This window comes from Aliiroseovarius conchicola (assembly GCF_041403445.1).
Classification (GTDB): domain Bacteria; phylum Pseudomonadota; class Alphaproteobacteria; order Rhodobacterales; family Rhodobacteraceae; genus Aliiroseovarius; species Aliiroseovarius conchicola.
In genome coordinates, this window is record NZ_JBGEHL010000009.1 from 57,672 (window position 1) to 115,211 (window position 57,540).

At 55.1% G+C, this 57,540-nt stretch carries 53 protein-coding genes (2 of these 53 running past the window's edge); 37 read left to right on the forward strand and 16 right to left on the reverse strand.

Features of this window, described 5'->3' with window-relative positions; genetic code table 11:
* On the reverse strand, positions 1-694 hold the 5' portion of the coding sequence (locus V6N04_RS14275; protein WP_371170866.1) for a carbohydrate ABC transporter permease. It extends 200 nt beyond the left edge of the window; the window shows 694 of its 894 coding nt (coding positions 1-694); it begins with the start codon at positions 692-694; its stop codon lies off the left edge, out of view.
* 74 nt (positions 695-768) lie between these two features.
* A complete protein-coding gene (locus V6N04_RS14280; protein WP_371170867.1) occupies positions 769-2,022 on the reverse strand; it encodes an extracellular solute-binding protein in 1,254 nt (417 codons plus the stop codon).
* Between the two features lie 124 nt (positions 2,023-2,146).
* Between V6N04_RS14280 and V6N04_RS14285 the strand changes: the two genes are divergently transcribed.
* The 5 genes from V6N04_RS14285 to V6N04_RS14305 all read left to right on the forward strand — a co-directional run bounded on the left by V6N04_RS14285 (position 2,147) and on the right by V6N04_RS14305 (position 8,897).
* Positions 2,147-3,301, forward strand: a complete 1,155-nt coding sequence (locus V6N04_RS14285) for an ROK family transcriptional regulator (RefSeq protein WP_371170868.1) — start codon at positions 2,147-2,149, stop codon at positions 3,299-3,301.
* A 12-nt stretch (positions 3,302-3,313) separates the two neighbouring features.
* A complete protein-coding gene (locus V6N04_RS14290) occupies positions 3,314-5,629 on the forward strand; it encodes a PIG-L family deacetylase (RefSeq protein ID WP_371170869.1) in 2,316 nt (771 codons plus the stop codon).
* 197 nt (positions 5,630-5,826) lie between these two features.
* Positions 5,827-6,759, forward strand: a complete 933-nt coding sequence (locus tag V6N04_RS14295; RefSeq protein ID WP_371170870.1) for a tripartite tricarboxylate transporter substrate binding protein — start codon at positions 5,827-5,829, stop codon at positions 6,757-6,759.
* Positions 6,760-6,819: 60 nt separating this feature from the next.
* Positions 6,820-7,356, forward strand: coding sequence for a tripartite tricarboxylate transporter TctB family protein (locus V6N04_RS14300; RefSeq protein WP_371170871.1), 537 nt, complete (start codon positions 6,820-6,822; stop codon positions 7,354-7,356).
* 8 nt (positions 7,357-7,364) lie between these two features.
* On the forward strand, positions 7,365-8,897 hold the full coding sequence (locus tag V6N04_RS14305; protein WP_371170872.1) for a tripartite tricarboxylate transporter permease: 1,533 nt from the start codon (positions 7,365-7,367) through the stop codon (positions 8,895-8,897).
* Between the two features lie 40 nt (positions 8,898-8,937).
* On the opposite strand, the gene V6N04_RS14310 is transcribed toward V6N04_RS14305, so the two are convergent.
* From V6N04_RS14310 to V6N04_RS14320, 3 genes are all read right to left on the reverse strand, one after another.
* On the reverse strand, positions 8,938-10,524 hold the full coding sequence (locus tag V6N04_RS14310) for a gamma-glutamyltransferase family protein (RefSeq protein ID WP_371170873.1): 1,587 nt from the start codon (positions 10,522-10,524) through the stop codon (positions 8,938-8,940).
* A gap of 91 nt (positions 10,525-10,615) precedes the next feature.
* The gene (locus tag V6N04_RS14315) at positions 10,616-11,122 is read right to left on the reverse strand and encodes an ATP-binding protein (RefSeq protein WP_371170874.1); all 507 of its coding nucleotides are present in this window, start codon (positions 11,120-11,122) and stop codon (positions 10,616-10,618) included.
* Positions 11,112-11,459, reverse strand: a complete 348-nt coding sequence (locus V6N04_RS14320; protein ID WP_371170875.1) for an STAS domain-containing protein — start codon at positions 11,457-11,459, stop codon at positions 11,112-11,114. The genes V6N04_RS14315 and V6N04_RS14320 overlap by 11 nt, the downstream gene beginning before the upstream one ends.
* A 97-nt stretch (positions 11,460-11,556) precedes the next feature.
* Here V6N04_RS14320 and V6N04_RS14325 point away from each other — a divergent pair, with 97 nt between their 5' ends.
* The 12 genes from V6N04_RS14325 (at position 11,557) to V6N04_RS14380 (ending at position 24,428) form a co-directional block, all read left to right on the forward strand.
* The gene (locus V6N04_RS14325) at positions 11,557-12,735 is read left to right on the forward strand and encodes a thiolase family protein (RefSeq protein WP_371170876.1); all 1,179 of its coding nucleotides are present in this window, start codon (positions 11,557-11,559) and stop codon (positions 12,733-12,735) included.
* Between the two features lie 59 nt (positions 12,736-12,794).
* Positions 12,795-13,250, forward strand: a complete 456-nt coding sequence (locus V6N04_RS14330) for a GAF domain-containing protein (RefSeq protein ID WP_371170877.1) — start codon at positions 12,795-12,797, stop codon at positions 13,248-13,250.
* Between the two features lie 148 nt (positions 13,251-13,398).
* Positions 13,399-13,971, forward strand: a complete 573-nt coding sequence (locus V6N04_RS14335; protein ID WP_371170878.1) for a helix-turn-helix domain-containing protein — start codon at positions 13,399-13,401, stop codon at positions 13,969-13,971.
* 10 nt (positions 13,972-13,981) lie between these two features.
* Positions 13,982-14,356 (forward strand): GFA family protein, encoded by a 375-nt coding sequence (locus V6N04_RS14340; RefSeq protein ID WP_371170879.1) that lies wholly within the window; start codon positions 13,982-13,984, stop codon positions 14,354-14,356.
* A 24-nt stretch (positions 14,357-14,380) separates the two neighbouring features.
* On the forward strand, positions 14,381-16,831 hold the full coding sequence (locus V6N04_RS14345) for a GcvT family protein (protein WP_371170880.1): 2,451 nt from the start codon (positions 14,381-14,383) through the stop codon (positions 16,829-16,831).
* Positions 16,832-16,854: 23 nt separating this feature from the next.
* Positions 16,855-17,820, forward strand: a complete 966-nt coding sequence (locus tag V6N04_RS14350) for a GlxA family transcriptional regulator (protein ID WP_371170881.1) — start codon at positions 16,855-16,857, stop codon at positions 17,818-17,820.
* A gap of 89 nt (positions 17,821-17,909) precedes the next feature.
* Entirely contained in the window at positions 17,910-20,357 is a 2,448-nt protein-coding gene (locus tag V6N04_RS14355; protein WP_371170882.1) for a GcvT family protein, read from the forward strand.
* Positions 20,354-20,905, forward strand: a complete 552-nt coding sequence (locus tag V6N04_RS14360) for a GNAT family N-acetyltransferase (protein ID WP_371170883.1) — start codon at positions 20,354-20,356, stop codon at positions 20,903-20,905. The genes V6N04_RS14355 and V6N04_RS14360 overlap by 4 nt, the downstream gene beginning before the upstream one ends.
* 93 nt (positions 20,906-20,998) lie before the next feature.
* Positions 20,999-21,904 carry an EamA family transporter RarD gene (gene rarD, locus V6N04_RS14365; RefSeq protein ID WP_371170884.1) on the forward strand — a complete coding sequence of 302 codons (906 nt, stop codon included), beginning with the start codon at positions 20,999-21,001 and terminating at the stop codon, positions 21,902-21,904.
* A 38-nt stretch (positions 21,905-21,942) separates the two neighbouring features.
* On the forward strand, positions 21,943-22,590 hold the full coding sequence (locus V6N04_RS14370) for an RluA family pseudouridine synthase (RefSeq protein WP_371170885.1): 648 nt from the start codon (positions 21,943-21,945) through the stop codon (positions 22,588-22,590).
* A gap of 80 nt (positions 22,591-22,670) precedes the next feature.
* Positions 22,671-23,798 (forward strand): beta-ketoacyl-ACP synthase III, encoded by a 1,128-nt coding sequence (locus V6N04_RS14375; protein ID WP_371170886.1) that lies wholly within the window; start codon positions 22,671-22,673, stop codon positions 23,796-23,798.
* A gap of 105 nt (positions 23,799-23,903) precedes the next feature.
* A complete protein-coding gene (locus tag V6N04_RS14380) occupies positions 23,904-24,428 on the forward strand; it encodes a DUF3833 domain-containing protein (protein WP_371170887.1) in 525 nt (174 codons plus the stop codon).
* An 85-nt stretch (positions 24,429-24,513) separates the two neighbouring features.
* Here V6N04_RS14380 and V6N04_RS14385 read toward each other — a convergent pair whose 3' ends face one another.
* Positions 24,514-25,320, reverse strand: a complete 807-nt coding sequence (locus V6N04_RS14385) for a mechanosensitive ion channel family protein (RefSeq protein ID WP_371170888.1) — start codon at positions 25,318-25,320, stop codon at positions 24,514-24,516.
* A gap of 112 nt (positions 25,321-25,432) precedes the next feature.
* On the opposite strand from V6N04_RS14385, the gene V6N04_RS14390 reads away from it, so the two are divergent.
* Positions 25,433-25,867 carry a bleomycin resistance protein gene (locus V6N04_RS14390; protein WP_371170889.1) on the forward strand — a complete coding sequence of 145 codons (435 nt, stop codon included), beginning with the start codon at positions 25,433-25,435 and terminating at the stop codon, positions 25,865-25,867.
* 54 nt (positions 25,868-25,921) lie between these two features.
* Here the strand turns inward: V6N04_RS14390 and V6N04_RS14395 are convergent, their stop codons facing one another.
* Entirely contained in the window at positions 25,922-27,361 is a 1,440-nt protein-coding gene (locus tag V6N04_RS14395) for an aldehyde dehydrogenase family protein (RefSeq protein ID WP_371170890.1), read from the reverse strand.
* Positions 27,362-27,549: 188 nt separating this feature from the next.
* Between V6N04_RS14395 and V6N04_RS14400 the strand changes: the two genes are divergently transcribed.
* Positions 27,550-28,203, forward strand: a complete 654-nt coding sequence (locus V6N04_RS14400) for a peroxiredoxin (protein WP_371170891.1) — start codon at positions 27,550-27,552, stop codon at positions 28,201-28,203.
* Here the strand turns inward: V6N04_RS14400 and V6N04_RS14405 are convergent.
* Entirely contained in the window at positions 28,200-28,799 is a 600-nt protein-coding gene (locus tag V6N04_RS14405) for a TetR/AcrR family transcriptional regulator (protein ID WP_371170892.1), read from the reverse strand. The genes V6N04_RS14400 and V6N04_RS14405 overlap by 4 nt on opposite strands.
* Before the next feature lie 88 nt (positions 28,800-28,887).
* On the opposite strand from V6N04_RS14405, the gene V6N04_RS14410 reads away from it, so the two are divergent.
* A complete protein-coding gene (locus tag V6N04_RS14410; RefSeq protein WP_371170893.1) occupies positions 28,888-29,265 on the forward strand; it encodes a hypothetical protein in 378 nt (125 codons plus the stop codon).
* Between the two features lie 56 nt (positions 29,266-29,321).
* On the opposite strand, the gene V6N04_RS14415 is transcribed toward V6N04_RS14410, so the two are convergent.
* The 3 genes from V6N04_RS14415 to V6N04_RS14425 form a co-directional block, all read right to left on the reverse strand.
* Positions 29,322-29,510, reverse strand: coding sequence for a DUF2783 domain-containing protein (locus tag V6N04_RS14415; RefSeq protein WP_371170894.1), 189 nt, complete (start codon positions 29,508-29,510; stop codon positions 29,322-29,324).
* 5 nt (positions 29,511-29,515) lie between these two features.
* Positions 29,516-31,126 carry an FAD-dependent oxidoreductase gene (locus V6N04_RS14420; RefSeq protein ID WP_371170895.1) on the reverse strand — a complete coding sequence of 537 codons (1,611 nt, stop codon included), beginning with the start codon at positions 31,124-31,126 and terminating at the stop codon, positions 29,516-29,518.
* Between the two features lie 114 nt (positions 31,127-31,240).
* Positions 31,241-32,191, reverse strand: a complete 951-nt coding sequence (locus V6N04_RS14425) for an MBL fold metallo-hydrolase (protein ID WP_371170896.1) — start codon at positions 32,189-32,191, stop codon at positions 31,241-31,243.
* A 40-nt stretch (positions 32,192-32,231) separates the two neighbouring features.
* On the opposite strand from V6N04_RS14425, the gene V6N04_RS14430 reads away from it, so the two are divergent.
* Complete coding sequence (locus V6N04_RS14430) at positions 32,232-32,810, forward strand: DUF2585 family protein (protein ID WP_371170897.1); 579 nt, start codon at positions 32,232-32,234, stop codon at positions 32,808-32,810.
* 15 nt (positions 32,811-32,825) lie between these two features.
* Here the strand turns inward: V6N04_RS14430 and fahA are convergent, their stop codons facing one another.
* From fahA to hmgA, 3 genes are read right to left on the reverse strand one after another with little or no spacing between them, the layout of a single operon-like run.
* The gene (gene fahA / locus V6N04_RS14435; RefSeq protein ID WP_371170898.1) at positions 32,826-34,085 is read right to left on the reverse strand and encodes a fumarylacetoacetase; all 1,260 of its coding nucleotides are present in this window, start codon (positions 34,083-34,085) and stop codon (positions 32,826-32,828) included.
* Between the two features lie 7 nt (positions 34,086-34,092).
* The gene (gene maiA / locus V6N04_RS14440; RefSeq protein ID WP_371170899.1) at positions 34,093-34,728 is read right to left on the reverse strand and encodes a maleylacetoacetate isomerase; all 636 of its coding nucleotides are present in this window, start codon (positions 34,726-34,728) and stop codon (positions 34,093-34,095) included.
* Complete coding sequence (gene hmgA, locus V6N04_RS14445; RefSeq protein WP_371170900.1) at positions 34,728-36,080, reverse strand: homogentisate 1,2-dioxygenase; 1,353 nt, start codon at positions 36,078-36,080, stop codon at positions 34,728-34,730. Before hmgA ends, maiA begins: the two co-directional genes overlap by 1 nt.
* A 193-nt stretch (positions 36,081-36,273) precedes the next feature.
* Here hmgA and V6N04_RS14450 point away from each other — a divergent pair, with 193 nt between their 5' ends.
* The 11 genes from V6N04_RS14450 (at position 36,274) to V6N04_RS14500 (ending at position 50,152) form a co-directional block, all read left to right on the forward strand.
* Positions 36,274-37,095, forward strand: coding sequence for a flagellar motor protein MotB (locus tag V6N04_RS14450; RefSeq protein ID WP_371170901.1), 822 nt, complete (start codon positions 36,274-36,276; stop codon positions 37,093-37,095).
* A gap of 111 nt (positions 37,096-37,206) precedes the next feature.
* Positions 37,207-38,514: a flagellar hook protein FlgE gene (locus tag V6N04_RS14455; protein ID WP_371170902.1), complete on the forward strand. Its 1,308-nt coding sequence runs from the start codon at positions 37,207-37,209 to the stop codon at positions 38,512-38,514.
* A 26-nt stretch (positions 38,515-38,540) separates the two neighbouring features.
* Positions 38,541-39,998: a flagellar hook-associated protein FlgK gene (gene flgK / locus V6N04_RS14460; protein WP_371170903.1), complete on the forward strand. Its 1,458-nt coding sequence runs from the start codon at positions 38,541-38,543 to the stop codon at positions 39,996-39,998.
* Positions 39,999-40,008: 10 nt separating this feature from the next.
* Positions 40,009-41,019, forward strand: a complete 1,011-nt coding sequence (locus V6N04_RS14465; protein WP_371170904.1) for a flagellin — start codon at positions 40,009-40,011, stop codon at positions 41,017-41,019.
* Complete coding sequence (locus tag V6N04_RS14470) at positions 41,016-42,119, forward strand: flagellar basal body P-ring protein FlgI (RefSeq protein WP_371170905.1); 1,104 nt, start codon at positions 41,016-41,018, stop codon at positions 42,117-42,119. The genes V6N04_RS14465 and V6N04_RS14470 overlap by 4 nt, the downstream gene beginning before the upstream one ends.
* A gap of 216 nt (positions 42,120-42,335) precedes the next feature.
* Positions 42,336-43,130: a DeoR/GlpR family DNA-binding transcription regulator gene (locus tag V6N04_RS14475; protein ID WP_371170906.1), complete on the forward strand. Its 795-nt coding sequence runs from the start codon at positions 42,336-42,338 to the stop codon at positions 43,128-43,130.
* Complete coding sequence (locus tag V6N04_RS14480; RefSeq protein WP_371170907.1) at positions 43,124-43,900, forward strand: inositol monophosphatase family protein; 777 nt, start codon at positions 43,124-43,126, stop codon at positions 43,898-43,900. The genes V6N04_RS14475 and V6N04_RS14480 overlap by 7 nt, the downstream gene beginning before the upstream one ends.
* A 1-nt stretch (position 43,901) precedes the next feature.
* A complete protein-coding gene (locus V6N04_RS14485) occupies positions 43,902-45,581 on the forward strand; it encodes a Na/Pi cotransporter family protein (RefSeq protein WP_371170908.1) in 1,680 nt (559 codons plus the stop codon).
* A gap of 286 nt (positions 45,582-45,867) precedes the next feature.
* Entirely contained in the window at positions 45,868-46,890 is a 1,023-nt protein-coding gene (locus tag V6N04_RS14490) for a putative 2-aminoethylphosphonate ABC transporter substrate-binding protein (protein ID WP_371170909.1), read from the forward strand.
* A 131-nt stretch (positions 46,891-47,021) separates the two neighbouring features.
* Positions 47,022-48,134 carry a putative 2-aminoethylphosphonate ABC transporter ATP-binding protein gene (locus V6N04_RS14495; RefSeq protein ID WP_371170910.1) on the forward strand — a complete coding sequence of 371 codons (1,113 nt, stop codon included), beginning with the start codon at positions 47,022-47,024 and terminating at the stop codon, positions 48,132-48,134.
* Positions 48,134-50,152 carry a putative 2-aminoethylphosphonate ABC transporter permease subunit gene (locus V6N04_RS14500; RefSeq protein WP_371170911.1) on the forward strand — a complete coding sequence of 673 codons (2,019 nt, stop codon included), beginning with the start codon at positions 48,134-48,136 and terminating at the stop codon, positions 50,150-50,152. Before V6N04_RS14495 ends, V6N04_RS14500 begins: the two co-directional genes overlap by 1 nt.
* Positions 50,153-50,183: 31 nt before the next feature.
* Here the strand turns inward: V6N04_RS14500 and V6N04_RS14505 are convergent, their stop codons facing one another.
* Entirely contained in the window at positions 50,184-51,095 is a 912-nt protein-coding gene (locus V6N04_RS14505; protein ID WP_371170912.1) for a LysR substrate-binding domain-containing protein, read from the reverse strand.
* 95 nt (positions 51,096-51,190) lie between these two features.
* Here V6N04_RS14505 and V6N04_RS14510 point away from each other — a divergent pair, with 95 nt between their 5' ends.
* The 5 genes from V6N04_RS14510 (at position 51,191) to V6N04_RS14530 (ending at position 57,374) form a co-directional block, all read left to right on the forward strand.
* Positions 51,191-52,378, forward strand: a complete 1,188-nt coding sequence (locus V6N04_RS14510; RefSeq protein WP_371170913.1) for a 2-aminoethylphosphonate--pyruvate transaminase — start codon at positions 51,191-51,193, stop codon at positions 52,376-52,378.
* A gap of 17 nt (positions 52,379-52,395) precedes the next feature.
* Positions 52,396-53,640: a phosphonoacetate hydrolase gene (gene phnA, locus V6N04_RS14515; RefSeq protein ID WP_371170914.1), complete on the forward strand. Its 1,245-nt coding sequence runs from the start codon at positions 52,396-52,398 to the stop codon at positions 53,638-53,640.
* Between the two features lie 16 nt (positions 53,641-53,656).
* Entirely contained in the window at positions 53,657-55,105 is a 1,449-nt protein-coding gene (gene phnY / locus V6N04_RS14520) for a phosphonoacetaldehyde dehydrogenase (RefSeq protein WP_371170915.1), read from the forward strand.
* A 77-nt stretch (positions 55,106-55,182) separates the two neighbouring features.
* Positions 55,183-56,538: a (R)-1-hydroxy-2-aminoethylphosphonate ammonia-lyase gene (gene pbfA / locus V6N04_RS14525; RefSeq protein WP_371170916.1), complete on the forward strand. Its 1,356-nt coding sequence runs from the start codon at positions 55,183-55,185 to the stop codon at positions 56,536-56,538.
* On the forward strand, positions 56,535-57,374 hold the full coding sequence (locus tag V6N04_RS14530) for an EamA family transporter (RefSeq protein WP_371170917.1): 840 nt from the start codon (positions 56,535-56,537) through the stop codon (positions 57,372-57,374). Before pbfA ends, V6N04_RS14530 begins: the two co-directional genes overlap by 4 nt.
* 6 nt (positions 57,375-57,380) lie before the next feature.
* Here the strand turns inward: V6N04_RS14530 and V6N04_RS14535 are convergent, their stop codons facing one another.
* On the reverse strand, positions 57,381-57,540 hold the end of the coding sequence (locus tag V6N04_RS14535; protein WP_371170918.1) for a 2-hydroxyacid dehydrogenase. 854 nt of this gene lie beyond the right edge of the window; the window shows 160 of its 1,014 coding nt (coding positions 855-1,014); its start codon lies off the right edge, out of view — the gene reads right to left on this strand; the stop codon is at positions 57,381-57,383.

Sequence of the window (57,540 nt, forward strand, 5' to 3'; positions counted from 1 at the left end):
GCAAGAACCCGATGGACGAGAACACAACGATGAAGATCATGGTGGGCTTCAACAGCGGCAGCGTAATTTGCGTCAACACGGTCCACCAGCCGACCCCGTCGATCTTGGCCGCTTCATAGAAGCTGACTGGAATGGCGCGAATGCCGGCCATGAAAATTATCACCTGAAAACCCAACCCCGCCCAGATGGCAGGGGCAAGCACGGCGGGAAGGGCGCTGGTGGTCGAATTCAGAAACTCGATCTGAGCAATGCCGAAACCGGCGAGGATGTTATTGAACAGCCCGATGGGGACGCCCTGATAAAACCAGCGCCACACCCATGCCATCGCAACGGCGGATGTCATGAATGGCAGGAAATAGAGCATGCGCAAAAACCCGTGCATGAAGCGGAGCTTGTCGAGGTGATAGGCAATAATGAAACTCAGCACGAGCGACACTGGTGTGCCGATCAGCAGATAGGCGAAAGTATTGCGAAAGACCTTCCAGAATACTGGGTCGTTCCAAAGCGTTACGTAGTTGTCCCACCCGGTCCACGTCCGTTCGCCCAGCAAGTTCCAATCTTGAAACGAGATCACGAAGGCAGTGCCGGTAGGATAGAACCGGATCACCCCATAAAACAGCACTGGTATGGCAAGAAACGTCCATGCCCAGACGATCTGTTTTTGCCGAATGGTCAGATTTCGATATAGGCTCATCTGATTTTTGACGCTCGAAAAAGGTCAGCCCGTGCCGATCAGAAACACGATCGGCGCCGGGCTGACGAGGGAGATTACTTGTGATGATCGTCGAGGATCTTTTGTTCCTCGGTTGCCGCGGTCGCGATGGCATCAGCCGAGGATTGTCCCTCGATATCCATGCGCGACACCATGTCCATCAGAACCTGACGCTGTGCACTTTCATTCACAAACTTGGTGGTGTTGGCATATGCAAGACCACGGATGAACGGGCCGAACACGTCATTGTTGGCGTTTGCTTCGGTCAGTCCAACAGAAGGTTTGGCTGGCAGCTCACCTACGACATCCAACCAAATCTGCATCGCATCATCTGAGGTGATGTATTGCATGAACTTGATCGCTGCGTCGTATTTTTCGCCTTCGGCCTTGGTTGTGATCGCATTCACCCAATAGGACGAATAGTTCGACTTGGTGCCATCGGGTCCGGCGGGCAGTTCAGCCACGCCCCACTCCAATCCACGGGTCTTGTTCAGTGACCCAATGCGGAATGAACCGTCGATGTGCATTCCGGCCCGGCCGGCTTTAAACGCGGCCTGCGGTTCATCCATAAAGCCAAACGCCGTGACCTTATGATCGTTGGCAAGCCCGACATAGAAATCGAGCGCTTTTTGGCCAGCCTCAGAGTTGTAGTTCACCGTTTTATAGTCATCCTGATAAGGTTCTCCGCCCATCTGGCGCACCAGAACTTCACGCCACCAATGGTGGTCCTGCGCGTTCATACCGGCTGTAATTCCAACCTGGGTTATGTTCCCAGCGGCATCCATTTTGGTCAGTTTCTTGGCGGTTTCCACCAATTCGTCCAGCGTGGCGGGCGGTGTTTCGACACCTGCCTCGTCAAACAGACGTTTGTTGTAGAACAGGGCTAAGCTACGTACTGCTGTCGGCAAGGCCCAGTAGTTGTCGCCGTCTTTCATGGCTTGAACCATGGGGAAGAACTCGGCATCAATTTTGGCAGCGGGGAAGTCATCGGCAGGCAGCGGTTGGATCAGCCCAGCTTCGATATAGTCATTAAGCCAGCCGTAAAACAGTTGAACTACATCCGGGCCTTCGCCTGCGGGAATCGCTGCGGCGACCTTTGTACGATAGTCCGCATAGGGGAAGTGGGTCATCTTAACTGTGATATCTGGGTTCTCGGCTTCGAACCCTTCGATCAGCTGCTCCATTGCAGCCACACGGGCATCGAAGAAGTACTGCCAGTACTCAATCTCAACGGCATTGGCGGCTGTGGAAAACAGTGCGGCGGTGCCCGTCAAGCCAGCAAGGGCAAGGGCGCGAAGGCTGGATTTCATCTCGAAATTCTCCCTGAATTTGGATCATAAAGTCGGGCACAGCCATCTTTGCGGCCTTGTCCCACCCAGCCCTTATTAACTCAAGTGACTTGAGTTATCAAGTGAGTTGAGTTAATCCCTATGCATGGCGACAGGAAAATCCATACATGGCAACGGGACTGCGCGCGCGCGGACGTCGAACCGACAGGCCGTGTTGGGACGCATTCAATCGGCAGGGCAAATGGGTCGTGCCGAGATTGCGCGCGCCCTTGGTCTGTCTACGCAGGCGGTCAGCAACATTATCGCAGAGTTGGAGGACGACGGGCTTTTGTTCGAGGTCGGCACGCGGTCTGCCGGACGCGGATTGCCTGCTGTTCAATACGGGGTGAATGCCCAAGGTGGCTATGCGCTTGGCATCGAAATCAGACCTGATGCCGTCTTTGCCGCGCTTGTCGACTTACAGGGCCAACCCGCTGCGACGCGCCGGCATGCGCTGAAGAACACCAAGCCCGAAAAGCTGGTATCCAAGGTGGTCAAACTGCGTGACGATATGCTGAGCACCGCCGGTATTGATCTTGGCAAACTTTTGGGTGCGGGCGTGGTAATACCGGGTCCCTTTGGCCATACAGGGCTATCCGGGCTTGGAAGCGACCTTGATGGCTGGCAGGATTTTGACGCGCAAGTATTGTTCGAGGACGCGCTAGGCGTTCCGGTGGAGTTCAGCAACGATGCAAATGCGGCGGCGATGTCTGAACGCATCGCCCGTGGATTGTCGAATTTTGCCTATCTCTATTTTGGGGCTGGCCTGGGACTTGGTCTGATCCATCACGGCCAATTGATCACCGGCGCTTACGGCAATGCCGGAGAGATCGGGCACGTTCAAATCAACACGCCCAACGGCCCAGCATCGTTGGAGCGGCAGCTAAGTCGTGTGGCTCTGCAAACTCATATGGGGGCGGAGACGATCTTGGATGTGAAGGCGATCGACCGGCTTTTTGCCAGCTCAGACTCTGTTTTGATGGAATGGCTTGAAAACGGGGCGGCGGCCTTGTCTCAGGCGGTTGGCTTGATCGAGAACATGTTTGACCCGCAAACCGTAGTTTTGGGAGGGGCCATGCCGGAAACTGTCCTTGACCATCTGGTGAGACAAACCACGTTGCCCGCGCTTTCAGTCTCGAACCGGGCCGACAATACGCTGCCACGCCTGCAACGCGGCACCTGTGGGCCTATGACCGCGACGAAGGGGGCTGCATCGCTGATCCTGAACCGCGCTTTCACGCCGCAGCTTGCCATTCTCTGAACAGGACTTGCCATGCCGCTGACTGACCAGACACGCATCACCAACAATTTGCTGAAGCCCAGTATTGTAGAGCTTTGGAAGGCACTGTCTCGGTTGCAGACGGTTGTGTCTTTCATGAACACTGGTGCACACCCTGACGACGAGACCAGCGCCATGCTTGCCGCTCTCGGCCTGCGCGATGGGGTGGATCTAAGCTATGCTTGTTCCACCCGCGGCGAAGGCGGTCAGAATGACATCGGAACCGAGGCGACCAATGCTCTTGGTGTTTTGCGCACCGCCGAGATGGAGCGCGCCTGTGATGTGCTCAATATGCGCATGTACTGGTTGTCGGTGTCGCCGGATGACACAATCTTCGACTTCGGCTTCTCAAAGTCCGGGGTTGAGACGATGGGCAAATGGGGCCGCGAACGGACGCTGAAACGTTTTGTCGACATCCTGCGAGCCGAACGACCAGACATCATTTGCCCGACCTTTCTGGATATCCCCGGACAGCACGGGCATCACCGGGCGATGACTGAAGCGGCCCACATCGCGGTCGAGTTGGCGGGCGATCCCGCTTACACTCAAAGTGATCTGCCGGTCTGGCAGGTCAAAAAGCTTTACCTGCCGGCGTGGTCTGGCGCGGGGCAAGCCTATGACGATGATCTGCCACCACCACCCACGTCATTGACGCTTGATGCGCATGGCGTGGACCCGGTTACTGGCTGGACCTACGAACAAATTGGCCAACAAAGTCGGGCCTATCACAAGACACAGGCGATGGGCGTTTGGGTGCCTGCAGGCAGTGAGCGTGACTGGCCACTACATCTTGCCGAAACCTACGTGGATGGACCAGACGAGACGGTGTTCTCCGGCCTGCCACATGACCTTCGTGACCTTGGGCTTGGACGTGCACAAGACCATATCGACGCAGCAAGGGCAGCGTTCCCAAACGCTATCGTCGTTGCGCAGGAGTGCTCCTCCGCCTTCGCCGCACTGGCTGGCGCATCTGTCGGGGCTGAATTTGCTCACAAACTTGATCGAAAACGTGCGCAACTGGCGCAGGTTGTTCGGATAGCTACCGGTGTTCAAGCCTATGCGACCTTGTCCAAGGACAAACTGCATTCAACTGACGAGGTTCTGGTATCGCGTGAAGTCAGGGCAGGGCAAGCTGATGCTGTCGCAACCCGGCTTCTATTGCCCAACGGTTGGACTGAACTGGGATCGACGCTGAGCCTTAAGGGTGCAGCTTTGTCGGATGCCTATGTTGACACCTACCGGCCGGATCAACCACCAGCGCCATGTTTGGGAGTGGCCGTAACGGTCGATGGCGTCACAAGCCAATCATACGTTCCATTTGATGTGCCACCTGTGGTGGTGCCTGACGAAGTGGTGCAGGTCGATCCGCTTGGTGATGTGTTAAATCTTGCCAGCAGTCGTCGCCAGATTGACGTCCAGTTGATCGACCAGTCGCGTGCGGGTGCGGCGGCAGTCAAACTGGATCCCCCAGCCGGTTGGGAGGTGACACCTCATCAGCGCGGCGCGACATTAGGCCTGCCGCAGAGCGTCAAAGAAGGGGCGTATCGCCTGCCGGTTCTATCCGATGAAAGTCCAGCGTTCACGGTGCAGGACATAATCTACGACCATATCGCCCCGCGCGCATATGTGCAGCCCGCCGAGGTGAAAGTTCAAGTGATTGATGTCGCCCTGCCTGATGTGAATGTCGGGTATGTCGGTGGGGGCAGCGATCGGGTGGATCATTGGCTTGAGCGCATGGGGTTCAATGTCACACAACTGAGCGATGATGACTTAATGTCCGATGAGCGCTTGGCAGAGTTCGACAGTATTGTGATTGGTATTTTTGCGCTGAAATTCCGGACTTCGCTTGCAGCCCAAATGCCAAGACTCCACGCCTGGGTTGAAGAGGGCGGCACATTGCTGACCTTGTATCATCGGCCCTGGGACAACTGGGACAAAGAAGCCACCCCACCCGAGATGATCGAAATTGGCCAACCTTCGTTGCGTTGGCGTGTCACGGACGAAAATGCGGCCGTGACCCAGCTCTCGGACCATCCGGTTCTGACCCATCCCAACCAGATCAGCGAGCGGGATTGGCAAGGCTGGCACAAGGAACGGGGGTTGTATTTTGCCAAATCTTGGGCAGTAGTCTACGCGCCGCTACTAGAGATGGCTGATCCTGGCGAAGCCCCTCACAAAGGCGCGTTGTTGAGTGCTGATATCGGTCTAGGTCGCCACACCCATTGCGCATTGATACTGCACCATCAGATGGAGAAACTGGTGCCTGGCGCCTTCCGGCTGATGGCCAACCTACTGGCAAAGCGCAGCTAGCCCGTTTTTGCGCCCATTTTCTGGGCTTCATCTGGCTATTGACGGATGCCCCGCAAGTCGCAGACCATCAAGTGAGCCGCAACCCGCGTCGGTGCGCGGGTTGCGGCGTTGGGACACTCAGTTCTTGACAGAAATTAATTAACACCGCAATAATACACATGACAAGCAATTCTAATTGCGAGTTTTGGGAGGAAAAAATGAAAAAAATACTTGCCGCAACCGCGGCCTTAACGCTTAGCGCCACTGTGGCTTTGGCGGAATATCCTGAAAAACCGGTCTCATTCGTGGTGCCTTGGCCGCCCGGTGATCTGGAGGATGTGCTGACCCGCATCATCGCGGATGAATTTCAGTCCATGTACGGCGTACCAGCTGCCGTGGTGAACAAGCCCGGCGGCGGCGGTGGACCATTTCCAGGCGCGGTCGAAGTCGCCACGGCGCCCGCTGACGGTTACACGATCGGCTCTTTCGTGGTGGGTGTGCCCGTCATCGGGCCCGAGATTGGCATTGCCGAGCTTAATCCGAACCCGTTCGAGCCGATTGGCATTTTCCTGACCTATCCATTCGTCATCGCGTCGAGCAAATCAGCGCCTTTCTCGAACTGGGAAGAGCTTGCAGCCTATGGCAAAGACAACGATGTCGCGCTGGGCCATTTCGGTTCGGTGTTGCCGCCCACGCAGGTAACTTTTGCCGCCGCGGTCGAATCCGGGTTTGATTTTGCAAGCGAGGCCGCATTCGATGCGTTGGACTGTAATACGCTGGCTTCAGGCGACGTGGATGTCATCAACACGACATTGCAACTGATCCTGCCCTGTCTGGACGACGTAAACGTTCTGGCCAGCATTGGCAGCGAACGTATTGCGTTGACGCCAGATACACCCACCGTGCAAGAACTTCACCCATCGTTAAACTTGGCACTTTGGAATGGCTTGTTTGTCCACAAGGATACGCCGGCAGATGCGCGCGAGAAAATCAGTGCTGCTGCTCAGAAAGCCCTTCAGAGCGATAAAGCGCAGAAACTGATCGCTGAGACCGGGGCGCTGATCTATTGGCAGGACCCTGATGCGGCGAATGCTCAGATTGAATCTGACAAGCAGACCTTCGGCGTGATTGCGCAGATATTCGGCGAGTAAACCACGTAGCTGCGCAGCTCTTCGGATTTGCGCAGCTCGACCCGGTGCGGAGACAGCAACGTGATTGCAAAGACGCTTCAGGATCTGTTCAAACGATATCGCCGTCCCGGTGATATTGTATTTGCTGTTCTGTTTCTTGCATTTGCGCTGTTTTTGCTAAGCCAGCTTGGCGAACAGACAAAGGTGGTGAAGCGGACCAAATGGTTCGGGCAACCCAACCTGTGGCCCACGATCTCGATCTGGGCGATGGTCATCTTTGGGGGACTCCACTGGCTAAGCTCGGCACTTTCACCGCGCATCCCCGGTCGCTGGAAAGAAGTGGCGTTCTGGCTAAGATCATTCGAATACGTACTGTACTTCTTGATCTACGTAACACTGGTGCCCGTGTTGGGGTACCTGCCCGCGACCGTTCTTTTCGCCGTCTTTCTGGTTTTGCGCACAGGGTTTCGCAGCCCGCAGATGATCACCTATGCCGTCCTCTTCGGGGTGTGCGTGTCAATCATTTTTCGGGCATTCCTACAGGTCAAAATCCCCGCTGGGGCGATATATGAGTATTTGCCCGACACCATCCGCGCTTTTGCGCTGACGTACCTCTGAGGGTCGAAATGGAAACACTTCTTTCTGGATTTTCGATACTGCTTCAGTGGCAGGTCATTGTCGCTTTGCTGATCGGCTCGATCGGCGGCGTGATTATCGGCGCTTTACCCGGTGTGGGCGCGGCTGTCGCGATTGCCATCTTGCTTCCTGCGACTTTTGCGTTTGAACCCATTGTCGGGCTGACACTGCTGCTGGGAATATATGGCTCGTCCATGTATGGCGGTGCGATTCCGGCGATCTTGATCAACACGCCGGGCACTGCGGTCAATGCACTGACCACATATGATGGCTACCCAATGACCAAACGCGGTCAGGGGCATCGGGCGCTCTCGCTTGCGTATTCGGCCTCGTTTTTCGGAGGCGTTTTTTCCATCATTTGCCTGATGGTACTTGCGCCCGTCTTGGCCTTGATCGCCCCTCATTTCGGTAGCCGTGAAATTTTTCTGGCTGCGCTCTTAGGTATTATCTTGGTCGTGCTGGCACACCGGGGACAAATCTTTGCAGCGGGCATGTTGGCCGCATTTGGCATGTTCCTAAACACCGTGGGGTTGGAGCCGGTCAAGTACACGCGCCGCTTCACATTCGACCAAAGCTGGTTGGCTTCTGGGGTTGATCTGATCGTGGTGGTTCTTGGGCTATTCGCGATCAGTCAGGCGTTGCTGCTGTTGCTGGAAAAGAACCACGCCCCGGGCAATGCGCATGTCGGTGGCAACATATTTACCGGGTTGAAAGAGCTTTTGGGTATCAAGCGGATTGCGACGGTGTCTTCAAGTATTGGCGTGATCATGGGGATGGTGCCCGGAACAGGCGAGTTTACATCGCAGTTTCTATCATACACCTACGCCCAGAAGACATCCAAGGACCCTGATAAGTTTGGCGATGGCTCACCCGAGGGGCTCGTCGCGTCCGAGGCAGCAAACAACGCCGTGCCCGGTGCCGCGATGATCCCGCTTCTGGCGCTTGGTATCCCGGGCGAGGCGTTGACCGCGATGATGCTTTCGGTTTTCTACGTGCATAATGTCATTCCCGGTCCTCAGCTTTTTGAGAACCAGATGGATTTCGTCATGGCGCTTTACATGGCGCTGATCCTGCTGAACGTCATAGTGCTGGTTTTCCTACTATTCTCGACCAATTTGCTTTTGAAGATCATCCAAATCCCGACCCGGTTTTTGGGTGTCATGATCCTGATCCTTGCTTTCGTTGGCGTCTATAGCCTGCGCAACTCGGTCACCGACTGTGCGATTGCTGCGGGGTTCGGTGTATTTGGATTGGTCCTCAAGCGGCTGGATTTACCGATTGTTCCAATTATCCTTGGGATGGTCTTAGGTGGCATCATGGAGGTCAAGCTGCGCAGCGCGATGGCGCGGGTCAAATCACCGCTCGACTTTATTGATCGACCGATTGCGGCAATCCTGTTTGCGCTGATATTACTGATCCTCGTGCTTCATCTTCGGACCCTCTATTTCGAGTTCAAGAACAAACTCAGACCCGAGCCCGTCGCGGAACCGGTTGATTCAGACCATCCCAATCAGCAAGGCTAGTTGCTGCCTACGCTGCCATTTGGAGCCGTTCAGCGGCCAGTCAGTAGCCTATGGCACACCCGTCTTTGCGTGGGTCTGATGCGCCGATCAGTACGCCGCGGTCGTGGTCAATCCGAATGGCTTGCGCGCCGCCTATGGGGATTTCGGGCGTCAGAATGTCGTGCCCCATGCGTGACAACTCAGCCTTAACCTTGTCGTCGTGCCGTCGCTCCAGTTTCAGCTTGCCCGCGTCAGCGAACGAGCGTGGGGCATCAATTGCGGCTTGAGAATCCAGACCGAAATCAAGCATGTTCGACAAGAACCGGACATGACCGTTGGGCTGGTACGCCCCTCCCATCACGCCAAAGGGCATCGTGACGCGTCCTTTTTCTCGTAGCATTCCAGGGATGATAGTATGCATCGGCTGTTTGCCGCCACGGGCTTCGTTTGGGTGGCCTTGGGTCAGATTGAAGCCCGCGCCGCGATTTTGAAACAGAATACCATATTTGTCGGAGGCCAACCCCGAGCCGAATGAATGGAAAATCGAATAGATCAGCGACACCGACATCCGGTCTTTATCGACCACTGTCAGGTAGACCGTGTCCTTGTGCACGGCCTCGCTGATGGAGGTCGCGCAGGGCATAGCCTGACGTGGATTGATCAAGGATGCCAGTTTTTCTGCGGTGCTCATTGACAGCATATGGGATAATCTGCGTGTTTCATCAGGGTCGGCGATAATGCGATTGCGCGCATCATAGGCGAGCTTCGCAGCCTCCGCTTCAAGGTGAATGCGATCCGCCCCAAAGGGGGCGAGGTTACCAAGCTCGAAATGAGATAAAATATTTGCCATCAGGATCGCGGTAGCGCCCTGACCATTCGGTGGATGTTCGACCAGTTCGACGCCTTTGTAATCTCCTGAAATTGGCGAGGTGTAGAATGCGTGCGGGCCAGCGAAATCCGCTTCGGTATGTGTTCCGCCGAGCGCTTGCAGACTATGCAACATGTCGTGTGCGACGGCGCCCTCATAAAACCCCGAACGGCCTTCGTCTGAGATTTTTCGCAGAACTTCGGCCTGCTTCGGGGCTCGGAACAAGTCCCCTTCCTTTGGGGCTGATCCCGCGTGGAGGTAATGTTCTTTTGCCACGCCAGACAGGTGCCCGTCCCGCTCAGCGATCTTCCAGTCAAGGGCTGTTCGCGCGGCAACGGGCACACCTTCTTCGGCGTAATGGATGGCGGGCCGTATGACATCTTCCAAGGCGAGCTTGCCCCAGTCACTAGACAGCATGCAGAAGGCATCGATCGCGCCCGGGATGGTCACCGCATGTACAGATCGCTCTGGGATATGATCCAGCCCATCGGCCCGCAATTTTTCCGCATCTATTGCCGACGGCGCTCGTCCGGACCCATTTAGGGCGATGATGTCTTGACGATCTGGAACATCGATCAACGCAAAGCAATCGCCTCCAATGCCGGTCATTTGCGGTTCACATACTCCAAGCATAAAAGCCGCGGAAAGGGCTGCGTCGACCGCATTGCCCCCAGCCTTGAGAGTGTCCAACGCAACGTTTGCGGCCAACGGGTGTGATGTTGCGCAGACGCCGCTGGTAGCGATTACGGGCGAGCGCCCGGGTAATTGGAAATCTCGCATGACGGGCCCTTTGGTTGCTTAGTAGGACCGTAAGAGGAGGGGGCGTATTTGCCAACATACTGTGGTGTAGATTGGGGAATACGGTCGAAACTTAACTGACCCGTGTCCCCTGTAGCGGAAGTATGAAGGTCAAGCGGTTTTGGCTGCCGTTACGAGAGTATCGAAGATCCTGTGTCAGCTCTTTGATCAGAAACCAGCCAAATCCACCTTCGGGCAGATTGTCTACCGGCACCTCAAGGTCGTGCTGTCCTGACGTTGGCAGCGCATGATTGGGCAGCGGCACACCCTCGTCCGTGACCGAGACCTCCAGCATCTGATCTTTGCGTTCGACCTGAAGTTCGATCACGCCAGCGGCGTTTTGGGCATAAGCGTGTTCAACAACATTGTTTAACACTTCGGCCAAAACGAGTTCGACAGTGCCCTTGTCATCCTGAGACAGTTCAAGATGCGTCAATCCTGCCATTGATGCTTGCAATGCGCGTCGCACAGCAAGGGAATCGGCTGGGAAAACGAGGCGCATTTCGTTTCGGTGCGGCGTCATGGCCGTTTGGTGAAGGTCTGTCCCGCGCCCCATAAAGCAAAGCTGCTCAGCTGGCATTTGCAAGACCGCCGCCCAGCGCGGTGTCTACATTCGCGTGGATTGTGAACACGGTATCCATGCGAGTCAATTTGAACACTTTCTTGACCGTGCCCGACAAGCTGGCCAGTTCGAAACTCTTGTCGGCTCCGACTTGTTTCATCGCGGCGACAATCGCGCCTAGCCCACTTGAATCAATGAAATCCACTTGCTCCATATCGACGACGATGCGGGCTGGTCCTTTGTCTGTTAACTCACGCATACGATCTTTGAAGCTGATCGCAATTGCCGCGTCGATCCTGTTTTCATCAACAGTGATGATACGCGTATCGGCGGTGTCTGTATGTGTCAGGTTCAACGCTTTTCTCCTTCGAGCGGTTCGTAGAACTACAGTCTAGACGGAGATCGTTACCATTCGGTAAGCGTGTGTAGACATTAATGGGATGGAGGATGCGATGAAGAACGTGGTTATCGCGGGTGCGGCACGGACACCAATGGCAGGTTTTCAAGGGGCATTCTCGGGGGTTACCGCAGCCGGGCTTGGAGGCGCTGCGATTAAGGCGGCTCTGGAAGATGCGGGTGCCGACGCCAACGACATAGAAGAGCTTTTGATGGGCTGCGTTCTGCCTGCCGGTCAGGGACAGGCGCCCGCCCGTCAGGCGGGGTTTGCAGGGGGGCTGGGCAAGGGCGTTCCGGCGACGACCCTAAACAAAATGTGTGGGTCCGGCATGAAAACCACGATGATGGCCTTTGATCAGGTGGCGTTGGGTGGTGCCGACATCATGGTTGCCGGCGGCATGGAAAGCATGACCGAAGCACCTTATTTGCTGCCGAAGATGCGGGGCGGCGCGCGCATCGGGCATGGTTCTGTGGTTGATCATATGTTCCTGGACGGGTTGGAGGATGCGTATGACAAAGGCCGTCTGATGGGAACTTTTGCCGAAGATTGCGCTGAAAGTTATCAGTTCACCCGTGAGGCTCAGGATGAATATGCGCTGAAATCGCTGTCCAATGCGCTTGAGGCCCAAAAGGCGGGTGCCTTTGAGCGAGAGATCGCGCCAGTCACCATTCAGACCCGCAAGGGCGAGGTGGTGGTGAGCGAGGACGAGCAGCCCGGCAATGCTCGCCCGGAAAAAATACCGACGCTCAAACCAGCGTTTCGCAAGGATGGGACGGTGACCCCTGCGAACAGTTCCTCTATTTCCGACGGTGCTGCGGCGCTTGTTGTTGCCTCAGAAAAGGTCGCAAACCAGAAAGGGTTGAACATCCGTGCAAGAATCCTGGGTCATGCAAGTCACGCACAAGAGCCTGGCCTGTTTACCACGGCGCCGGTTCCCGCTGCTCAGAAGCTGCTGGGCAAGTTGGGTTGGTCAAAGGAAGACGTCGATCTTTGGGAGGTGAACGAGGCGTTCGCGGTTGTCCCGATGGCCTTCATGCATGAAATGGGATTGTCGCGCGATATCGTCAACGTAAATGGTGGGGCCTGCGCGTTGGGCCATCCCATTGGGGCGTCTGGCGCGCGGATCATCGTGACGCTTCTGAATGCGCTGGAGAAACGTAATTTGAAACGTGGCATCGCAGCGATTTGCATCGGTGGCGGTGAAGGGACTGCTATCGCAATTGAACGCGTTTAGATCAAAGCATATAGACCAAGGGGCGCGATCTATCCGCGCCCTTTTGCATTGGAGATCTCATGGCGCGCGTTGATTACAGCGATCTGTCACAAGTTATCGCATCACTGACTGATGGTGAGCGTGATGACGTTGCATTGATGGCGACCGTGGCCTGCGAGGTGCATCATTCAGATGATCGGTTTGATTGGACCGGCTTTTATAGGGTGACTGAACCCGAGCTTCTGAAGATCGGCCCTTATCAGGGTGGGCATGGCTGCTTGCAAATCCCGTTTTCACGCGGTGTGTGCGGTGCAGCGGCCCGCACGGGAGAGACGCAGTTGGTCGCGGATGTGGACGCGTTTCCTGGACATATCGCTTGTGCATCCTCAACCCGGTCCGAATTGGTTTTGCCTGTCCACAATGCGGATGGCGAGGTGATTGCGGTTTTTGATATCGACAGTGACCAGCCCGATGCGTTCACACAAGAGGACGTTGTTCAGATGGCCGCCATCCTCAAAGCGACATTCGCACGATAGTACCCGGAGTCAGGCCCCGGCTGGCCGTCTTTTGCGACCTTCCCATGTCGCGATTTTGTTTGCATCGAATCACGCAATTGCCCCATCGTGAAAAAAATGATGAAAATTTCACGACCAATTTCAATGGGTGTGATGGGGAGACCGAGGAATGCTGCACAGCGATCCGGCAACATCTAGCAGCTTGGGCGTGGACATCCGCGCATTGCGCAAGTCGCGCGGGTTAACGCTGACCGACCTGTCGGCACGGCTCGACCGCTCGGTCGGATGGTTAAGCCAGGTCGAGCGGGACAAGTCGGATCCCTCGATCTCGGATCTGCGGGCGATTGCGCAGGCGCTGAACGTGCCAATGTCGCTTTTATTCGGGCATTCCTCCGCCCCAGCCGAAGAGCAAGGCTTTGTCGTACGCGCAGGTGACCGCCGCCCTATGGGCTCGGGCGAAGAGGGCCTGATCGAGGAACTGCTGTCCCCGGATCTGACTGATGACTTCGAGATGGTGCATTCAACGTTTGAACCACACTCGAAGATGCAAACGCCCGCCCATCGCCCAACGCAAGAGGTCGGTTACATGGTTTCAGGCAAGCTGGACCTGACCATCGGTGGGCGTCGCTTCACGGTCCAGACGGGCGACAGCTTTCGGATCAGGCACGACGTTTATGAATGGGCAAACCCCTATGAAGAGCCTGCGGTTGCCATCTGGGTCATCGCCCCGCCAGTCTACTAAGGAGGCCGCAATGCTTAAAGGAAGTTGTCTATGTGGTGCGATACAATTTGAGACTTCGGCGGAGCCAAAGGGTGTTTCAATGTGTCATTGCGGCCAGTGCCGAAAGCAGTCAGGCGGTATCTGGTCTTCGGCCTTCGTGGACGATGGCGATCTGAGCATTCAGGGCGACGTAAGCTGGTATGCCGCTAGCGATACAGCCAAACGCGGAAGCTGTCCAACCTGCGGGTCGTTTCTATTTTGGAAGGCCCATGATGAAAGCACCATCAGTTTTGCGCTGGGCGCAATTGACGGGCCAACGGGCCTGACCCTCGAAAAACACATCTTTGTCGCTGACAAAGGTGACTACTACGAAATTGCCGATGGCCTGCCGCAAAGTGCGCAGTAACTTCTTTGAAAGACGGAGACCCCAATGTCAGATTTCCCAACAAAAGCCCGCGTCGTCATCATTGGTGGCGGCGTTGTCGGCACCTCGTCGCTATATCATCTGGCGAAAAAGGGATGGACCGATTGCGTCCTTTTGGAAAAGAACGAGCTGACGGCGGGGTCGACCTGGCACGCGGCGGGCAACGTACCGACTTTCTCGACCTCTTGGGCGATCATGAACATGCAGCGCTACTCGACTGAGCTTTATGCGCGGCTGGGGGATGAGGTCGACTACCCAATGAATTATCACCAGTCAGGTTCCATCCGGCTGGCACATACCAAGGAGCGGATGCAGGAGTTCGAGCGCGCCATGTCAATGGGTCGCTATCAGGGCATCCCGATGGAAATGTGGACACCTGAGGAGGCCAAGGAGAACTATCCGTTCCTTGAAACCCATGATCTTGAGGGCGTGCTGTACGACCCGACCGACGGCGACATTGACCCCGCCCAGCTAACCCAAGCCTTGGCCAAGGGTGCCCGCGATATGGGTGCCCGCATCATCCGGTTCTGCCCTGCCGAGGGCGTCACTCAGCATGACGACGGGACGTGGACCGTGCACACCGAAAAAGGCGACATTGCGTGCGACTATGTGGTGAACGCAGCCGGGTATTATGCGCAGCGTGTTGGTGAGTGGTTCAAGCCTTTTGGCGGGCGTAGCGTGCCGATGATGGTGATGAGCCACCAATACCTTCTGACCGAAGAAATTCCTGAGGTTGAGGATTGGTCGAAGGCCAATGATGGTCGCAAATTGCCGCTCGTCCGCGATGTGGATGTGTCCTACTACCTGCGGCAGGAAAAACATGGTTACAACCTTGGGCCTTATGAGCCGAACTGTAAGGCACACTGGGACACCGATGCTGATCCGATGCCAGACGATTTCAGCTTCCAGCTTTGGTCAGACGATCTGGATCGGATCGAGGATATTGTGACCGATGCGATGGAGCGGGTGCCGCTTATGGCAACCTCGGGCATCAGCCGTGTGATCAACGGCCCGATCCCCTATGCGCCCGACGGGTTGCCCCTGATCGGGCCGATGCCCGGTGTGAAAAACGCATTCGAGGCATGTGTCTTCACCTTCGGCATCGCGCAAGGTGGTGGGGCTGGGAAGGTGCTGGCCGAGTGGATAATCGACGGCGCGACCGAGTGGGACATGTGGGCCGTCGATCCGCGTCGCTATACCGATTACACCGATCACGATTATTGCGTGAAGAAGGGAATGGAGGTTTATGGCAACGAATACGCCATGCACTTCCCGCATCACGAATGGCCCGCCGCGCGCGACAAGAAACTGTCGCCAGTGCACGACAAGGTCGTTGCCGCGGGTGGCGTGATGGGTGCCTATAATGGTTGGGAGCGTGCCAACTGGTTCGCGAATGATGGTGACGATACTTCACTGGAGGCAACGCATACGTGGGGCCGCTCTGGTCCGTGGGAGCAGAGGGTCAAAGAAGAATGCGAAGCAGTGCGGGATCATTGTGGCGTTCTGGACCTTCCGGGGTTCTCGCGCTTCATCGTCAAAGGCGACGGCGCTGCCGAGGCGCTGCGTGGTCTGGTGACCGGTGGCTTGCCAAAAGTAGGGCGCATGAACCTTGTCTATATCTCAGATGATCGCGGGCGCATCCTGACCGAGATGTCTTGTGTGCGTACCGGCGACGACGAGTTCATGATGATCACTGCGGCCACCGCACAATGGCATGATCGCGACATCCTAGAACGCGCGATGCCCAAATCCGTCACTATCGATGACGTGACCACCACACGCGACACGTTGATCGTAACCGGTCCCAAATCACGCAATATTCTGTCAGGTTTGACCGATGCCGACCTGTCGACCGGTTGGTTGACCCATCAATCCGCAACAGTTGCCGGTCAGCCAGCCTATCTGATCCGTGTGTCGTTTGCCGGTGAATTGGGTTGGGAGGTTCATGCTCTGAACGAGCATATGCCCGCCATTTATGAGGCAATTATCGCAGCTGGAGCCAAACCATTCGGCATGTATGCTTTGAACAGCCTGCGACTTGAAAAGGGCTATCGCGCATGGAAGGGCGACCTGTCGACCGACTATTCGTTGCTTGAAGGTGGTTTGGAGCGGTTCGTGAAGCTCGATAAACCACAGGATTTCCCGGGCAAGGTGGCCCTTCAGAATGAAAAGCAACAAGGGGTGAAGAAGTCCTTTGTCACCTTGCTGGTCGACGCGGGCGACTGTGACGCGCCCTATATGTCCTGCATCTGGTCTGGCGATCAAATCGTTGGCGAAACAACCTCGGGCGGGTGGGGTTACCGCGTGAACTCCTCCATTGCTTTGGGCATGGTGAAAGCCGATCAGGCTCAACCCGGTACAGAGTTAGAGGTCGAGATTTATGGTCAACGCTGCAAGGCGGTTGTGCAACCAGACCAACCGCTCTGGGACCCTGAAAATGAAAGGCTTCGGGCATAGAACCCCGAGCAAATGAGGGCGCGATGAAAGACAACTCGTCTGCAACGATCAATGTGGACATAGCGTTGGCAGATGGCTTTGTACTGACAGAGTTTTCCGCCATCGTCGAAGTCTTACGCACTGCCAACCGCGTATCCGCGCGTCGTGTGTTTCATTGGCGCTGGGTGTCGCGGCGCGGCGGTACCATGGCGTGCCGTGCTGGTATTACGGTCGAGACGACCGCAATGGAACCCAAGCCAACTGCGGATTACCTGTTCGTCCTTGGGAACTCCGACCCTGACGCGCTTGAACTGTCCTTGCGCAAAGAAATCAAAGCCTACCAATGGTCCGGTGCGCGGGTCTTTTTGTTGTCTGAAGCCGCAAGCCGCTACATCTCCGAAACCGGCGAACAGCTGATGAGCCACACGACCCATTGGGAAAACCGTGCGCTGTTGAATGAACGCGGAACGCCGGGAACCGGGTCTTACGCATTGGCCGCCGATGATGGGCAAATCACCACCAGTGCCGGTATGGGTGCAACCTACGACCTCGTGCTGGGCATGTTGGGTGCGCATATCAGTGCGGCTTCGGTCGCGACTGTGGCAGACATTTTCCTGCACGAGACAATTCGCACATCGGCCACCTTGCAACCCTTTGGCGGGAAGGAACTGACCCGTACAGGGAACCGTTCGTTGGATCAATGCATCGAACTAATGCAAGCTAACCTGGAAGAGCCACTACGCATCTCGGAAATCGTTGATTTGCTTGGGATTTCTGAGCGGTCGTTAGAGCGTCACTTTCGCGCTCACTTCAACACGACACCAAATGCTTATTATCGAGAGCTGCGGCTCAACCATGCAAATACCTTATTGCTAAAAACGTCGTTGAGTGTTCGCGACGTAGGTCTAGCGTGTGGGTTTCCAAACGGCTTTTCAACAGTATTTGGGCGACATTTCGGCATGACTCCCATGTCGTTGCGTCGCAACCGGAACAATCTAACCTACAGCTAGTATTTGATAAGCGACAAATCTGGCGGATTTGGTGCGTTTTGGTGCGGCCATCCGTGCAACGCTTGGCCAAATTCTGATGGAGTGATGCTATGAGTCTTCCCAAACATGCCCGTGTTGTCATCATCGGTGGCGGCGTTATCGGATGTTCTGTTGCCTACCACTTGGCCAAGCTTGGCTGGAAAGACGTTGTCTTGTTGGAGCGCAAGCAACTGACGTCCGGCACCACTTGGCACGCGGCCGGATTGATCGGTCAGCTGCGCGCCTCGTCGAACATGACGAAGCTCGCCAAGTACTCGGCCGATCTTTACCTCGGTCTTGAAGAGGAAACGGGTGTTGCGACCGGATTACGGCAATGCGGCTCGGTATCGGTAGCCCTGACCGAGGAACGCAACGAAGAACTCTATCGGAACGCTGCTATGGCACGCGCTTTTGGCGTGCCGTGTGAGGAACTGTCGCCTGACGAGGTCAAGGCGCGCTACGAACACATCAATCTGGATGGCGTCAAGGGCGGCATTTGGCTGCCCACCGATGGGCAGGCTGATCCAGCAAACATCGCGTTGGCGCTGGCCAAGGGTGCGCGCCAGAACGGAGCGGTCATCAAAGAGCGTACGAAAGTCACGGGCGTTGAACGTGATGGGCGCAAAGTCACCGGCGTGAATTGGGCATCGGACGACGGGTCGGATCAGGGAACCATCACCTGCGACATGATCGTCAACTGTGCAGGTATGTGGGGGCACGAAGTCGGTAAAATGGCTGGCGTTAACGTACCCCTGCACGCGTGCGAGCACTTCTATATCGTGACCGAGGGCATCGCAGATCTAAGCCAAATGCCAGTGCTGCGTGTGCCGGATGAGTGCGCTTACTACAAAGAAGATGCGGGCAAGATTCTGCTGGGTGCCTTCGAGCCGCACGCAAAGCCCTGGGCGATGGACGGCATCCCGGACACGTTCGAGTTTGACCAACTGCCCGAGGACTTCGACCACTTTGAACCCATCCTCGAAGCGGCCTGTAATCGCATGCCGATGTTGGCCGAGGCAGGGATCCATACTTTCTTCAATGGCCCGGAAAGCTTTACCCCCGACGATGCTTACCACCTTGGCCTCGCGCCTGAGATGGACAATGTTTGGGTGGCCGCGGGCTTCAACTCCATCGGCATCCAATCGGCGGGCGGCGCTGGTATGGCGCTGGCCCAGTGGATGGAAGACGGCGACAAACCGTTCGATCTGGGAGATGTGGACATCAGCCGCATGCATCCTTTCCAGGGCAACAAACATTACCTCTATGAACGCTCGAAAGAGACGCTGGGCTTGCTTTACGCGGACCATTTTCCGTTCCGCCAGAAGGCCACCGCGCGCGGGGTGCGGCGCACGCCGTTCCATCATCACCTCAAGGAAAACGGTGCGGTCTTTGGTGAAGTCGCTGGGTGGGAGCGGGCCAACTGGTTTGCGAACGAAGGTCAGGAGCGTGCGTATGAATACACGTGGGGTCGTCCCAACTGGTTTGATAACGCGGCCGCCGAACACAAGGCAATTCGCGAAAATGTGGGCATGTATGACATGACGTCCTTCGGGAAGATCCGTGTCGAAGGCCCCGATGCCGAAGCGTTTATGAACTATGTTGGTGGCGGCGACTATTCGGTGCCCAATGGCAAGATCGTTTACACTCAGTTCCTGAACCAACGTGGCGGGATTGAAGCAGACGTGACTGTGACCCGTTTGACTGAAACCGCCTATCTGGTCGTCACCCCTGGAGCTACGCGTCTGGCCGATCAGACATGGATGCAGCGCCACAAGGGTGGTTTTAATGTCGTGATCACCGATGTGACGAATGCCGAGGGTGTTTTGGCCGTGATGGGCCCCAACTCGCGCAAGCTGCTTGAGGCGGTCAGCCCCAACGATTTCACCAACGCAACAAACCCATTCGGAACCGCCCAAGAGATCGAGATCGGGATGGGCATCGCGCGAGCGCATCGCGTAACCTATGTCGGCGAGCTTGGGTGGGAAATCTATGTCTCGTCCGATATGGCGGGCCACGTCTTCGAGACGCTTCATGAAGCCGGTCAGGACATGGGACTGAAACTTTGCGGCATGCACATGATGGACAGCTGCCGGATCGAAAAGGGGTTTCGTCACTTTGGCCATGACATCACGTGCGAAGACCATGTGTTAGAGGCGGGGCTTGGCTTTGCTGTGAAGACTGACAAGCCGGACTTTATTGGCCGTGATGCGGTGCTGGCAAAGAAGGAAAGCGGGCTTGAGAACCGGATGGTGCAATTCAAACTGACCGACCCCGAACCACTGCTTTACCATAACGAACCGCTCGTTCGGGATGGCGAGATTGTCGGTTATCTGAGTTCTGGTTCTTACGGTCACCATCTGGGTGCGGCTATGGGCATGGGCTATGTCCCGTGTAAAGGTGAGACGGTCGCCGAGGTGCTGGCCTCCACCTACGAAATCGACGTCGCGGGCACACGCGTCAAGGCCGAGGCATCTCTGAAGCCAATGTATGATCCGAAATCAGAAAGAGTACGCGTTTGACGTTCAACAATCAGCCAGTCTTGGAAGACGAGACATTGATCCTGCGTGGAATGACCGCGCAGGATCGCAACGATTTGCACGACGCAGCCAAAAACCCGAAGATCTGGGCAGGCCACCCGAGCAGGGATCGTTATAAACGCGAGGTGTTTGATCCGTATTTCGACATGCTGCTGCGCGAAGGCGGAACGCTTGTTGTCGTTGACAAAGCAGCAAAGAAAATCATTGGCTGCTCGCGCTATTATGTCGGCCCGGATGCGCCCGAAGACATCGGCATAGGATTCACTTTTCTGAACAACCAATACTGGGGCGGAGAGGTGAATTTTCTAATGAAGCGATTGATGTTGGATCATGCTTTCCAAACATTTGACCGGGTGTGGTTTCACATCGCCCCCGACAACATTCGATCGCAAAAGGCCACGCAGAAACTTGGTGCCGAATTTGTGGACGATGACGAGGTTGATCTGTCTGGCAATCCGCTTCCGTGGAAGCGGTATCGGCTGGATGCGGCTGTTTGGCAGCGGGTTAAAGCCGCGCGGCCAGACCACTAACGGCCCATCGCGTCCGTTGATATGACTCCTCACGATTTTCGCGCTATTCAACATGGCTCTTTGTCTGTCATATGAGCCGGTGAGGTGCGCGCAATGACAGACAAAACGAAACCAGAAAACGTTGATACGCCTAAGGGCTTGGTGCTTGCGATTACGGCCTACGTGTTGTGGGGATTCTTGCCGCTGTACCTGAAAGCCCTCTCGCATATTCCTGCGGCCGAGGTTGTGGCGCATCGCGTTATCTGGTCTGTGCCTATTGCCGGAGCCGTCTTGATCGTGACAGGGCGAACACGAGATCTTCGCGATGCGATCTCCAACCCAAAGATGCTCCTGCTTGCAGTTCTGACCGCTGCTCTGATCTCGGTGAATTGGGGCATTTATATCTACGCGATCTCGACCAACCAAGCGATTGAGGCCGCGCTGGGTTACTACATCAATCCGCTTTTTTCGATCTTTCTTGGCACCATGTTGTTGGGTGAGCGAATGACGCGCGCGCAAGGTGTCGCCGTCGCGCTGGCGGCCGTCGCTGTCGTTATCTTGACCGTCGAAACGGGGCACCTACCGCTTGTCGCGCTAAGTTTAACGCTGACATGGGGCTTTTACGCTTTCTTCAAAAAATCGCTCGCTATCGGCCCCAATCAGGGCTTCATGCTTGAAGTGCTGATATTGCTGATCCCGGCGCTGGGCTATGCGATCTGGCTGGCTGTGACCGGAGAGGGTCACTTCCTGACCTCCTCAGTCTCTGATACGTCGCTCCTTATCGGATGTGGCCTTGTGACGGCAGTGCCGCTGATGATCTATGCGAATGGCGCGAAGCTTGTGCGCCTGTCGACAATTGGCATTCTGCAATACATTGCACCCACTATGATCTTCATCGTGGCCGTCTTTGTCTTCGGGGAACCGTTTGGAGGGGCCAAGCTTGTCGCCTTCCCGCTGATTTGGCTGGCGCTGATTATCTACACAACCTCACTGGTGCGTGGGATGCGCCGCAACCGCTAAGCCTTGCCAGTCTGACCCGGGCAAGCTATCTGCCGCCCATGTCAGACGATTACGCGCCCCCCAACGATCCATTGGTGATCGTACATCAGGATCACGAGCTTTTACTGGTCGATAAACCCGCCGGTCTGTTGTCGGTACCGGGAAAGGGTGAGCATCTGGCTGATTGCCTGATTGCGCGCATCCAAGCGGTGTTTCCAGAGGCATTGCTGGTGCATCGATTGGACAGGGACACGTCCGGTATCATGGTGTTCGCAATGACCCCGCATGCCCAACGTCATCTTGGGTTGCAGTTCGAGAAACGCCAGATGAAAAAGGTCTACGTCGCGCGTGTTTGGGGCCATGTATCTGAACGGGAAGGCACCGTGGATCTGCCCTTGATTGTCGACTGGCCAAATCGCCCAAAACAGCATGTAGATTTGGAGAGTGGCAAACCCGCCGTGACCGACTGGAAGATCGTGAAGTACGAGGATAATGCCACCCGTATACGCCTGTTTCCCCAGACAGGCCGCAGTCATCAGTTGCGCGTCCATATGAAAGAGATTGGCCACCCGATATTGGGTGATCCGTTCTATGCAGATGGCTCCGCCCGCGATGCACCCCGCTTGATGCTGCATGCCGAAAGCCTTCGCCTTCGCCACCCAGATGGCGGAAAAGGGCTGACTTTCAAGGCGAAGTGCCCATTCTAAGCTGTGGTGACCTAGGGTCAGCGCCTCTTGCCCATGAAGGTGCTTCCTGATTGACTGGGTCAACCTTTGAGGAGACCCACATGATCCAACCCGTCATCTCTGGCACCGGGGTGTTCACCCCCGATCAAACCATCACCAATGCCGAACTTGTCGAGGCGTTCAACGCATATGCCGACAAAATGAACGCAGAGAATGCGGCGGCGATTGAGGCTGGGGATATGGCGCCAATGGGCCATTCCAGCGAGGAGTTCATTGTCTCGGCTTCGGGTATTCATCAACGCTATGTGATGGACAAGACAGGCGTACTGGACCCCGATGTGATGCACCCCAGATTGCGTCAGCGCACAGATGATGAACCGGGTATCATGGCCGAAATGGGTTTGGAGGCTTGTAGGCAAGCTCTGGCGCAAGCCGGCCGCCAAGCAGACGAGGTTGATCTGATCATCTGTGCCGCGTCAAACCATGAACGAGCCTATCCGGCCATTGCGATTGAGATTCAACAAGCGCTGGGCGCGGGTGGGTTTGCATTCGACATGAATGTCGCATGCTCCTCGGCGACGTTTGGTATTCAGGCGGCTGCGGATATGGTGCGCTCCGGCTCGGTGACGCGGGCCTTGGTAGTCAACCCCGAGATATGCTCGGCCCATCTGGAATGGCGTGATCGGGATTGCCACTTCATTTTCGGTGATGTGGCCACAGCTACGCTGATCGAGCGGAAGTCAGATGCAAAAGGAGACCATTTCGATATCCTATCGACTCGTTGCCTGACTCAGTTCTCCAATAACATCCGAAACAACAATGGCTTCCTTCGCCGCACACGGGAAGAAGCCAACGATCTGCCCGACCGGCGTGATATGCAGTTCATGCAGAATGGTCGCAAAGTGTTCAAAGAAGTTCTGCCAATAGTCTCGAAACATATTCTTGGTCATATCGCCGAGATCGGGGTCGAGCAGGATGACCTGAAGCGGCTTTGGCTGCATCAGGCCAACAAATCCATGAATGACTTTATTGGGAAAAAAGTGCTGGGGCGTACGCCCGAGGATGGGGAGCAACCGAACATCTTGCAAGACTACGCCAACACGTCGTCTGCCGGTTCGATCATCGCCTTCTCGAAATACTCTGATGATCTAGAAGCCGGTGACACTGGCGTCATTTGCTCTTTCGGGGCGGGGTATTCGGTTGGGTCGGTGGTGGTCCGGCGGGCCTAACGCCACCGGAAAGTGATCCGCGCACGCGCGCGGGGCGTATCAGAATTAAAGCAACACACCCTTGCGTGCTTGTGTCTGTTACATGCCACCGTGCCCGGAGGATCCATGAAAGCCAAACTTGCAGCCTTGTCTTGTGCCGTTCTGATTGGGTGCGGTGGCGCCCCAGATTTGGACGATCCAAAGCTCAGCACGCGTGAACTGAACCTTGAAGAGTTCTTCGAAGGCAAAACCACTGCGCATGGGCAGTTTCAGGACTTGTTCGGCAATGTGAAACGCCGATTTGAAGTCGACATTCACGGTACTTGGGAGGGCAACATACTCACGCTGGTCGAAGACTTCGTCTATGATGATGGCACCGCTGAACAACGCATCTGGACACTGAATAAGACTGGTAAGGAGACCTGGGAAGGGACCGCCCCCGGTGTCATCGGGAAAGCGACCGGAGAAGAGCGTGGCGACACCTTCAATTGGGTGTACCGGATTGACTTGCCGGTAAAAGACGGCGTGACCCGAGTGGATTTCGACGACTGGATGTGGCTTTTGTCCGATGACCGAATTCTGAACCGTGCCTATATGAAGAAATTCGGCGTGACCGTGGGCGAGGCGATCATAGTGTTTGAGAAGCCTTAGCTTGAGTCCCTGCCGGTATGTGTCGATAGCGCGTCGTTTCGGATTGAAATGACGCGCTTTCGGTGTTTTCCCCGCACTGTTTCAATCAGGCGGTCTTCTTGATCTCGACCGAATGGGGATAGGGGATCGTAATGCCGTTCTTATCGAAGGCCTCTTTCACAGCTTTTGTAAGCTCGAATTTCACGTTCCAGTACTCGGCATTGTCGACCCATAGCCGTGTGGTCAAGTCAACGCTGCTGTCACCAAGGTTTGTCACGCGGACCCAAGGGGCCGGGTCGTCATGCACACGCTCATCCGCCGTGGCGAGGTCGAGGATGATCTGCATCGCCTTGTCTGCATCATCGTCATAGTCGATGCCGAAGACGATATCGACGCGACGTGTTTCGTGATGCGAGAAGTTCTTGATGATCGCACCCCAAGCCTGTCCGTTTGGCACGATAACTTGCACATTATCGGGGGACACAAGCTCGGTCACAAACAGGCTAAGGTCCTTGACCGTCCCGGATGTGCCGGCGATGTCAACGAACTGTCCGATCTTGTAGGGGCGAAACAGGATTAGCATGAAGCCTGCCGCAATGTCGCTGAGTGTGCCTTGAAGAGCCAGGCCAATTGCCAGAGTTGCTGCGCCCATAATGGCAACCAGACTTGTCGCTTCGATCCCAAACAAGGATAGAACAGCAACCAGCACCATCAGCAAGACGACCCACCGCACCATCGACGCTGCGAAATTTCCAAGCGTCGGATCAATTGCATCGTTGGCATTGATCTTGTTGCGAACCATACGGGCGATTGCGTTGGCCGCGATCCAACCGATGATCAGGACCAAAATTGCCTTCAGGGCGCTTGTTACAAGCGGTCCGTAAGACGTGATCTGTTCGATGATATTTTGCATATTTTCCTCATTAAGCAGGCGTTGGTTATTTGGAAACGGGGGATATTCGATCTTTTTGCTTCGGGCTACCTTTCATTGTACGAATTCAAACTGAACCGTCGAAAGTTGCCGCATGATGTCAAATCCCATTGTTCCCGAGCTTGCAGTTACAGATTGGCTGATTTCCAAGCAGTTTTATTGCTCGACCTTAGAGTTTGAGGTCTTGTATGAGCGACCCGAGGAAGGGTTTGCCTATCTTCGATATGAAGAGGTCGAAATCATGATTGATCAAATTGGGTTGGGGCGGACGTTTGGTAACGAGTATCTCCCGACCCAACAGCCATTTGGCAAAGGCCTGAACCTGCAAATCAGAATATCTTCGATCACGCCTCTGGCGGCTGCACTATCTAAGCAGTCCTATGATCTCTATCTACCGGTTGAGGAGCGTTGGTACCGACGCGACGATACCGAGATTGGTCAGCGCCAATTCGTGGTGGCTGATCCAGATGGGTATTTGCTGAGGTTCTGTGACGACCTTGGTGTACGTCCGATAGCCCGGATTGACTAACCACGAAAAAGGCCCGCGATTGCGGGCCTTTGTTGCGGTAGTGCTTAGGTCGTTTCAGTCGTTTGACCACCCCGATACGGCCTTCACTTCCAAGAAGTCTTCGATTCCCAGAACACCGCCTTCGCGACCGTTGCCGGACTGCTTGTAACCCCCAAACGGAGAGCCTGCAGCGCGCGATGTGCCGTTCATCTCGACCATACCCGCCCGCATTTGGCGGGCGACGCGATTCGCGCGGTCTCCGTCTTGCGTTTGCACGTAGTTGGTCAGGCCGTAGACTGTGTCATTGGCAATTTCGACAGCCTCTTCTTCGGTGTCGAAGGGGATCATGGCCATCACGGGTCCAAAGATTTCCTCGCGTGCGATGGTCATCTGGTTGTTGGCGTCAGCAAAGATCGTGGGTTTGACGAAATAGCCTTTGTTCAACCCTTCGGGCCGGCCGGTACCGCCGGTGATAAGGCGTGCACCTTCGTCGATTCCAACCTGAATCAGATCCTGAATTTTATTCCACTGAAGCTCGCTGACCACAGGTCCGATGTGACGGCCTTCTGCACTTGCTGGACCAACTTGTATCTTTTCGGCGGCTTCGCGGGCAGCTTCCACCGACTGGTCGTAAATGCCGCGTTGAACCAGCATTCGAGACGGAGCATTGCAGCTTTGGCCGGTGTTCTGCATCATATGCATGACACCCCGTTTGACGGCCTTTTCGTCAGCATCGTCAAAGATGATGTTCGCGCCCTTGCCACCAAGTTCAAGGCTGACGCGCTTGAGCGTGTCTGCCGCAGCCTTCGATATGGCGATGCCCGCGCGGGTCGATCCAGTAAAGCTGACCATATCCACATCCGCGTGGGTCGAAAGCTGAGTACCAACCCCCATGCCATCGCCATTCACCATGTTATAGACGCCTGCGGGGAAACCAGCCTCGTCCACGATCTCGCTCCAGACAATGGACGACAGCGGTGCGATTTCGGATGGCTTTAGGACCATCGTGCAGCCGGCAGCCATGGCAGCCACACATTTCAGCGACACTTGGTTCATTGGCCAGTTCCAAGGGGTGATCATCGCACAAACGCCAATGGGTTCGTAGAGAAGCCGATCATTTGGTGCGTGTGCGCCAAGCATCTTGTCGAACTCGAATTCCTTGAACGCTGTGATGAAGTTTTGAATGTGCCACGTGCCAGACCCTGCTTGTGCAGTGCGAGCAAGATCGATGGGAGCTCCCATCTCAAGGCTCATGGCTTCTGCCAGGTCCTCTGACCGCTTTTGGTAGACTTCAAGCAGCTTTTCGATCAGCGCCAGCCGGTCCTCTTTCTTTGAGAAACCCCAGTCGGAAAATGCGGCCTTGGCAGCTGCAACGGCGGCATCCGTGTCAGCCTGACCGCCCAAAGAAATAACGGCGCATGCGTCTTCTGTTGAGGGGTCAATGACGTTAAGATCATTCGGTACAGCGGGCGCCACCCACTGTCCGTTGATATAGAAATCGCGCTTCTCGATCATTCCTGTCTCCTTGGTCGGATTTGCGGGCACTGTGGCACTGGACTCGGGCTGGCGCAACCCATGGAAATATAATTTGATCAAATTATATTTCCACAAAGTATTTTGCCGATCATCGCGTTCGGGGCTTTAAAAATTTCATTCAGACCGTACCTTTATTGGGAACGAAAATGCATCGAGAGGAAAGACCGATGGGACTTCGCATCAACGATACTGTACCGAATTTTACCGCCGAGACGGATCAGGGCCAAATCACCTTCCACGATTGGATTGGTGACAGCTATGCCATCCTTTTCTCGCACCCAAAAGATTACACGCCAGTCTGCACGACAGAGTTCGGCGCAGTCGCCCAACTGACTGACGAATGGGCCAAGCGGGGGACCAAAGTAATTGGGTTGTCGGTTGATGGAGTGGAAGAGCACAAAGGTTGGAAAAGCGACATCGAGGGCTTCTCGGGCGCGAAAGCGGGCTTCCCGATCATTGCGGATGAAGGGCTAGAGGTTTCGAAAGCCTTCGACATGCTGCCTGCGGATGCCTATCTGCCGGATGGACGCACACCAGCTGATAGCGCGACGGTGCGGTCGGTCTTTATCATTGGTCCGGACAAAAAGCTGCGCCTGTCCATGACTTACCCCATGTCTGTCGGACGCAACTTTGCCGAAGTTCTGCGCGCGTTAGATGCAGTCCAGGCGACTGATAACCAGCCGATCGCCGCGCCCGCCAATTGGGAAAAAGGGCAGGATGTGATCGTCGCGCTGTCTCTGTCTGATGATGAAGCACGTGAACGATATGGTGAAGTGGATATCAAGCTGCCATATCTGCGTACGACGGCTGATCCCAGTTAAGCTCCCATCAATGCTTGAAAGCGCGCGAGCGCGGTACTCGCGCGCTTTTCGACATCTTTATACGTTGGTTGTGGAAGCTGTCCGATTGCGCGTCTTATTTGAAGATCTCCGACTAAGAGGCTTAGGAACAGTTCAACCGCGTCATTCGAATCGTGGAAATGCAGGTCGCCATTTGCTTTGGCGCGTTCCAGCGTTTTAGCGATGAGGGGCGCAACAGATTGTCGACCAGATTTTGCGATGGCGTCTCCCAGTACGCCTGTGCCGTCAGCCGCCGCTGCCCGATTCAGAGCGATTGCGCGGTCACCTACCAGTACCTCAAGTAGCTTGGGGCCAAGTTGCGCCAGAATGTCGAGCGGCTGCTTTTCTGCATCAAGCTGAGCGGCCAACATAGTTTTGACATCCTCAGCATTCCGCTCGACAAGGGCGGTGAACAGACCTGTCTTGTCGCTGTACCAACGATAAAGCGTTTCGTTTGAGGCCTTTGCCTGCTTGGCAATGGCCAGCATAGACGCACCGGAAAATCCCTTTTTCTCAAGGACGTAATAGGCTGCGGATTCAATCTGCCTTTGACGCTCAACCCGGGTTTCTGATTTCATCGTGCCTCACATTTCCTGTTGACGCTTACCGTACACATGGTTACGGATATAGGCAAGCGTACATATAATTACGGTTATGGAGTCAAATATGAACAATCGATTAAATCAAACGGCGCTTGCGGGATTAACCATGTTGATCATCCTGCAAGCCATCATGCTGATGTCTCTCTATGCAGGGATTCCGCCACACCCACCTGCAACAATTCCATTGGGTGGGATCGCACCAATTCTGGCAGCTGGTTTCGCAGCTTCAGGTGCAGCAATTGTTCTTGGTCCTACCACTTCCAACATAGGTCGCGCATTCGCAATCCTCGCCGTTGCGATCGCAATGTTATCGTTTGGCCCTCAGAAATATCTGAACGTGCAACTCCCACTGATTTGGCCGGCAGTCGTTCTGGGTCAGATCTCGGCAGCTATGATTGTTGTGAGTATGTTCAGAAATACAGATGCGGTAGCTGCTGCATAAAAGAAGGCCCGGTCATCTGACCGGGCCTTCTCAGCCTTGGCGGACAATGCCAAGCTTTACGTCTTCGCCGCCTCAATAGCCTGCGATAGAGCGTTGCGACTGCCGACGTGGTTAGCAAGGATCAAGATCAGACGGGCATTCAGTGCGTCACTATCTTCTTTTGTTAAACCGTCATGGGCGGCCAAAAGCTCGGCATAGAAGTCATCGGCACGGTTGATATTTGGTGTCAGGATCAGGTCTTTCATTGGCGTTACTCCTTCCCTGTGGCGCGGCGGATCGCGGCGCGAAACTGGTTTTCGTCAAAGTTGGGACGACGTGCCGCAACGTGTTGGTCCGGGCGGATCAAATAGACGGCGCTTGACGCATCACCCAGATAACGCTCTTTCAACGCGCCAGATCGGTCATATTTGACTGATAATGCGAGGCGCGTGACTTCAATTCCAGCTTCTTCGATGACATCAGGCGCATCGGCGTCAATGGTCAGAAGTGTGAATTTGTCACCGAGTTTGGACAGTAAGAACTCGTCACCCAAAGGGGCGTCAGGGCAAGATGACCCCGGACGTGTTCTTATAGGCCCTTCCAATGCATCGGCCGAGTTAAGTGGCGAGCCGTCATAGGTACATGGCACTGACAGCCGGCCAGAATTCACCAACGGTCGTGCGAACTCATACTTTTCGGACAGGTCTAGTACGGCGTCTCGCAGCACGCGGCTCATCTCGGATTTCGGTGTGATGAAATCGGTGGAACGCGTGGAATTTAGAATGTTCTCATCCGCGCCGTGGATGCGTTCGATATCGTAGCTGTCGAGCAGTTTCTCATCAGCTTTGCCATCAAGCACTAATTTCAGTTTCCAGCCCAGATTGTCGGTGTCTTGTAGGCCCGAATTTGCACCTCTTGCGCCAAAGGGGGACACTTGGTGTGCTGCGTCGCCAGCAAAGAGGACGCGACCATGGCGGAATTTTTCCATCCGTCGACACTGGAACGTATAAATCGACACCCATTCGAGGTCGAACTGGACGTGGTCCCCAAGCATAGCTTTTAGGCGGGGAATGACGTTTTCGGGCTTTTTTTCTTCTTCCTTGTCGATGTCCCACCCAAGCTGAAGGTCAATGCGCCAAACGCCATCCGGCTGTTTGTGGAGCAGGGCGGATTGACCTCGGTTGAAGGGTGGATCAAACCAGAACCAGCGTTCGGTCGGAAAGTCGGCCTCCATGATCACATCTGCAATCAGGAAATTGTCTTCAAAGACACGACCGACGAAGTCTAGGCCGAGCATCTGGCGGGTTGGAGAGCCGGCGCCGTCGCAAGCGACCAGCCAATCGGCTTCGATGTTATACGATCCCTCAGGTGTGTCGATTTCAAGCGTGGCGTGATCAGGATGAGTGCCGATTGCAGTGACTTTGTTGGCCCCTCGGATTTCGATGGGGGCGCCTTCTGCCTCTAGATCGCGAACGCGGTTTACCAGATATTCTTCGAAGTAGTATTGCTGAAGGTTGATGAAGGCGGGTCTTTGGTGACCTTTCTCAGGCAGTAGCTCAAACTTGTATACTTCACGGTCATCGAAAAAGACCTTTCCTACGCCCCATTCGACCCCTTTGTCGACCATGGCCTGGCCACAGCCTAGCCGGTCAAGAATTTCCAGCGGACGTTTAGCGAAGCAGATTGCGCGAGAGCCGAAGCTGACCTTGTCATTGTCATCAACAATGACAACCTTCACGCCTTGTTGAGCAAGATCGATGCCCATTCCAAGCCCGATTGGACCTGCGCCGATAATGACAACGGGATGGCGCACCGGGGTAGCTGCATCCTGATCGGGGCTGCGTTCGTAGGGATAAAGCGGGACTTCGAAAATCTTGTTCATACGGGCCTCCTCCGGGTGGCAATCTATGCCTGCTCGCATTGTAGCGAATTTCGTTGCGAAAGCAACGAAGCGGGTGGGGATGCGCTGATTTGCCGTCAACGCATCCTGATTTGCTTAGCCTTGTAAGGCCTCCCACATTTCCAAATCGCGTTGGGCGGTCCAGATGCGGGGTGTGTCGATGCCGCGCGCTTCGTCATAGGCGCGGGCGACGTTGAAGGGCAGGCAGTGTTCGTAGATTGCATAGTCTGCGAATTTCGGATCACACGAAGCGCGAACGGCGTCCCAAGCTTCCTTGAGCGTGCCGCCGCGGGCAGCCACTTTGGCGGCAGGCGCGTAGGTGCTGTAGACGAAATCTCGGGTGCTTTCGAGCGCGCGTTCGACAGCGTCTTTGCCAATAAGAGCCCCGCCGCGACCGGGTGCAATCGCGTCGACATCAAATGCTGCGATATTATCCAGCGTGTCGCCCCAATCTGCGAAGTGCCCGTCACCGCAATAGCAGGCCGAGTGGTCTTCAACGATGTCACCTGTGAACATGACGTTCTGGTCGGGCACATGGATCACGATGTCGCCAGCTGTGTGGGCGCGACCAAGGTGCATCAAGTCGATACGGCGGTTGCCCAGATAAACCGTCATATCGTCCGAGAATGTGGTGGTCGGGTAAGTCAGACCGGGAATGCTCTCGTGCCCTTCAAACAAACGGGGAAATCGCTGGAATTCGCTGTCCCAGTCTTCCTGACCACGCTCCACAACCATCGCGCGGGCGGTGTCGCCCATGATAACCTGATCTGCGCCATAGGCGGATGCACCCAGCACGCGCACCGCGTGATAGTGGGTCAGCACCACGTGGCTGATCGGTTTATCGGTTACAGAACGCACGCATTCGATCACCTTATTGGCCAGACGCGGAGTGGCCTGAGCCTCGACGATCATCACGCTGTCGTCGCCAATGATCACGCCCGAATTTGGGTCGCCCTCGGCGGTGAAGGCGTAAAGACCGTCGCCGATCTCATCAAATGTGATCTTCTTTTCAGTCAAGTCGCCTTGTGATGCAAAAGCCTTTGCCATGGTCAGGTTTTCCTTTCTGGACTTGAGCGCAGGATAATGGTTGCCTGCCCCTATGTTTGATCGTCGATATTGGCCCTATTGGGGCGTTGTTATTGTCACCCTCGCCACGTTGCTCACGTTGCTGGTTATGGGTCGTAATTTCTCATGCCCCTGCGGGTATACGCTTTTGTGGTATGCCGGGGACGATAGCGGTCAGGGCTCGCAACATCTTTTGGACTGGTACACGCCCAGCCACGTGATCCATGGGTTCCTGTTTTATGGCGCGACCTTCCTTCTGATGCGGCGCTTTTCCCTTGGCTGGCGGTTGCTGGTCTCGACCATTGTCGAAGGCGCCTGGGAAATCGCCGAGAACACCGAAGCCGTGATCCAGCGGTATCGCGAATTCACCGTGTCGGGTGAGTACTGGGGCGATAGCGTTGTGAATTCGGCCGCAGACCTCGCAGCCATGTTCCTTGGCTTCTGGCTGGCACTTCGTCTGCCAATCTGGGTCAGCATCCTGATCGTTGTCGGCTTTGAAGTTCTGACCACTTTCCTGATCCGCGATGGACTGGCCTTGAACATCATCATGCTGCTGGCACCATCCGAGGCGATCCTCGAATGGCAGTCTGCCGGGGGATGATGCGCAAATCCTCACTTATTTGGGCCAGCTGATTGCAGGCAGGATTTGCCCGACGCAATCGCCGAACCCGACCTGGAAACCGTCGCCTTTGGCGGCCCCGCGCAGGGTCAGCGTGTCGCCGTCCTCGATAAAGGTGCGGGTTTCGCCGGTGTCGAGCGTGAAGGGCTCGCGGCCCGCCCAGCTCATCTCCATCAGTGACCCGTACTCGGTCTTCGTCGGACCAGAGACTGTGCCGGACCCAAGCAAGTCGCCAACATTCATCGCGCAACCGCCGATGGCGTGATGGCATAGCTGTTCAGCAGCCGAATAATACATGCGGGTGTAGTTGGTTTCGCCAACGACCGAGGCCTTGTCAGCGCCTTCGGGCTGCATCAGCACCTGAAGATCGATATTGTAAAGCCCGTCCTTTGAGCCATCGAGATAGGGCAGCAGCTCTTTCTCGCGTTTCGGCGTGGGTGCGCGGAACTCTTCTAAGGCGGCTGCGGTTACAATCCATGGAGAAATCGAGGTGCCGAAGGCTTTGCCTTGGAACGGACCAAGCGGTTGGTATTCCCAGCCTTGGATATCGCGGGCCGACCAGTCGTTCAGCAGTACATAGCCAAAGATCATGTCGTCGGCATCGTCCACGGTGATCGGCTGGCCGAATTCGGAAGGCTTACCAACGATGGCACCCATTTCCAGTTCGATATCCAGACGCATCGAGGGGCCAAAGCTGGGCATCTCGGCGTCGGGCGCTTTGCGCTGACCGTTCGGGCGGTGGATCGGGGTGCCGGAAATCACAACGGACGACGCGCGGCCATTGTAACCGATCGGGATATGCAACCAGTTGGCGGGCAGATCGGGCGAACCGCGCAAGATCGCGCCCATGTTCGCCGCGTGCTGACGACCGGCATAGAAGTCGGTGTATTCTGACACAAGGAACGGCATGTGCAGTTCGGCACCAGCTTGGGCTACCAGCAGAGGCGCAACCGCGTCCTGCTCGGTCGAGCCTTCGTCCAGCAGCTGCCTCAGACGGGCGCGCAGGGCGGCCCATGCGTCTGATCCCAGCTCCATCAGCTCGTTCCAGAAGGGAACGTCGAAAACGGGTTCGTCACCGATCTCGATCAGGCCAGCCTCTTCGGCGGCCTGCATATCAAGGATCATATCCCCGATGGCGACACCACAGCGTGGCTCGCTGTCAGCGGTCGAGAACACGCCATAGGGCAGGTTGTTCAGGGGAAAGGGGGTCTCGGCAGAGTTCGCGCTGTCCACCCACGACTTTTTCAGTTGGCTCATGATGTCCTCATTCGGCATCTGGCTGTGCCTCGGGTCGCGCATCGGCGAAGGCGGGCAGAGCCAGACAGGTTTCTTCAATTTCGATCAGACGGGCAAAAGGCGTTATGTCCACGCCCCAGCGATGCCCGTTATAAAGCTGCGAGACAAGGCAGATATCGGCAAGCGATGGCGTGTCACCAAAGGCAAAGCGTGTGCCTTGTGGCAACATGGCTTGAAACGCGGTCAGGCCTTCATTCATCCAATGAACCATCCAGTCCACGCTGTCGGCTTTGCTGTGCCCCATTCCGTCCAGATGCTGCACGACGCGCAGGTTATTCACCGGATGGATATCCAGCGCGATCACATGCGCCGCGGCCATCACCTTGGCCCGCGCTATCGGATCCTCTGGCAAAAGCGCCGGGTCGGGATAGGTACGGTCAAGATAGTCAAGGATTGCCAAAGACTGGGACAGCGTGGTGCCATCCTCAAGCTCTAACACAGGGACGCCCTTGCCAGGGTTCATCGCCTGATACTCGGCGCTGCGTTGTTCGCCTTTCACCAGGTTGACGGGGTGGCTTTCAAACGACACACCCTTCAGGTTCAGCGCGATGCGCACCCGATAGGATGTGGTCGACCGCCAATAGGTATAGAGTTTCAACGCCATCATTTCTTCCCGGGCGTTCCGTCGAATTTCTTCTCAAGGCTGTCCCAGCAATCAATATAGTCGTCCTGTAGCGGCGCTTCATTTGCGGCAAAGGCCGTCAGGTGCTGCGGGAAGCGAGTTTCGAACATGAAGGACATGGTGTTGTCCAGTTTTTCAGGGCCGAGGTTCGAGTTCGAGGCGCCTTCGAACGCATCGCGGTCCGGTCCGTGCGGCAGCATCATGTTGTGCAGCGATACACCGCCCGGAACAAAGCCCTCGGGCTTGGCGTCATACTGACCATAGATGTTGCCCATCAGCTCGGACATGATGTTTTTGTGGTACCACGGCGGGCGGAAGGTGTTCTCGGCCACCATCCAGCGTTCGCGGAATAAGACGAAGTCGATATTTGCGGTGCCGGGCTGGCCCGAGGGCGCCGTCAGAACCGTGAAGATCGAGGGGTCTGGGTGGTCAAACAGGATCGCGCCGACCGGGCAGTAAGTTGTTAGGTCGTACTTATAGGGCGCGTAGTTGCCGTGCCATGCGACGACGTCCAACGGTGACTGGCCGATCTCGGTTTTGTGGAACTGTCCACACCACTTGATAGTGATGGTCGAGGGCACTTCGCGGTCTTCAAATGCCGCCACTGGTGCCTTGAAATCTCGCGGATTGGCCATGCAGTTCGCGCCAATTGGGCCGCGCCCCGGCATCTCGAACTTCTGGCCGTAGTTTTCACAAACGAAGCCGCGCGCCGGGCCTTCCAGAAGCTCGACGCGATAGACCAGCCCACGTGGGATGATGCCGATCTCTTGCGGGCCAAGGTCGATGACACCAAGCTCCGTATAGAAGCGCAACCTGCCTTCCTGAGGCACAACCAACAGCTCGCTATCGGCAGAAAAGAAGTAATCATCCACCATGGATTCTGTGACCAGATAGATATGCGTCGCCATGCCGACTTGTGTGTTCACGTCGCCTGCCGTGGTCATGGTCCGCATGCCGGTGATCCAGTTCAAGCCCTCGGTCGTGGGAACCGGATTCCATCGATACTGACCCAGGCTGATGACGTCGGGGCCTACGCAGGGCGCAGACTTCCAGTACGGCATATCGATCTTGGTATAGCGCGCCGAATGCTTCACCGAAGGACGGATGCGATAGGTCCAGGTCCGCTCTGGTGGGTCGGCCGTGAACGCGGTGCCTGACAACTGCTCGCCGTAAAGGCCATACTCGCATTTCTGAGGGCTATTCATCCCTTGCGGCAACGCACCGGGCAGGGCTTCGGTCTCGAAATCATTGGCCCAACCGGGCATGTAATGCATCTCGGTGCCGACAGAGGACACCGCGCGTGTCATTTCGCGCGAGGGGCTGTGCTTGTTCATCACTTGTCTCGTTTCAATGCCCTAAAAAGGGCCATCCTGTTTGCAAAGCGATAATATCGTTGCATATGAAATGAAGTCAAGGAAAAGGGACACTTCACATGCGAAGTAATTAAGTGCAGACAATTTGAGAGGTTAAGCGACCTTCAACACACCTCTGCTATCCATATCTTTGGGTGAAATATGAGGTGGTGGGATGAGTGCGAAAGCAAATGCGCCAATAATTATCAAGAAAGTGAAGAAGGTCAGTGGTGGCGGGCACCACGGCGGGGCATGGAAAGTGGCCTATGCTGACTTTGTAACGGCCATGATGGCGTTCTTTCTTTTGATGTGGCTGTTGAACGCGACGACAGAGAAACAGCGCAAGGGGATCGCGGATTACTTCAGCCCAACAATCCCAATCACACGTGTCTCGGGCGGCGGTGATGGCTCATTTGGCGGCGACAGTGTTTTCATCGAAGAAACATTATCCCAAACCGGAAATGGCGGCGTTCCGCGCGATCCTACGCTGACGGAAGGGGGCATCTCGGATGGAGATGCGGGCGCGCAAGGCGCCGAGATGGAGGAGTTGCAGGACATTCTTCTGGGCCGTGGCGGAGAAAGCATGGCGAGCGATGAAATGGCCCGGCATATCGTCACAAGGGTCACCGACGAAGGGCTGTTGGTGGAGCTATTCGACCTCGAAAACGCACCTTTGTTCGAACCTGGTACGACAAATCCGACACAGACGATGGTGGATCTGGTCGATATGATCTCTCGTGTCTTTGCCTTGGTCAAAAATGGCGTTGCCATCGAAGGATATGTGGCGACGCAACCGGTGGTGATTGCCGAAAACACATCGTGGTCTCTGTCCTCAGATCGTGCGGCGATGATCCGCAAAATGCTTGAGGGAGCAGAGTTCGCTCCCGAACGTATTCGTCGCGTCACCGGGCACGCTGATCGCGATCCTGCAGTTTCAGACGTAATGGCTGAACGCAATAATCGGGTCGAGCTGGTCCTGCTGAGGAGCGATAAGTAGGCTGAACCGATACGAGGTAGTGGAAACAATTTTAGCTGTTAGCGGCCTGTTAAGGTCGGATCGCTACAGATGGAGATCGACATAGAGGTAGATGCAGCAGAAAGGCGCACCATGACGATTTCCTCCTCACTTAATGCAGGTGTTGCTGGCTTGAACGCGCACGCAACGAAGCTGGCAACCATATCGGACAACATCGCGAACTCTTCGACATTTGGATACAAGCGCGCGACAGCGGATTTTCAAAGCCTCGTGATTGGCGGTCTGGCTGGCGCAGGCACTTACTCCGCTGGCGGTGTTCGCACGACCACGCACCGGATCATCGATGAACACGGGCCGTTGATCTCGACCTCAAACCCCATGGATATTGCGGTGGGGGGTCGTGGGATGCTGCCCGTCACACAAGAGGTTTATCAAGATGCAAGCCCCGGTGCGCGTCCTATGATGATGACCACGACAGGGTCTTTTCGGACCGATTCCGAAGGTGTCCTGAAAACTGAAACTGGCTTGGTATTGTTGGGTTGGCCGGCAGATGCCGACGGAAATGTTGCAACATATCCGCGCGACACGGGCGTCGGGTTAGAGCCGGTTGTGATCAACGCAAACCAGACGGCCGGTGATCCGACAACTGCCATGAAGTTGGGGGTCAACCTGCCCGCAGTCGAAACGGAGACTGGGGCTGATGGTACAGCACTGCCGCTTTCGGTTGAATATTTTGGGAACCTCGGCACATCTGAAACGCTGGACTTCACATTTACGCCGACAGTACCTGCGACCGGGTCATCTAATGAATGGACGATGGTCATTACAGACAGCGCCTCTACCGGCGCAACGATTGGAGAATATACGCTCACATTTGACGATTCGCGTGCAGATGGTGGGTCATTGGCTTCGGTCACTGTAGTGTCTGGCGGCACCTACAATGCGACAAACGGGACATTGGATCTAACGGTTGCAGGTGGCCCACTATCGCTAACCATTGGTAAGATTGGGGACCCAAATGGTCTGACGCAATTGTCTGACAGCTTCGCCCCGGTTTCAATCACCAAGGATGGCTCTCCCGTCGGCAACTTGACTGCGGTCGAAGTGGACGAGCACGGATATATTAAAGCGACCTATGATACCGGTTTTATCAGAACCATCTATCAGGTGCCGCTTGTTGATGTCCCGAACCCCAACGGTTTGATCTCAATCTCGAACCAAGCCTACCAAGTCTCTCCCGAAAGCGGTTCGTTTTTCATGTGGGACGCAGGCGATGGGCCCACGGGTGAAGTGGTGGGCTTCGCCCGAGAGGGGTCCACCACGGATGTCGCGGGCGAGCTGACCAGCCTAATTCAGACGCAACGGGCCTATAGCTCAAATGCGAAGGTGATCCAGACTGTAGACGAGATGCTGCAGGAAACCACCAACATCAAACGTTAACCAGAAGGGCCATCTAGGATAATATCATGAGTATCTCGGCTGCATTTTCAAACGCCCTCACGGGGTTGGGCGCAACAGCGCGTGCGGCCGAATTGGTGTCCTCCAACGTGGCCAATGCGTTGACAGAGGGTTACGGAGCTCGATCGCTTGAGTTGTCAACGCGTGTGACCGGCAATGCCGGCTCGGGCGTTCGGGTGACGGGTGTTCGACGCGACGTCGACGAAGCCTTAATAGCAGATCGTCGCCTCGCCGATGCGTCCAAGGGATATCATAGCAACCGCGAGGAGTTCTTGAATGGGCTGGAGCAAACTATAGGCGCGCCGGGAAGTCCCGGATCATTGACAAATCGCGTTGCCCAGTTCGAGGTTTCTCTGATTGAAGCTGCGTCCCGACCTGAAAGTCCGGCACGACTAAATGCTGTGCTGGACTCAGCGAAGAGTCTGACATCTCATTTGAAAGCGTTGTCAGATCACGTCCAATCCGCTCGTCTTGATGCAGACCAGTCGATTGAGAGGCAGGTGGCAACGCTCAACACCGGCCTTAAAGATGTCAGGGACCTGAACATCAAGATACAAGAGGCGCATGCGCGCGGACAAGATGCGTCTGCTTTGAAAGATCTTCGACAGATGAAGATCGATCAACTCGCTCCCATTATTCCCCTTAAGCAGGTTCCGCGAGAAAATGACATGGTGGCATTGATCACTTCTGGTGGCGCCATTCTTCTTGACGGGAATGCAGCGGAGTTGGAGTTTGCGGCGGTCAATACAATTGTTCCAGAGATGACATCGGCCAGCGGCGGGTTGTCAGGGTTGTTCATCAACGGGCGCCCAGTTGAAACTGCTGGTGAAAGAAGCTTGATCGCAGGTGGTTCTTTGGCAGGGTCGTTTTCTGTCAGAGATGACCTATCGGTCACCGCGCAGGCGCGCCTCGATGGCGTGGCCCGAGATTTAGTAGAGCGTTTCCAAGATCCCAGTCTTGATGCAACGAGACTGCTTGGGGATCCTGGCCTGTTCACCGATGCGGGCGCCACTTTCGACCCTGTCAACGAAATAGCGCTTTCGGCCCGATTGTCGATTAATGCCGCCGCGGATCCAGACCAAGGTGGCGCGACCTGGCGTCTACGCGAAGGTTTGGGGGCTGCAATCCAAGGTGACGCTGGCAACGCGTCCTTATTGAACCATCTTGCGGATAGACTCAGCTTGCAACGAACACCGGCGTCAGGCGGGTTTACTGGCGGTAGCCGAACTGTATCTGGGCTGACATCCGACTTTTTGTCACTCACCAGTACGGATCGGTTGCAGTCTGAAACGCGGTTGAGCTTTGCGTCTACACAGCAACAGAGCCTTCGCCAGATGGAGCTTTCCAAAGGCGTCGATACGGATGCTGAGATGCAAAAGCTCATGCAGATCGAGCAAGCATATGCCGCCAATGCACGGGTAATTTCGACGGCGGACGAAATGCTACAGACACTTCTAGCGATGTAAGGACAATAACATGACCTTTGCGACCTTTGGAGATCTGGCCAGTGCGTTTCAATCGCGTCATATGAATGCTCAACTGAAGCGGGATATGACCCGTTTGGGGATCGAGTTGACCACCGGTCAGAAGGCTGATCTGGCGGTGGCCGTTTCGGGAGATTTCGGACCAATTGCCGGAATCGATCACACCCTTTCGTTGCTGGTCGCATACAAGCAGTCGACGAACGAAGCATCTTTGATGGTTGGGGCGGCTCAAACAGCAATGGGGAACTTCCAAGAGCAAACGCAAGATCTTTCAGCCGCATTGATTGGCGCGGTCAGCTCGCAAAATTCAGTACTCGTACAAACCACTGCAAATGATGCGCGTGAGAAGTTTTCGGCAATCGTAGCAAGTCTAAATTCAGCGGTTGGAGGACGGGCAATTTTTGCTGGTGCGGCAACGGATGGCCCGGCCGTGGTTGGTGCTAAAACCATACTTTCCGAATTGGCTGTCGCGATTGCGGGGGAAACGACGGCGGCGGGAGTTTCTTCGCGCATTGACGAATGGTTTCTGACGCCCGGTGGAGGGTTTGAGACGACAGCTTACCTGGGGGCCTCAACAGATCTGGGATCGTTTCGTTTGCGCGACGGAGAGAGAGTTACACAGTCAATCAAGGCGAGTGATGCTGAAATTCGGGAAATGTTATCGGCCTTTGCCAAGTCGGCAATCATCGCTGAAGGTGCGTTGACCGGTGATGTGCAAGGACAGAAAGAGCTTGCCAAAATGTCATCTGAAGGTTTGCTGGCGGCCAGTGATGATCTGACCTTTGCGCGCGCGCGTGTCGGTGTGTTGGAGGCTCGCATTGAAGCTGTTTCTGTTAGAAATGCTTCGGAAAAGTCCGCACTTGAACTTTCTCGAAACGAAATTGTCGCGGCAGATCCTTACGAGACCGCGACCGCCCTTAAAGCAGCGCATAGTCAGCTTCAGTCCCTCTATACCGTGACTGCAACACTTTCGAACCTTAGCTTTACGGACTATATGAGATGACACGTATCCTGTTCATGTTAATGATATTTGCTGCATCAGCTGCGGCTGGGAATGCCAGTTCGGTTAGGATCAAAGATCTGGTCGAAATCGATGGAGTCCGTGGCAATGATCTTGTCGGCTATGGGTTGGTGGTTGGGCTCGATGGAACTGGAGACGGTATTCGCAATGCACCATTCACCGAGGATATTATGTCGAATATCCTCGAACGACTTGGTGTAAATATCACTGGCGAACAATTTCGACCCAAGAATGTCGCAGCGGTATTTGTCACTGCCGAACTTCCTCCATTCGCGCGGGCAGGGACGCGGATTGATATCACTGTGTCGGCAATCGGAGATGCAAAAAGCCTGCTTGGTGGCACATTGATCATGACACCGCTAAACGCCGCGGACGGTGAAATCTACGCCGTTGGGCAAGGGTCGATTATTGCAGGGGGAGCGTCCGCTGACGGCGATGGCGCCAGTGTAACGCAGGGCGTTCCGACCAGCGGAGTTATCCCAAATGGTGCACGCGTTGAGCGCGAGATTGAGTTTGACTTTACCAAGCTGAAATCGGTTCGCCTTGCGCTGAGGACGCCAGACTTTACCACGGCAGAGCGAATTGAAAATGTGATCAATCGCAAATATGGTCGCGTTGTTTCACGTATGTTGGATGGTGGGACAGTGGTTGTCGATATTATCGCCACACGCGCTTTGTCTCCTGCACACGCAATTGGCACGATCGAAAACCTTGGGGTTGAACCAGAGCGGAAGGCGACAGTGGTGGTTGATCAGCGATCTGGTACCATCGTGATGGGGGCAGATGTTCGTATCAGCCGCGTTGCGGTGTCGCAAGGAAATCTAACCCTACGAATACAGGAAGACCCGGTTGTGGTTCAGCCAAATCCCTTCTCGGACGGCGAAACAATTGTTGTTCCGCGATCGCGTGCTGCAATAGAAGACGAACCTGGCATTGGACTTGCAGAGGTAGACGGGGGGACCTCTTTGTCCGAAGTTATTGCCGGACTAAATGCGCTGGGTGTATCGCCCCGAGATATGATTGATATCCTGAAAAGCATCAAGGCAGCAGGTGCGCTTCACGCCGATTTCATAGTGCAATAGCGCGCGGATAAAGGTTTAGTGCGACGGCCTCACAGAGTTTTTGTGACTTAAGGCGGTGAAACACCCAGCAACAATACTGTCTGTCCAACAACTTCTCGAACTAACTTTTGCTGTCTGGGTGTGGAAAGTTCTTGATATTTGACCGCATTCGGTCAAATATCCACAAAAATGTGGGAAGTTGAGGTATTTGCGGCCGAACGCGGGCGTGGCACAGAGATGGATAAAGAAAAAAAGCAATCCTATCGTGAGCTTGAGCTGCTTGACGCCATTCGCCGATGCGGCGGGTTTGCGAAAAATTCTGATCTTGCAACCAGCCTGAATGTCTCTGAAGAGACCGTTCGACGAACTGTCAAAGCATTATCGAAATCGGGCGCAATCGCCAGAGTGCGCGGTGGCGCATATCTTGTTGGGGAACAAACCGCCCCAAGTTATTCAAAACGCATCGAGCAGTTCACCCAGGAAAAACGTCTGGTGGCCCAGAAACTTGTTCTTGATATCGTGGACGGTATGACTCTTTTTCTGGATGTTGGAAGTACAACCGCGTTCATTGCGGAAGAATTGCGTGCCCGAGAAAACCTGTGCGTCGTGACGAATTCGGTTCAGGTTGGGCAAACACTGGTTGGACACAACGGAAACAGTGTTCATCTGCTTGGCGGTGAAATGCAGGCCGTTGAACTGGGAGCGTTTGGACATGTTGCAGAACAGCAGGCCCGTTCGTTCTGTTATGACTGCTCGGTGATTAGCGCTGATGCGCTTCATCCTCGGCACGGTTTTCTCTACTTCAACCGCAAAGAGGCCGAGCTGGCATCAGTCGCAATCGAAAATTCCGATATGACGATTGCCGCTATCACGCATCAGAAATACGCCGCTAAAGCGCCACATGCTGGATTTGCACCGGAGAGCGTTGATCGTCTGGTGGTGGATCGCCCCCCACCGGGCGCGCTGCTGTCGCAGCTCGACATTTGGGGAATAACACTGGCATCAGCCAAGGAAGAGGTTCGAGAATGCTAGTGGATACTCAATCTGCCGAGCAACACGCCAAACGAATTGCTCAGATCGTTGCGAAATCTGCACGAGGGTTCTTCAGGAATCTACTGGACATCGAGCTGAAGTCTGATGAGAGCCCCGTGACGCAAGCGGATAAGGCAATTGAGCAGGAGGTGAGGGCTTATCTTGAGCTCGAGTTTCCCAAGGACGGCATACTTGGTGAGGAATTTGGCCGCTCTGGTCTTGAAGAGGAGTATGTGTGGAGCATCGATCCCATCGATGGCACCCGGTCATTTCTTTCCGGGCATCCTTTGTTTGGTTTCCTTCTGGCCAGATTGCACAATGGAAGGCCAACGCTTGGCGTTATTGGAATGCCAGCGCTGGACGAAACGATCATCGCCAATGATGCAAGAACCACGTTGAATGGTGAGACGGTACGTGTGTCTTCGACAACATCGCTTGATCAAGCGGTTTTATACGTCAACGAGGGCGAAAAGATGTTTGGATCTCACCCTGAAGTGTTTGCAACCTTGATGACTTCCGGTCAAACGCGCCGTTTTGGGTATGATTGTTATCCGCATGCGCTGGTCGCAATGGGGCATGTTGATGCTGTTATCGACTTCGATCTGCAGCCCTATGACTATCTGCCTCTGGTCCCGATTATCCAGTCTGCGGGTGGCGTGATTTCGGATTGGGCCGGGCAGGCGCTGACTCTCAACACCGGACCGACACCCGTGATAACAGCCGCGACGCCAGAGCTTCATGCGCAATTGCTACAGATTGTGAGCGTCTAACATGGCCATTCTTAGCTTCATCATCAGTCTCGCTGGTGCGACTATGCTATTACTGTTCGCCGTGCGCATGGTTCGCACTGGTATTGAACGCAGCTTCGGTGCGTCTTTCCAGCGCTGGCTGACGGACAGTCATAGTTTGATCGGGGCAAGCGCAACCGGCGTTATGTTGGCCGTTGTGCTTCAAAGCTCTGCGGCTGTAGCGCTGCTGGTCGCAGGTTTCTCTGCCAGTGGTTATTTGGCATTCCCGGCGGGTCTGGCGATTGTTCTGGGTGGGGATCTTGGCTCTGCTTTGATCATTCAGATCTTGTCTTTCAAGATGGATTGGTTGGTGCCAATGCTGCTGGCTGTCGGTGGCTGGCTGTTTGTGAAGGTTGAGAACAAAAAGGGTCGCCAACTGGGGCGGATCCTTATGGGTGTGGCATTCATTCTGATCTCGCTTCAATTTCTGCGGGAGGCCGTTTCACCCATTCGAGACAGCTCATTCTTGCCTGCTGTCGCTGGCTATCTGGCACGGGATTTCATTACCGCATTCATCGTTGGTGCTGCGTTGGCCTTTGTGATGCATTCCAGTGTTGCGGCAATTTTGATGTGCGTGACATTGGTACAGATTGACGCAATTCCGTTTGCTGCAGCACTGTCCTTGTTGTTGGGTGCAAATCTGGGCAGCGCCTTTATTCCAATCTGGTTGACCCGAGGGCTGCCAGTCGGTGCGAGGCATGTGCCATTCGCCAATTTGCTGCTGCGAGGCAGCTGGGCCATAATTGTCTTGTTGGCCATCAACTTGCTTGTGCAACCAGAGCTTTTGCTGTTGGTCAGCCCGGCGCAATCTCTGATCTATGCCCATATTGGTTTTAATCTATCGCTTCTGTTGCTGACCCTCCCATTTTGCGGCCTTCTGGCGTCACCTGTTTCGGCGCTGTTTCCAGCTGTTGGCAAAAGATCGGGTGTTGAAATCGAGCCAAGCTCCAGCGCTTTGGACACTGCGGCGATTGAGGTTCCGACACAGGCAATTGCAAGCCTGAAGCGAGAATTGTTACGTATGATCGGCTTGGTTGAGCAGATGTTCAATACAGTGCCTGGGCTTTATCAGGCTGAGGACAACACGTTGTTACGTGCTACGCGTAGCCATGATGTTCGCGTCAACGAGGCACTTTCGGGAATACGTTCCTATGTCGCCAGCATGCCGCAAGAGCACTACAAAAAGACCGATTCAAAGATGGTGCGTGGGCTTATGGAATACGCGATCCGATTAGAAGCTGCGGGCGACGTGATCGCGAAGAAACTGACGGCCGTTGCCCAAGAAAAGCTCGACGGTCATTTGCAATTCTCGGACGAGGGGTGGACCGAATTGCTGCGCATGTACGAAACCATTTGCGCTAATTTCCAACTGGCCAGCAACGTGCTGATTTCCGACGATCTGGAGAGCGCCCGTTTATTGGTCGTCGAGAAAGCCGAGTTCAAACGTGCTGAACGAAAAAGCCGAAAGTATCATCTGATGAGGCTACAGAAGGGACGCGTTGAGAGTTTTGAGACCAGCGATATCCACTTGGAAACGCTGCGCGCGCTTAGAGATATCAACAACCATATCGCCGCCATCGCCTATCCAATTTTGTATCGTAATGGACAATTGCTTGAGACGCGGCTGATCGAGGATCTTGATCCAGAGGAGGTTCGTAACTGACGTAGAAACATATTTTTGGAATGACGGCATCGGAAAACCGGCCCTCAAGTTCTGCGTTATGTTGTCATAAAACGTTGATCCAGTTGTGGGAAGAGCGCGACGTTGACGTTTGTCGCTTGGCGCAAACCGCAGCTAGTCATGGGTAAGCCGATGTATAAGGTGAGCCAATCATACGGTAGGTATAATCGATTTTTCTTGTCGCTAGAACCTGCCACACTACTAAAAAGAATGGCGCTGTAGCTGATCACGCACGTCACATAAATACAGATCAACAGAGGAGAAGAATATGAAACACACAGCGAAACGACTGACGTCATTTCTAGCCGGGGTTGCTTTTGCGACCACCGCCATCGCGGAGACCGAGTTGACAGTCTACACGGCCGTCGAGGCCGAAGATCTGGCGCGTTATGCCGAGAAATTCAACGAAAGCCACCCGGATATCAAAATCAACTGGGTCCGCGACTCGACGGGCATTATCACAGCTAAGCTGCTTGCCGAGCGCGATAACCCGCAGGCAGATGTGGTCTGGGGCCTTGCCGCGACGTCGCTTTTGCTGCTGAAATCCGAGGGCATGCTTGAACCATATGCGCCCGCGGGTGTGGATAAACTTGATCCGAAGTTCGTCGATGGTGATAACCCGCCTGCTTGGGTCGGGATGGACGCTTGGGTTGCGTCGGTATGTTACAACACAGTTGAAGCTGAGAAGGCTGGCCTGACCCCGCCCACATCCTGGAAAGATCTAACTGATCCGATGTACAAAGGTCAGATCATCATGCCGAACCCGAACTCGTCGGGTACTGGCTTCCTTGATGTTTCCAGCTGGCTTCAGATGTTCGGTGAAGAAGGCGGGTGGGAGTATATGGACGGGCTGCATGAGAACATCGCGCGTTATACCCACTCTGGTTCAAAGCCATGCAAGTTGGCTGCAGCGGGCGAAATCCCGATCGGCATCTCGTTTGCGTTCCGGGGCGCGAAATCCAAAGCTGCCGGTGCGCCGCTTGAGATCATCGTACCATCCGAAGGTGTTGGCTGGGATATGGAAGCAACCGCGATTGTAGCGGGCACAGCTCATCAGGAAGCTGCCGAGACACTGGTTGATTTCACCGTCACAAAGGAAGCCAACGAGATGTACAATTCGGGTTACGCCGTTGTTGCCTACCCGGGTGTCGCCAAGCCGGTAGAGTACTTCCCAGAAGGCCTGTTGGATGCAATGATCGACAATGATTTCGAATTTGCAGCAAACAACCGGGCTGCGATCCTTAAGGAATGGCAGAGCCGCTACGACGGTAAGTCTGAACCTAAGAACTAAGCCATGCGTGCGGGAGGCATGATGTGCCTCCCGCTCCAGACTTGTGCTCTCCCAAAGACCAAGAAAACGAGCCCGGCAAAATCCGGACGGCTTTGCTGTGGGCTTAAAGCGATGATGTAAGGACCAACCCCGTGACACAAGATAGTGCTTCTGGCGAAACGTATCTGAGCATAGACAACCTCTGGAAAGCCTTCGGGACATTTCTGGCGCTGAAGGATATCTCGCTTGATATCAGAAATGGCGAGTTCGTTTGCTTCCTGGGCCCCTCCGGTTGCGGCAAGACCACGCTTCTGCGAGCAATTGCTGGGCTAGATTTGCAAACCAAGGGAACGGTGATGCAAGACGGCAAGGACGTCTCAAATCTGCCGCCATCTGAGCGCGATTTTGGTATCGTGTTTCAGTCCTATGCGCTGTTCCCAAACCTGACAATTGAGAAAAACATTGCGTTCGGGCTTGAAAACACCGGGCGCAGCAAGTCTGACATTGCGGTCCGCGTGAGTGAGTTGTTGGAACTGGTCGGCCTTCCTGATCAGGGACAAAAATACCCAGCCCAACTATCCGGCGGGCAACAGCAACGGATCGCCTTGGCACGTGCAATTGCAACCAACCCTGGCTTGCTTTTGCTGGATGAGCCACTTTCAGCGCTTGATGCGAAAGTCCGGGTACACCTGCGCCATGAGATCAAAGAACTGCAGCGTAAACTTGGCGTGACCACAGTTATGGTGACGCACGACCAGGAAGAAGCTTTGGCGATGGCCGACCGGATCGTGGTCATGAACCATGGCGTGATCGAACAGGTCGGATCGCCAACCGAGATCTACCGCGAGCCTTCAAACCTGTTCGTCGCCGACTTCATCGGTGAGATGAACCAGATTGAATCCATGGTTGCGAAAGGTGGACGTCTTTCGGTCGGTGAAAAGACCTTTGCTTGTCACGATCACAATTTTAACGATGGAGCGCCCGTCGTTGCCGCGATCCGGCCGGAAGATATTATTCCGCACGAAGACGGATACACATCAGACGAAGAAAATCGCAATTGTATCGATGTTTTGCTACACGAGATGGAATTCCTCGGGTCGTTCTGGCGATGCCGCCTGCGCAACGAACGCTTTGGATCATCTGAACTGATTGCCGACTTCTCGATCAACGCGGTGCGCCGCCTTGGTCTTGGAGAAGGCCGAAAAATGGTTATCGAACTTCCCACAGATCGCCTTATGGCCTTTGATCGACCGGAGGCGAACTGATGTCTGATATCACAGATACCTCCCAACTTCCGGCTGGCCCGGCAGTGAAAGGCAAGCTTAGCCGCGATGACATAATGATGCGCGGCAGTATGATGGTGATCGCGCTTTATCTGGTCATCACGCTTGCCCTACCACTCTACGCGATGCTGTCGAAGTCATTTTCGACCTATCGCTTTGAGCTGTCTCAGTACGAATTTCAAGTCAGTGATGAGAATGGTGTCTTCGACGGCACGATCCTTTCTGGAGCGGACCTGAATCAGCAAACAAGTGCCATTGAAGACGTTGATTTAAGTACGGGCGCAGACGGCCGCCAGGCCGTGACTGGGTTCTTCCCGGATTTCAGTTTCCGAAGCCCGGTGATGTACCAGGTTCGCAACACCAGTGATCAGGGTCGGTTCCTTGTTGGCTCGACGTTGCAAGATAGTACTGACTGGGTAACGTTGGATTCCAACTCGTTCCGACGTGTCCAGCTACGGCCCATGAAGTCGACAGGTTTTGATAACTTTATCAACTACTTCTCGACGCCAGCACTGTTTAACTCGATCAAGAACTCGCTCTGGATTTCGGTCGTCAGTACGATTGTCACTGTCACGCTGGCCTTCTGGTTTGCGTACGCGCTGAACCGCAGTTGTATGCGTTACAAAGGTGTATTCCGCTTGATCGCGATGGCGCCGATCCTTGTACCATCACTGTTGCCGGGCATTGCTCTTGTCTATCTGTTTGGCAATCAGGGGATGATGAAGGAGCTCTTGTTCGGCGCGAGTATCTATGGCCCGATAGGCATCGTCATCGGTTCGGTTTTCTTCACTTTTCCACACGCCTTCATGATCATATCCACAGCGCTGGCGATCTCGGATGCGCGACTATACGAGGCTGCGGCCAGTTTGCGGTCTACGCCATGGCGCACATTCTGGACTGTCACTATTCCGGGCGCGCGATACGGCCTGATCTCGGCGGCTTTCGTGGTGTTCAATCTAGTGATAACGGATTTTGGTTTGCCGAAGGTGATTGGTGGCCAGTTCAACGTGCTTGCTGTGGACATCTATAAACAGGTGATCGGTCAGCAAAACTTTGAAATGGGTGCAGTTGTGTCCGTCGTGCTTGTGATCCCGGCAATCTTTGCTTTCGGGATTGATCGTCTGGTTCAATCCAAGCAAGTGGCGCTTTTGTCGGCGCGTTCGGTACCATATCAACCGCAGCCCAACAGACGCACCGACAGGTTGTCGCTTATCTATTGTGCTTTCATCGGCCTGTTCATCGTCGGTATTCTTGGAATCTGCCAATACGCTGCGCTGATCAAATTCTGGCCTTACGACCTGAGCCTAAGTCTAAACAACTATCAGTTTGATAGGATGGATGGTGGCGGTTGGGCGTCATACTTCAACTCGATCAAGCTTGGCCTTTTGACCGCCGTGTTTGGCACAGCAATTGTGTTCTTCGGCGCCTACCTGGTCGAGAAGACAAACGGCTTCAAAACCGGACGCGCGTTGTTCCAGATGTTCGCGATGCTGCCGATGGCCATTCCCGGAATGGTGCTGGGCTTGGCGTATATCTTCTTCTTCAACAACCCATCAAACCCGCTTAATGCGATTTACGGAACGATGGCAATCTTGGTGATTTGTTCGGTGACACACTTTTACACCGTGTCGCACCTGACAGCGGTCACGGCGTTGAAGCAGATGGATCGCGAGTTTGAAAGCGTTTCAGCGTCCCTGAAGCAGCCGACGCTGAAGCTGTTCAGCCGCGTGACCGTACCAGTGTGCTTGCCATCTGTCCTCGATATCTCGATCTACCTGTTCGTGAATGCCATGACGACAGTTTCGGCAGTGGTTTTCCTGTATTCACCCAAAACGTCACTGGCGTCGATTGCGGTGTTGAACATGGATGATGCAGGGGATATCGCGCCGGCTGCGGCGATGGGGATGATGATTTTCTATACCAATGCCGCCGCGCGGATCATCCACTTGATCGTGTCAAAAGGGGTTCTGAAACGTACCCAAGCATGGCGGACCCGTTAATTCTGTAAACTTGATTTCGGACAGCGCTGGCTTAACCGCCTGCGCTGTCTTTTCCATTCTGGGCGGTTCTTGCAAAATCCATGAACGCGCGGATGACCTTTACATCGCGGCGCTGGCCTAGATGTACCAGCGTCTCGCTCATCTCGATATCAGCGTCGGCCAGCTGGATTTGGCTCAACCGATCATCGTGACCGTATTCCGCCTGTGAAACGAACCCGATCCCAGCACCCGAGGCGACAACTTCGCGCACGGCTTCGCGTCCCTCAGCGACAATCGCGGGCTTCAGTGTTAGGCCCTGTTTCTTTGCCTCTTCTTCGAGTTTTTGGCGCGTTTTCGAACCCTGTTCGCGGAAAATTAGCGGCAGTTCCGATAGCTCTTTCAACGTCAGCCGAGATTTCTTCGCCAACGATGACCCTCGCGCTGCGAACGCTGTGATCTTGGTGGACCCAAGGTTAAGGGCCTCCATATCGCCGCCGGGTGACAGGCTGCCGACGATGCCAATCTCGGCATTATAGGCTCGAAGTTCTTCCAAGATGTCCTCGGTGTTGCCCGTATGCAGAGTGACCGAGATGTCGGGGTATCGTTTGCGGAAGTTTCCTAGGAAAAAGGTGATGTGGTGGGCGGAGTCTGCGACGATGCGCAGTTCGCCATCAACCGCAGCACTGGTTGAAGACATGTATTCTTCGATCTGTTGCTCGATCTCAAAATATTGCTTTGTCAATAGGAAGAGCTGTTCGCCTTCTTCGGTCAGACGCACACGCTTGCGTTCGCGGTGAAACAACAGCGTGTCGTGATCTTGCTCAAGCTTTTTTACCTGCTCAGATATCGCGGGCTGGGTCAGAAAAAGCGCTTCTGCGGCCCGGGAAAACCCGCCCAGAAGGGCGACATGATGGAAGGCTTTCAACTGACTGTGGCGCATCGATTTCTCGCTATATTGCAGCATAAGTAAAACCTATGCTTTGATTGTTAATTGCAATTTCACATATAGATAAACTTCCTGCAATGGTGTTCGTAAGTTGCCTTTTTCGGAGACTGAAAATGACCGCTCCTGACACCCAGATTAAACCACCGCGCTTAGGCGAACCTTATCTTTTAACACCTGGTCCGCTGACCACATCCTACGCCGTGAAAGAGGCGATGTTGCGCGACTGGGGCAGCTGGGATGATGACTTTCGTGCGATGACCAAAGATATGCGCGAACGCTTGCTGGCGTTGCTTGGAAGTGGATCGGAAGACTTTGATTGCGTGCCAATGCAGGGCAGCGGATCATTCTCGGTCGAGGCGATGCTAGCCTCCTTCATTCCCCGCGATGGCAAAGCGCTTGTGTTGGCGAATGGTGCCTATGGAATGCGGTCTGCACAGACGCTCGAATATCTTGGACGCGATTACGTTGTTCTGGATAAGGGCGACTACCTTCCTCCACGCGGCGATGAGGTGGCTGAGATTTTGGCGAACGATCCAGCGATCACCCATGTCGTTGCCATTCATTGCGAAACCAGTTCGGGCATTCTGAACCCGGTTGAGGAGATTTCCGAGGTCACCTACGCCGCAGGGCGCAAACTTCTGGTCGATTCAATGTCAGCCTTCGGTGCGGTCGAGTTAAAGGTTGCCGACATTCGCTATGAAGCGATGGTGTCGTCTGCCAACAAGTGTATCGAAGGCGTGCCGGGATTTGGGTTCATCATTGCCCGTAAATCCGAGCTGGAAGCCGCCAAAGGCAATAGCCATTCGCTAAGCCTCGATGTTCACGCGCAGTGGGCGCATATGAACAAATCTGGTCAGTGGCGCTTTACGCCCCCCACCCATGTTGTCGCCGCCTTCCTTGAGGCACTGCGCGGGCACGAGGCCGAGGGCGGCGTTACTGGTCGCGGTGGGCGCTACACCCGTAATCGCGATGTCATGGTTGACGGGATGCGCGAGCTTGGGTTCGAAACCTTGCTGAAAGATCGTTGGCTTTCACCGATTATCGTCACGTTTTTCTGTCCGGCGGATGAAAAATTTGTCTTCGACCGCTTCTATGAACTGATGAAAGACAAAGGGTTCATCATTTATCCCGGCAAACTGACTGTTGTGGACAGTTTCCGTGTTGGATGTATCGGGCAGATGGATGAAAACACCATGCGGCTGGTTGTGGCCGCTGCGAAAGAAACACTGGACGAGATGGGCGTTGTAAGCGCGGCTCCTCCGGCAATTGCACTTGAAGAACGCGCCAAGCTGGCCGCCTGAAACAGAGGAATTACTCGATGACCATTCAATCTCCCGTCGTTGCAAACGGGCGCGCCTACGCGGTGCCGAAAACCTGCGCCATCGCGATCTGTCTTGATGGGTGCGAGCCAGAATATCTGGATAAGGCAATTGCCGATGGCTTGATGCCGACTCTGAAGCGGATGCGCGAAACCGGAACCGATCGGCTTGCTCATTCCGTGATCCCGTCCTTCACCAACCCCAACAACCTGTCGATTGCGACGGGTCGTCCGCCCGTGGTTCACGGCATCTGCGGAAACTACCTGTACGAGCCTGAAACTGGCGAAGAGGTAATGATGAACGACGTGCGTTTTTTGCGCGCGCCGACGGTGTTCCAAGCGTTCTATGACGCAGGCGCTCGCGTGGCCGTTGTGACCGCCAAGGACAAGCTGCGCGCCTTGCTGGGGGCTGGCCTGAAATTTGATGATGATCGCGCCAAGTGTTTCTCAGCCGAGAAGTCGGACACGTCCACCCAAGCTGAACACGGCCAAGATCAGGCCAGCAAATGGCTCGGTATGGCGCAGCCAGAGGTCTATTCCGCTGAGCTGAGCGAGTTCGTTTTCGCGGCTGGCGTTAAGCTTCTGCGCGAATGGAAGCCCGACGTGATGTACCTGACCACAACGGATTATGTGCAGCACAAATACGCGCCTGATCAGGCTGAAGCCAAAGCGTTCTACGAGATGTTCGACAAGTACCTGACCGAGCTTGACGCAATGGGGGCTGCGATTATTGTGACGGCTGACCACGGTATGAAGCCCAAGCACCATGCAGATGGATCCCCATCGGTGGTTTATGTTCAGGATCTTCTGGATGAATGGCTTGGCGAAGCCGCCGCGCGTCTGATCCTGCCAATCACTGACCCCTATGTGGTTCACCACGGTGCGCTGGGATCGTTCGCGACCGCTTATCTGCCCGAAGGTGCGGATCATGGTGACATCATGGCCAAGCTTCGCGAAACGGATGGCATCACGGATGTGCTGACCAAAGCCGAGGCGGTCGCTCGCTTTGAATTGCCAGCGGATCGTATCGGTGACATTGTTCTGGTGTCGGGAGAAAACATCTGCATCGGCACATCTGAACATCGCCACGATCTGGCGGCTTTGAACGAACCATTGCGCAGCCACGGCGGCCTGACCGAACAGGAGGTCCCGTTTATCGCAAACCGCGTGCTCGCCCTGCCGGAACGCCCCATCTTACGCAACTTCGACGCGTTCTTTTACGCAACTGAAGCAGCGGCATTATAATATGAAGGATAACGCAATGAACAAAGACGATATTCGTCACGAAGGTATGCGCATCGGTGGAGAGATTGTCTTCACCGATGATGTCGTTGAAGTGAAGTACCCATATACCGATGAAGTTATTGGGACCGTGCCGGCAGGTAAGGCTGAGCACGCGCGCAAAGCGTTCGAGATCGCGGCGAACTACAAATCGAAGCTCTCGCGCTATGAGCGGTCGCAAATCTTGCAGCGTGCTGGCGAGTTGATTGGTGAGCGTCGTGACGAACTTGCCAAATGGCTGACGCTGGAGCTGGGAATTTGTCATCAGCACGCGATCTACGAGACTAAGCGCGCGCAGGACGTTTATCAGTTCGCTGCAAGCCAATCGATGAATGATGACGGTGAGATTTTCTCGTGTGATCTGACGCACAACGGAAAAGAGCGCAAGATTTTCACCAAGCGCGAACCGGTGAAAGCAATTTCGGCAATCACACCGTTCAACCACCCACTGAACATGGTCAGCCACAAAATCGCGCCTTCGATTGCGACTAATAACTGCATGGTGTGTAAGCCGACCGAGTTGACGCCTTTAACCGCCATTGCCTTGGCGGACATCCTATACGAAGCTGGACTTCCACCAGAGATGTTTCAGGTCGTCACAGGTTTGCCGCAAGACATTGGCGAAGAGATGATCACCAATGAAAACATCGACATCATCACGTTCACCGGTGGTGTGCCCGTTGGCAAATTGATCGCCGAAAAAGCATCCTATAAGCGGCAGGCGCTGGAGCTGGGTGGCAACGATCCTCTGATTATCTGCAACGATCTTAATGACGCCGATCTGGACAAAGCCGCGACCATCGCCGTTGCAGGCGCCACTGGCAACTCGGGTCAGCGCTGCACTGCGATCAAGCGGATTTTGGTACAGGAAAGTGTCGCTGATAAGTTCGTTCCAATGGTGTTGGAGAAAGCCAAGAAGATCAAATTTGGCGACCCTCAAGACCCCGAAACCGAGCTGGGTTGTGTGATCCATTCGCAGGCTGCTGAGCTGTTTGAAAAACGTGTGTTCATGGCCGAGGAAGAGGGTGCAGAAATCCTTTACCATCCAGGTCGTCAGGGCGCATTGTTGCCACCGATCGTGGTCGACAAGGTGCCCCACGACAGCGAGTTGGTGATGGAAGAGACCTTTGGGCCGATCATTCCAATCGTGCGCGTACCTGACAACGACGAAGAAGTCATGGCGATTTCGAACTCCACCGATTTCGGTTTGTCGTCCGGTGTATGCACCAACGATCTGAACCGCGCGATTTCGTATATCAACGGATTGGATGTCGGCACCTGCAACATCTGGGAGCAACCCGGATACCGTATCGAAACCTCTCCCTTCGGTGGTATCAAGGACAGCGGTAACGCCGTCAAAGAAGGTGTGACCGAAGCGATGAAGTTCTTCACCAACGTGAAGACCTATTCGCTGCCCTGGCCGAACTAAAGGAACGCGAGACGAGATTACCTCCCCAACTGTGGGGCGCGGATTTCCGTGCCTCACCTTTTCCAATTGAGGGTCCCATGAATACGAAGATCGTACATACCGAAGGTGAATCAAACACGTCAGATGCGCGACGCGCTTGGTTGAAAAAATCTATCGGACCTCAATCGGACCCACTTTTGAAACGCGATGCGAAAGCGTTCATGCACCAAAGCCTGTCCAGCCCTTGCGTCAGCACGATTGCCAAGGCTGACGGCATCTGGATCGAGGATATGGACGGTCGCCGGTTCATGGATTTCCATGGCAACTCGGTCCACCATATCGGTTATGGCCACCCCAAGTTAATTGAAGCGATCAAGGCGCAACTTGACGACCTGCCTTTCGCGCCGCGCCGCTTCACCAATGATCCAGCTGTGGAGCTGGCCGAGAAACTGGCCGAAATTGCCCCCGGCGACCTGAGCAAAATTTTGTTCACTACCGGCGGGTCTGACGCCAACGAAGTCGCCCTGAAGATCGCGCGTGCCGCGACGGGGCGGTTCAAAACGATCTCGTTCTGGGATTCCTTTCATGGGGCTGGGTTAGGGGCAGCCAGTGTGGGCGGAGAGGCCACGTTCAGAAGCCACATTGCTGGCCCGTTGTTATCGGGCACGGAGCATGTCGCGCCCTTTGCGTGTTACCGCTGCCCCTATAATCACGCCAGCCCAGACACCTGCGGCTTGGCCTGTGCCAAGATGGTCGAGTTCGTTCTGGAACGCGAAGGCGATGTCGCCGCCGTTATTGCAGAACCAATGCGGGCCGTTCCCTATGTGCCGCCCCCCGGTTTCTGGAAAGCCGTACGCGAGGCTTGCAATCGCCACGGCGCTCTTTTGATCATGGACGAAATCCCAACGGGTTTGGGCAAGACTGGTAAGATGTTCGCGTTCGAACATGACGACATCATTCCGGATATCGTCACGATGGGCAAGGCGCTGGGCGGCGGTATACTTCCGATTGCGGCCTGTGTGGCGCGTCGCGAACTTGATGTTTGCGGTGACTTTGCAATCGGGCACTATACCCACGAGAAAAACCCGGTTACGTCCCGCGCCGCCTTGACCACCATTCAGATTATCGAAGAAGAAGGGTTGGTCGAACGTTCTGCCAAGTTGGGTTTGCGCGCGATGCAGATGCTTCAGGACCGACTGGATGGGGTCAAGATCGTCGGAGATATCCGCGGCCGCGGTTTGATGTTCGGCGTCGAGATTGTCGAAGACCGCGCGTTGAAGACCCCAGGCAACGCAATTGCTGAACGTATCTATTATGCCTGTCTTGAAGCGGGTCTGAGTTTCAAGATTAGTCAAGGTTGCGTTCTGACCCTGTCTCCGCCGCTCACTATATCCGAGGGCGATCTGGACCGTGCACTTGGGATCGTAGTCGAGGCGGTCAAAGACGCGGCATGACGGCGTCGGTCGCTCTGATCGTCCTCTCTGCTGCGTTCTTACATGCGCTATGGAACGCCTTGGTCAAAGGGGCGGGGGATCGGGTGATCACGCTTGGCATGATTGCGCTTGGTCATGTGGCATTCAGTTTGGTTTTCATCGGCTTTGCCCCATTCCCCGACAAGGCCGCCTGGCCATATATGATCGCGTCGATCATGATCCATTGGCTGTACTTCTACTTCTTGAATATTGCCTATCGGCTTGGGGATCTAAGCTTTATCTATCCTGTGGCGCGCGGGTTCGCCCCGGTCCTTGTTGCACTGGGCGCCTTTCTGTTTGTGGGCGAGGTATTGTCTGTCCAAGCATGGCTCGGCATCATTCTGGTATCCGTCGGAATTATGTTGCTGGCAAAGGGCTCGTTCTCGACCGACCTATCGCGTAACGCACTTTTTGCGGCCCTCGCAATCGGGGGAACTGTAGTGGCCTACACGCTAGTCGACGGTATCGGCGTACGAATGTCTGGAACGACACTAGGATATGTCGGCTGGCTTTTCATGTCGAAGATACTGATCGTGCTCTATCTTTTTCCGACCCGAATGGACCGTCTTCGGGCGCAATCCACAAAGTCGCTGATGATCGGATTCATGGGAGGCGTAGTGTCGGGGACGGCTTATGCGCTGGTGCTCTATGCCAAGACGCTTGCCCCATTGGGCATTGTATCTGCCCTACGTGAAACTTCGGTTATATTTGCGGCGATGATCGGCGTCCTATGGTTCGGCGAGGGTCCCAAAACGCGAAGGCTGTTGTCCGGCGCAATCGTCGGAGGCGGTATCGTGTGCATTGGTTTGGCGCGGTAAGCGGGTCTAATCCATGAACCTGACACCGGTTGTTTGTGCGCGCAGACGCGGGTCAGCGGATTTGACCACGACGTCGCGTCCCTCCAACACTTCCAAACACCGATCCAGCGTTTCATCTTCGAGCCGTTGCATCGCCTCTTGGGTGTAGAACGTCAGATGTGGTGAC

Bases quoted from the DNA above. Each gene is read 5' to 3' on its own strand.
- V6N04_RS14280 (WP_371170867.1), bottom strand. From the start codon at position 2,022: ATGAAATCCAGCCTTCGCGCCCTTGCCCTTGCTGGCTTGACGGGCACC.
- V6N04_RS14285 (WP_371170868.1), top strand. From the start codon at position 2,147: ATGGCGACAGGAAAATCCATACATGGCAACGGGACTGCGCGCGCGCGG.
- V6N04_RS14290 (WP_371170869.1), top strand. From the start codon at position 3,314: ATGCCGCTGACTGACCAGACACGCATCACCAACAATTTGCTGAAGCCC.
- V6N04_RS14295 (WP_371170870.1), top strand. From the start codon at position 5,827: ATGAAAAAAATACTTGCCGCAACCGCGGCCTTAACGCTTAGCGCCACT.
- V6N04_RS14305 (WP_371170872.1), top strand. From the start codon at position 7,365: ATGGAAACACTTCTTTCTGGATTTTCGATACTGCTTCAGTGGCAGGTC.
- V6N04_RS14310 (WP_371170873.1), bottom strand. From the start codon at position 10,524: ATGCGAGATTTCCAATTACCCGGGCGCTCGCCCGTAATCGCTACCAGC.
- V6N04_RS14315 (WP_371170874.1), bottom strand. From the start codon at position 11,122: ATGCCAGCTGAGCAGCTTTGCTTTATGGGGCGCGGGACAGACCTTCAC.
- V6N04_RS14325 (WP_371170876.1), top strand. From the start codon at position 11,557: ATGAAGAACGTGGTTATCGCGGGTGCGGCACGGACACCAATGGCAGGT.
- V6N04_RS14330 (WP_371170877.1), top strand. From the start codon at position 12,795: ATGGCGCGCGTTGATTACAGCGATCTGTCACAAGTTATCGCATCACTG.
- V6N04_RS14335 (WP_371170878.1), top strand. From the start codon at position 13,399: ATGCTGCACAGCGATCCGGCAACATCTAGCAGCTTGGGCGTGGACATC.
- V6N04_RS14340 (WP_371170879.1), top strand. From the start codon at position 13,982: ATGCTTAAAGGAAGTTGTCTATGTGGTGCGATACAATTTGAGACTTCG.
- V6N04_RS14345 (WP_371170880.1), top strand. From the start codon at position 14,381: ATGTCAGATTTCCCAACAAAAGCCCGCGTCGTCATCATTGGTGGCGGC.
- V6N04_RS14350 (WP_371170881.1), top strand. From the start codon at position 16,855: ATGAAAGACAACTCGTCTGCAACGATCAATGTGGACATAGCGTTGGCA.
- V6N04_RS14355 (WP_371170882.1), top strand. From the start codon at position 17,910: ATGAGTCTTCCCAAACATGCCCGTGTTGTCATCATCGGTGGCGGCGTT.
- rarD (WP_371170884.1), top strand. From the start codon at position 20,999: ATGACAGACAAAACGAAACCAGAAAACGTTGATACGCCTAAGGGCTTG.
- V6N04_RS14370 (WP_371170885.1), top strand. From the start codon at position 21,943: ATGTCAGACGATTACGCGCCCCCCAACGATCCATTGGTGATCGTACAT.
- V6N04_RS14375 (WP_371170886.1), top strand. From the start codon at position 22,671: ATGATCCAACCCGTCATCTCTGGCACCGGGGTGTTCACCCCCGATCAA.
- V6N04_RS14380 (WP_371170887.1), top strand. From the start codon at position 23,904: ATGAAAGCCAAACTTGCAGCCTTGTCTTGTGCCGTTCTGATTGGGTGC.
- V6N04_RS14385 (WP_371170888.1), bottom strand. From the start codon at position 25,320: ATGCAAAATATCATCGAACAGATCACGTCTTACGGACCGCTTGTAACA.
- V6N04_RS14390 (WP_371170889.1), top strand. From the start codon at position 25,433: ATGATGTCAAATCCCATTGTTCCCGAGCTTGCAGTTACAGATTGGCTG.
- V6N04_RS14395 (WP_371170890.1), bottom strand. From the start codon at position 27,361: ATGATCGAGAAGCGCGATTTCTATATCAACGGACAGTGGGTGGCGCCC.
- V6N04_RS14400 (WP_371170891.1), top strand. From the start codon at position 27,550: ATGGGACTTCGCATCAACGATACTGTACCGAATTTTACCGCCGAGACG.
- V6N04_RS14405 (WP_371170892.1), bottom strand. From the start codon at position 28,799: ATGAAATCAGAAACCCGGGTTGAGCGTCAAAGGCAGATTGAATCCGCA.
- V6N04_RS14410 (WP_371170893.1), top strand. From the start codon at position 28,888: ATGAACAATCGATTAAATCAAACGGCGCTTGCGGGATTAACCATGTTG.
- V6N04_RS14415 (WP_371170894.1), bottom strand. From the start codon at position 29,510: ATGAAAGACCTGATCCTGACACCAAATATCAACCGTGCCGATGACTTC.
- V6N04_RS14420 (WP_371170895.1), bottom strand. From the start codon at position 31,126: ATGAACAAGATTTTCGAAGTCCCGCTTTATCCCTACGAACGCAGCCCC.
- V6N04_RS14425 (WP_371170896.1), bottom strand. From the start codon at position 32,191: ATGGCAAAGGCTTTTGCATCACAAGGCGACTTGACTGAAAAGAAGATC.
- fahA (WP_371170898.1), bottom strand. From the start codon at position 34,085: ATGAGCCAACTGAAAAAGTCGTGGGTGGACAGCGCGAACTCTGCCGAG.
- maiA (WP_371170899.1), bottom strand. From the start codon at position 34,728: ATGGCGTTGAAACTCTATACCTATTGGCGGTCGACCACATCCTATCGG.
- hmgA (WP_371170900.1), bottom strand. From the start codon at position 36,080: ATGAACAAGCACAGCCCCTCGCGCGAAATGACACGCGCGGTGTCCTCT.
- V6N04_RS14450 (WP_371170901.1), top strand. From the start codon at position 36,274: ATGAGTGCGAAAGCAAATGCGCCAATAATTATCAAGAAAGTGAAGAAG.
- V6N04_RS14455 (WP_371170902.1), top strand. From the start codon at position 37,207: ATGACGATTTCCTCCTCACTTAATGCAGGTGTTGCTGGCTTGAACGCG.
- flgK (WP_371170903.1), top strand. From the start codon at position 38,541: ATGAGTATCTCGGCTGCATTTTCAAACGCCCTCACGGGGTTGGGCGCA.
- V6N04_RS14465 (WP_371170904.1), top strand. From the start codon at position 40,009: ATGACCTTTGCGACCTTTGGAGATCTGGCCAGTGCGTTTCAATCGCGT.
- V6N04_RS14470 (WP_371170905.1), top strand. From the start codon at position 41,016: ATGACACGTATCCTGTTCATGTTAATGATATTTGCTGCATCAGCTGCG.
- V6N04_RS14475 (WP_371170906.1), top strand. From the start codon at position 42,336: ATGGATAAAGAAAAAAAGCAATCCTATCGTGAGCTTGAGCTGCTTGAC.
- V6N04_RS14480 (WP_371170907.1), top strand. From the start codon at position 43,124: ATGCTAGTGGATACTCAATCTGCCGAGCAACACGCCAAACGAATTGCT.
- V6N04_RS14485 (WP_371170908.1), top strand. From the start codon at position 43,902: ATGGCCATTCTTAGCTTCATCATCAGTCTCGCTGGTGCGACTATGCTA.
- V6N04_RS14490 (WP_371170909.1), top strand. From the start codon at position 45,868: ATGAAACACACAGCGAAACGACTGACGTCATTTCTAGCCGGGGTTGCT.
- V6N04_RS14500 (WP_371170911.1), top strand. From the start codon at position 48,134: ATGTCTGATATCACAGATACCTCCCAACTTCCGGCTGGCCCGGCAGTG.
- V6N04_RS14505 (WP_371170912.1), bottom strand. From the start codon at position 51,095: ATGCTGCAATATAGCGAGAAATCGATGCGCCACAGTCAGTTGAAAGCC.
- V6N04_RS14510 (WP_371170913.1), top strand. From the start codon at position 51,191: ATGACCGCTCCTGACACCCAGATTAAACCACCGCGCTTAGGCGAACCT.
- phnA (WP_371170914.1), top strand. From the start codon at position 52,396: ATGACCATTCAATCTCCCGTCGTTGCAAACGGGCGCGCCTACGCGGTG.
- phnY (WP_371170915.1), top strand. From the start codon at position 53,657: ATGAACAAAGACGATATTCGTCACGAAGGTATGCGCATCGGTGGAGAG.
- pbfA (WP_371170916.1), top strand. From the start codon at position 55,183: ATGAATACGAAGATCGTACATACCGAAGGTGAATCAAACACGTCAGAT.
- V6N04_RS14530 (WP_371170917.1), top strand. From the start codon at position 56,535: ATGACGGCGTCGGTCGCTCTGATCGTCCTCTCTGCTGCGTTCTTACAT.